At 62.0% G+C, this 57,671-nt stretch carries 47 protein-coding genes and 1 pseudogene (2 of these 48 cut by a window edge); 37 read left to right on the top strand and 11 right to left on the bottom strand.

Annotation, left to right across the window (positions count from 1 at the left end):
- The 9 genes in view from AC07SZ_RS25520 to AC07SZ_RS25480 are tightly spaced (at most 57 nt apart) and all read left to right on the top strand, a layout consistent with a single transcriptional unit that may run on beyond the window.
- Positions 1-644, top strand: partial view of an ABC transporter permease gene (locus AC07SZ_RS25520; protein ID WP_081294650.1) — the 3' portion only. Its footprint begins 307 nt before the window's first position; the window shows 644 of its 951 coding nt (coding positions 308-951); the start codon falls outside the window, past its left edge; it ends in the stop codon at positions 642-644.
- Between the two features lie 2 nt (positions 645-646).
- The gene (locus tag AC07SZ_RS25515) at positions 647-1,615 is read left to right on the top strand and encodes an ABC transporter permease (protein WP_056565801.1); all 969 of its coding nucleotides are present in this window, start codon (positions 647-649) and stop codon (positions 1,613-1,615) included.
- Between the two features lie 36 nt (positions 1,616-1,651).
- The gene (locus AC07SZ_RS25510; protein WP_494916377.1) at positions 1,652-3,325 is read left to right on the top strand and encodes a GMC family oxidoreductase; all 1,674 of its coding nucleotides are present in this window, start codon (positions 1,652-1,654) and stop codon (positions 3,323-3,325) included.
- Position 3,326: 1 nt separating this feature from the next.
- A complete protein-coding gene (locus tag AC07SZ_RS25505; RefSeq protein WP_494916376.1) occupies positions 3,327-3,734 on the top strand; it encodes a hypothetical protein in 408 nt (135 codons plus the stop codon).
- A gap of 28 nt (positions 3,735-3,762) precedes the next feature.
- Positions 3,763-4,140, top strand: coding sequence for a carboxymuconolactone decarboxylase family protein (locus AC07SZ_RS25500; protein WP_056565175.1), 378 nt, complete (start codon positions 3,763-3,765; stop codon positions 4,138-4,140).
- Positions 4,137-5,636: an aldehyde dehydrogenase gene (locus AC07SZ_RS25495; RefSeq protein WP_494916375.1), complete on the top strand. Its 1,500-nt coding sequence runs from the start codon at positions 4,137-4,139 to the stop codon at positions 5,634-5,636. Before AC07SZ_RS25500 ends, AC07SZ_RS25495 begins: the two co-directional genes overlap by 4 nt.
- Positions 5,637-5,662: 26 nt before the next feature.
- Positions 5,663-7,165, top strand: a complete 1,503-nt coding sequence (locus AC07SZ_RS25490; RefSeq protein ID WP_494916374.1) for an aldehyde dehydrogenase family protein — start codon at positions 5,663-5,665, stop codon at positions 7,163-7,165.
- Positions 7,166-7,180: 15 nt separating this feature from the next.
- Positions 7,181-8,095, top strand: coding sequence for an SMP-30/gluconolactonase/LRE family protein (locus AC07SZ_RS25485; protein WP_056565172.1), 915 nt, complete (start codon positions 7,181-7,183; stop codon positions 8,093-8,095).
- A gap of 57 nt (positions 8,096-8,152) precedes the next feature.
- A complete protein-coding gene (locus AC07SZ_RS25480) occupies positions 8,153-9,082 on the top strand; it encodes a LysR family transcriptional regulator (RefSeq protein WP_056565168.1) in 930 nt (309 codons plus the stop codon).
- A 369-nt stretch (positions 9,083-9,451) separates the two neighbouring features.
- On the opposite strand, the gene AC07SZ_RS25475 is transcribed toward AC07SZ_RS25480, so the two are convergent.
- Positions 9,452-10,882 carry an NAD-dependent succinate-semialdehyde dehydrogenase gene (locus AC07SZ_RS25475; protein WP_056565165.1) on the bottom strand — a complete coding sequence of 477 codons (1,431 nt, stop codon included), beginning with the start codon at positions 10,880-10,882 and terminating at the stop codon, positions 9,452-9,454.
- A 111-nt stretch (positions 10,883-10,993) separates the two neighbouring features.
- Between AC07SZ_RS25475 and AC07SZ_RS25470 the strand changes: the two genes are divergently transcribed.
- The 21 genes from AC07SZ_RS25470 to AC07SZ_RS25370 all read left to right on the top strand — a co-directional run bounded on the left by AC07SZ_RS25470 (position 10,994) and on the right by AC07SZ_RS25370 (position 37,130).
- A complete protein-coding gene (locus tag AC07SZ_RS25470; protein ID WP_056565162.1) occupies positions 10,994-11,674 on the top strand; it encodes a GntR family transcriptional regulator in 681 nt (226 codons plus the stop codon).
- A 3-nt stretch (positions 11,675-11,677) separates the two neighbouring features.
- A complete protein-coding gene (locus AC07SZ_RS25465; RefSeq protein ID WP_172374354.1) occupies positions 11,678-12,670 on the top strand; it encodes a proline racemase family protein in 993 nt (330 codons plus the stop codon).
- 28 nt (positions 12,671-12,698) lie between these two features.
- A complete protein-coding gene (locus AC07SZ_RS25460) occupies positions 12,699-13,541 on the top strand; it encodes a transporter substrate-binding domain-containing protein (protein WP_056565156.1) in 843 nt (280 codons plus the stop codon).
- Between the two features lie 74 nt (positions 13,542-13,615).
- Positions 13,616-14,269, top strand: coding sequence for an amino acid ABC transporter permease (locus AC07SZ_RS25455; protein WP_056565153.1), 654 nt, complete (start codon positions 13,616-13,618; stop codon positions 14,267-14,269).
- Positions 14,266-15,123 carry an amino acid ABC transporter ATP-binding protein gene (locus AC07SZ_RS25450; RefSeq protein ID WP_056565150.1) on the top strand — a complete coding sequence of 286 codons (858 nt, stop codon included), beginning with the start codon at positions 14,266-14,268 and terminating at the stop codon, positions 15,121-15,123. The genes AC07SZ_RS25455 and AC07SZ_RS25450 overlap by 4 nt, the downstream gene beginning before the upstream one ends.
- Positions 15,124-15,208: 85 nt before the next feature.
- Positions 15,209-16,687, top strand: a complete 1,479-nt coding sequence (locus tag AC07SZ_RS25445; protein WP_056565147.1) for an aldehyde dehydrogenase family protein — start codon at positions 15,209-15,211, stop codon at positions 16,685-16,687.
- 14 nt (positions 16,688-16,701) lie between these two features.
- On the top strand, positions 16,702-18,396 hold the full coding sequence (locus AC07SZ_RS25440) for a GMC family oxidoreductase (RefSeq protein WP_494916372.1): 1,695 nt from the start codon (positions 16,702-16,704) through the stop codon (positions 18,394-18,396).
- A gap of 17 nt (positions 18,397-18,413) precedes the next feature.
- The gene (locus tag AC07SZ_RS25435; protein ID WP_494916371.1) at positions 18,414-19,196 is read left to right on the top strand and encodes an HpcH/HpaI aldolase family protein; all 783 of its coding nucleotides are present in this window, start codon (positions 18,414-18,416) and stop codon (positions 19,194-19,196) included.
- A gap of 23 nt (positions 19,197-19,219) precedes the next feature.
- A complete protein-coding gene (locus tag AC07SZ_RS25430) occupies positions 19,220-20,485 on the top strand; it encodes an NAD(P)/FAD-dependent oxidoreductase (protein ID WP_494916370.1) in 1,266 nt (421 codons plus the stop codon).
- A gap of 731 nt (positions 20,486-21,216) precedes the next feature.
- Positions 21,217-22,377 (top strand): ABC transporter substrate-binding protein, encoded by a 1,161-nt coding sequence (locus AC07SZ_RS25425; protein ID WP_056565137.1) that lies wholly within the window; start codon positions 21,217-21,219, stop codon positions 22,375-22,377.
- Positions 22,378-22,474: 97 nt separating this feature from the next.
- The gene (locus AC07SZ_RS25420; RefSeq protein ID WP_494916369.1) at positions 22,475-24,649 is read left to right on the top strand and encodes a YbhB/YbcL family Raf kinase inhibitor-like protein; all 2,175 of its coding nucleotides are present in this window, start codon (positions 22,475-22,477) and stop codon (positions 24,647-24,649) included.
- Between the two features lie 35 nt (positions 24,650-24,684).
- Complete coding sequence (locus AC07SZ_RS25415) at positions 24,685-25,089, top strand: hypothetical protein (RefSeq protein WP_006326052.1); 405 nt, start codon at positions 24,685-24,687, stop codon at positions 25,087-25,089.
- Positions 25,090-25,110: 21 nt separating this feature from the next.
- On the top strand, positions 25,111-26,067 hold the full coding sequence (locus tag AC07SZ_RS25410; RefSeq protein WP_056565134.1) for an alpha/beta fold hydrolase: 957 nt from the start codon (positions 25,111-25,113) through the stop codon (positions 26,065-26,067).
- 23 nt (positions 26,068-26,090) lie between these two features.
- On the top strand, positions 26,091-27,470 hold the full coding sequence (locus AC07SZ_RS25405) for an ABC transporter permease (RefSeq protein WP_494916367.1): 1,380 nt from the start codon (positions 26,091-26,093) through the stop codon (positions 27,468-27,470).
- Positions 27,467-28,867 (top strand): ABC transporter permease, encoded by a 1,401-nt coding sequence (locus AC07SZ_RS25400; RefSeq protein WP_494916366.1) that lies wholly within the window; start codon positions 27,467-27,469, stop codon positions 28,865-28,867. The genes AC07SZ_RS25405 and AC07SZ_RS25400 overlap by 4 nt, the downstream gene beginning before the upstream one ends.
- 9 nt (positions 28,868-28,876) lie before the next feature.
- Entirely contained in the window at positions 28,877-29,566 is a 690-nt protein-coding gene (locus AC07SZ_RS25395; protein ID WP_056565130.1) for a bacteriorhodopsin, read from the top strand.
- 59 nt (positions 29,567-29,625) lie between these two features.
- Positions 29,626-31,821, top strand: coding sequence for a flotillin family protein (locus AC07SZ_RS25390; protein ID WP_056565127.1), 2,196 nt, complete (start codon positions 29,626-29,628; stop codon positions 31,819-31,821).
- Between the two features lie 28 nt (positions 31,822-31,849).
- Positions 31,850-32,314 carry a hypothetical protein gene (locus AC07SZ_RS25385; protein ID WP_494916365.1) on the top strand — a complete coding sequence of 155 codons (465 nt, stop codon included), beginning with the start codon at positions 31,850-31,852 and terminating at the stop codon, positions 32,312-32,314.
- Complete coding sequence (locus AC07SZ_RS25380; protein WP_056565121.1) at positions 32,311-34,188, top strand: hypothetical protein; 1,878 nt, start codon at positions 32,311-32,313, stop codon at positions 34,186-34,188. The genes AC07SZ_RS25385 and AC07SZ_RS25380 overlap by 4 nt, the downstream gene beginning before the upstream one ends.
- 7 nt (positions 34,189-34,195) lie before the next feature.
- On the top strand, positions 34,196-35,146 hold the full coding sequence (locus AC07SZ_RS25375; protein WP_155772364.1) for a LysR family transcriptional regulator: 951 nt from the start codon (positions 34,196-34,198) through the stop codon (positions 35,144-35,146).
- A gap of 499 nt (positions 35,147-35,645) precedes the next feature.
- The gene (locus tag AC07SZ_RS25370) at positions 35,646-37,130 is read left to right on the top strand and encodes an NAD-dependent succinate-semialdehyde dehydrogenase (protein ID WP_494916364.1); all 1,485 of its coding nucleotides are present in this window, start codon (positions 35,646-35,648) and stop codon (positions 37,128-37,130) included.
- Positions 37,131-37,316: 186 nt separating this feature from the next.
- Here the strand turns inward: AC07SZ_RS25370 and AC07SZ_RS25365 are convergent, their stop codons facing one another.
- Genes AC07SZ_RS25365 through AC07SZ_RS25355 form a run of 3 tightly spaced genes read right to left on the bottom strand, consistent with a single transcriptional unit; the run spans position 37,317 to position 40,874 of the window.
- Positions 37,317-38,141 (bottom strand): alpha/beta hydrolase, encoded by an 825-nt coding sequence (locus AC07SZ_RS25365; protein WP_494916362.1) that lies wholly within the window; start codon positions 38,139-38,141, stop codon positions 37,317-37,319.
- A gap of 10 nt (positions 38,142-38,151) precedes the next feature.
- Entirely contained in the window at positions 38,152-39,630 is a 1,479-nt protein-coding gene (locus AC07SZ_RS25360) for an NAD-dependent succinate-semialdehyde dehydrogenase (protein WP_494916361.1), read from the bottom strand.
- Between the two features lie 17 nt (positions 39,631-39,647).
- On the bottom strand, positions 39,648-40,874 hold the full coding sequence (locus AC07SZ_RS25355; RefSeq protein WP_056565108.1) for an iron-containing alcohol dehydrogenase: 1,227 nt from the start codon (positions 40,872-40,874) through the stop codon (positions 39,648-39,650).
- A gap of 210 nt (positions 40,875-41,084) precedes the next feature.
- Here AC07SZ_RS25355 and AC07SZ_RS25350 point away from each other — a divergent pair, with 210 nt between their 5' ends.
- The 5 genes from AC07SZ_RS25350 to AC07SZ_RS25330 all read left to right on the top strand — a co-directional run bounded on the left by AC07SZ_RS25350 (position 41,085) and on the right by AC07SZ_RS25330 (position 46,047).
- Positions 41,085-41,786 (top strand): GntR family transcriptional regulator, encoded by a 702-nt coding sequence (locus AC07SZ_RS25350; protein ID WP_056565107.1) that lies wholly within the window; start codon positions 41,085-41,087, stop codon positions 41,784-41,786.
- An 11-nt stretch (positions 41,787-41,797) separates the two neighbouring features.
- Complete coding sequence (locus AC07SZ_RS25345; protein ID WP_494916360.1) at positions 41,798-43,393, top strand: sugar ABC transporter ATP-binding protein; 1,596 nt, start codon at positions 41,798-41,800, stop codon at positions 43,391-43,393.
- Complete coding sequence (locus tag AC07SZ_RS25340) at positions 43,381-44,379, top strand: ABC transporter permease (protein ID WP_056565103.1); 999 nt, start codon at positions 43,381-43,383, stop codon at positions 44,377-44,379. The genes AC07SZ_RS25345 and AC07SZ_RS25340 overlap by 13 nt, the downstream gene beginning before the upstream one ends.
- 54 nt (positions 44,380-44,433) lie before the next feature.
- A complete protein-coding gene (locus AC07SZ_RS25335) occupies positions 44,434-45,384 on the top strand; it encodes a substrate-binding domain-containing protein (RefSeq protein ID WP_494916359.1) in 951 nt (316 codons plus the stop codon).
- Positions 45,385-45,453: 69 nt separating this feature from the next.
- Positions 45,454-46,047, top strand: coding sequence for a DJ-1/PfpI family protein (locus AC07SZ_RS25330; protein WP_056565099.1), 594 nt, complete (start codon positions 45,454-45,456; stop codon positions 46,045-46,047).
- Positions 46,048-46,173: 126 nt separating this feature from the next.
- On the opposite strand, the pseudogene AC07SZ_RS25325 reads toward AC07SZ_RS25330, so the two are convergent.
- From AC07SZ_RS25325 to AC07SZ_RS25295, 7 genes and pseudogenes are all read right to left on the bottom strand, one after another.
- A pseudogene (locus AC07SZ_RS25325) lies at positions 46,174-46,404 on the bottom strand (ribonuclease activity regulator RraA); the annotation flags it as partial.
- A 128-nt stretch (positions 46,405-46,532) separates the two neighbouring features.
- Complete coding sequence (locus AC07SZ_RS25320) at positions 46,533-47,357, bottom strand: efflux RND transporter periplasmic adaptor subunit (RefSeq protein ID WP_494916357.1); 825 nt, start codon at positions 47,355-47,357, stop codon at positions 46,533-46,535.
- Positions 47,358-47,361: 4 nt separating this feature from the next.
- Positions 47,362-49,350: a preprotein translocase subunit SecA gene (locus AC07SZ_RS25315; RefSeq protein ID WP_494916356.1), complete on the bottom strand. Its 1,989-nt coding sequence runs from the start codon at positions 49,348-49,350 to the stop codon at positions 47,362-47,364.
- Entirely contained in the window at positions 49,343-51,496 is a 2,154-nt protein-coding gene (locus AC07SZ_RS25310) for a PqqD family peptide modification chaperone (protein ID WP_494916355.1), read from the bottom strand. Before AC07SZ_RS25310 ends, AC07SZ_RS25315 begins: the two co-directional genes overlap by 8 nt.
- A 1-nt stretch (position 51,497) precedes the next feature.
- Complete coding sequence (locus AC07SZ_RS25305) at positions 51,498-53,381, bottom strand: efflux RND transporter periplasmic adaptor subunit (RefSeq protein WP_494916354.1); 1,884 nt, start codon at positions 53,379-53,381, stop codon at positions 51,498-51,500.
- A 13-nt stretch (positions 53,382-53,394) separates the two neighbouring features.
- A complete protein-coding gene (locus AC07SZ_RS25300) occupies positions 53,395-53,721 on the bottom strand; it encodes a DUF3467 domain-containing protein (RefSeq protein WP_056565077.1) in 327 nt (108 codons plus the stop codon).
- Between the two features lie 262 nt (positions 53,722-53,983).
- Complete coding sequence (locus AC07SZ_RS25295) at positions 53,984-55,291, bottom strand: outer membrane protein (protein WP_494916353.1); 1,308 nt, start codon at positions 55,289-55,291, stop codon at positions 53,984-53,986.
- A gap of 215 nt (positions 55,292-55,506) precedes the next feature.
- On the opposite strand from AC07SZ_RS25295, the gene AC07SZ_RS25290 reads away from it, so the two are divergent.
- Entirely contained in the window at positions 55,507-56,535 is a 1,029-nt protein-coding gene (locus tag AC07SZ_RS25290; protein WP_494916352.1) for a methyltransferase, read from the top strand.
- On the top strand, positions 56,526-57,671 hold the 5' portion of the coding sequence (locus AC07SZ_RS25285; RefSeq protein ID WP_494916350.1) for a nucleoside/nucleotide kinase family protein. 297 nt of this gene lie beyond the right edge of the window; 1,146 of the gene's 1,443 nt are visible here — the first part of the coding sequence; its start codon is at positions 56,526-56,528; its stop codon lies beyond the right edge, outside the window. The genes AC07SZ_RS25290 and AC07SZ_RS25285 overlap by 10 nt, the downstream gene beginning before the upstream one ends.

The raw sequence follows: 57,671 nt of genomic DNA, 5'->3' as shown, positions 1-57,671 counted from the left end.
CATTGGTCGCCGCGACCGCTGTGGGCGCGCTCAACGGGTTGTTGACGGTTGTGCTGCGTGTCCATCCGTTGATCGTCACGCTCGGCATGTCCTCGATCATCTTCGGCGGAACGTTGATGTACCGCAAGGAGCCCGGCGGCTCCGTACCGCGTGCCTTCGCGGATATTGCCTATGCAAAGGTCGGCGGCGTTCCGCTCAGCGCCGTCGTGCTCGTCGCGATCTTCGCGCTCGCCGGGCTTTGGCTGCAGCGCACGCGCACGGGCCGCAGCATCTACTTCGTCGGCGGCGACCGGGAAGCGGCGCGGCTGAACGGGTTGCCGGTCGATCGCATCGTGGTGCTTGCCTACGCGCTGTCGGGCCTGTGCGCGGGCATAGCGGCGATTTTCCTGACTGCGCGAACTGGCGTTGGCGACCCGCGCATCGGTGCCGCGCTGACGCTGCAGTCGGTAACGCCGGTGGTGGTCGGAGGCACCATCCTGGCCGGCGGGAGAGGCGGCGTGCTTGGCACTTTCCTTGGCGTGCTGCTCGTCACCATGCTCAACAGCCTGCTGAATTTCGTCAATGTCTCATCCTACTACCAGTGGGTCATCCAGGGTCTTATCATCATCATCGCGGTCGGCATCCACACACCAAGGCGGAGATAATGATGGCGCCTCTCGATACACCGATGCCGCGATCGCAAGGCATTTCCCTGGCGTCTGTCTTCGAGCGCTACGGGCTGGTGGTCTTCCTGGTCGCGCTGATGATCGTCGCGGCTCTCGCCTCACCGACCTTTCTGCGGCCGGCCAACCTGGTCAATGTGCTGACCATCGCGGCACCGCTTGGCATGGTTGTGATCGGTCAGACCTTCGTCATCCTGGTGCGCGGATTGGACCTGTCAGTGGCCTCGCTGATGGCGACGGTGGCGGTGCTGGCGACCGCTTTCAAAGCCACCACCAATGAAGCGATTCCGATGATCTTCATCGCCGCGATCGCCCTGTCGGCCGTGGTGGGCCTGGTGAACGGCTGGCTCGTCGCCAAGCGCAATGTCAGCCCCTTTCTCGCGACACTGGCGATGATGATCATCCTGCAGGGCATTCGTTTCGCCTATACCGGCGGGGCGCCGATCAGCACCTTGCCGCCGGGCATGGGCTTTCTGGCCTCGGGGCGGATTTTTGGCGTGCCGGTCAATCTGATCACCCTGGCATTCCTGGCGATCGCGTTCGGCATCGTGTTGCACCGGTCACGCCTCGGCCGTGAGATATTCATGGTGGGAAGCAATCCGAAGGCCGCGTTCCTCAACGGTGTCGCGCCCGATCGCGTGGTCATCCTTTGCTACGTCATCTGCTCGGTCTGCGCGGGAATAGGCGGCCTGTTCCTGCTCGGCTATGTCGGTACCGTCTCGAACTGGGTCGGCCAAGGCTACGAACTGGACTCCATCGTTGCCGCCGTGATGGGCGGCGTGGCGCTTACCGGTGGGCGCGGCAACATTTTCGCGGCGCTGCTTGGCGTGGCTGTTCTGGTGGTGATCAACAATCTCGTGCTGCTGCTCGGATTTCCGATCGAGATGCAGCTCATCATCAAGGGCGTCATCATCATCGGCGCGGCGGCGTTTTACCGGACGCGGCTCGCCTGACCCGATGCTGCCGTTGGACCCCAAGGGAGGAAGAAAATGACCGTTGAAGTTCTGGCGGATCGCGGTGCACGGGCAAGGCGCGACGAGGAAGTGGATGTCGTGATCGTCGGGGCCGGCCCATCCGGCTCGGTCGCCGCGCTTCATCTGGCGCGTGCCGGCATTTCCGTTGTCGTGCTCGAACAGGGCGAATGGCCTGATTATGCCGACTATACCGGCGCGCGTCCGGAGCACGAGCTTGTCAGCACCAAGCTCTGGCATCCCAATCCCAACGTCCGTGACAATCCCAACGACTATCCCGTCGACACGTCGACGACGGACATCAACCCGCTGATGTTCGCCGGCGTCGGCGGCAGCGCGACGCTTTATGGCGCGCAGTGGATGCATTTCCTGCCGTCGGACTTCCGCGTGCGGTCGATGGACGGCGTGGCCGAGGACTGGCCGTTCAGCTATGAGGACCTGCTGCCTTACCAGCTTGAGATCGAGCGCGAGGTGGGCGTTTCCGGTCTCGCCGGCGATCCGGCCTATCCGCCTCGCGGCGCCTATCCCTTCCCGGCGCTGCCCATCGGCTCCGTCGGTCTGCGCGGTGCGCTGGGCATGGAAAAGATGGGCTGGCACTGGTGGCCCGGCAGCAATGCCATACCGTCGGAGACGTTCGGCGAACTCAATCCGTGCGTGCGCCGCGGGACCTGTCTTACCGGGTGTCCGGAGGGCGCGAAATCCACGACCGACCGGTCGCATTGGCCGTTGGCATTGAAAGCCGGCGCGCGGCTGGTCACCCGTGCTCGGGTCAAGGAAGTCGAGACCAACGAGCAAGGGCTGGCGACCGGCGTCGTCTATATAGACGCGAACGGCCGGGAGCGGCGCCAGCGCGCCAAGGTGGTCATCTTGTGCGCCAATGGCGTCGGCACGCCCCGGCTGCTGCTGATGTCGGGAGGGTCCAGGAATCCGGACGGCCTTGCCAACTCATCGGGCATGGTCGGCAAAAGGCTGATGATGCATCCCTTCGCCAGCGTGCTTGCCTCCTACATGGATCCGCTCGATTCCTGGCGCGGCCCCTTTGGCCAGCAGGTCTATTCGCTCGAGTTCTACGAGACCGACGAAAGCCGCGGCTTCGTGCGCGGTTCGAAATGGAACTGCATGCCCTCGGGCGGACCGGTCGGCGTATCCGGGGCAACCGGATCCAAGGTCTATGTCGCCGAGAGCGGCCGGTTCCAGGATTTCTGGGGCGCCAACCTGCACGAGAATGTGGCGCGCCGCTTCGGTCACTCGCTGATCTGGGGCATTGTCGGCGAGGATCTTCCCGAAGAGAACAACCAGGTGATCCTGTCCAAGGATCTGACGGACTCCGACGGGCTGCCCGCGCCGCAGATCGTCTACAAGGTCAACGAGAACTCCAACCGGCTGTTGAAGTTCAATATCGATCGCTGCCTGGAATCGGTGCGCGCCGCCGGCGCCATCGAGACTCTGGTTTCGACACCGGTGCGTGAATCGGGCTGGCATCTGATCGGAACCACCGTGATGGGTGACGATCCGAAGCGCTCGGTCGTCGACCAATGGGGCGCCTGCCACGACGTGCCCAACCTCTACGTTATGGACGCGTCGACCTTCCCGACCTCGGGCGCCACCAACCCGACGGCGACCATCATGGCGGTCGCGCTGCGCAACACGCGCCGCATGATCGCCGAACGCCGCAACCAGAAGGTGGCCTGACATGTCGAACGAGAACATCTTCTTCGCGCTCGCCGATTTCCTGATCCCCGCGCATGGCAAGATGCCGAAGTTCAGCGACGTCTGCGGCTACGCCGACGTCGAGAAGTCACTGGATTTTCGCACGGACCTGAAGCCGGGCTTTGCGCGCGGCATCACGGTCGATCCGGCCAGCGGCGCCGAGGCTTGCCTGGAAAGCCTTAACAAGGAGGATGGCGAAGCCTTCTCGGCGATCACAACGATTGCAATCGCCACCTACTACATGACCCCGCGCGTGCGCGAACTGATCGGCTATCCCGGCCAGGAGAACGTCCCCTACGATTCAAAGGCGACGCAGATTTACCTGACCAACGGCTCGCTCGGCCACGTCATTGCGCGCGGCCGCAAATATCGGCCGACTCCCGGCCTTTGATCTCCCAATCAACGGAAAGGACAATCCAATGGGCAAAGATGTATTCGACAAGGGTTTTGAAATCCGCAAATCGGTTCTGGGCGCCGAATTCGTCGAGAAGTCCTTCGCCAGCGCCGACGATTTCAATCGTCCGCTGCAGGAACTCGTGACGGAATATTGCTGGGGCGCCGTCTGGGGCCGCGACACGCTCGACAAGAAGACCCGCAGCATGCTGAACCTCGCCATGCTTGCCGCGCTCAATCGTCCGCACGAGCTGAAGATGCATGTCAAGGGTGCGCTGACCAACGGTGTGACCAAGGACGAAATCCGCGAAGTCCTTCTACAGGTCGTGATCTATGCCGGCGTGCCCGCAGGCGTGGATTCTTTCCGGGTGGCGCGCGAAGCTTTGCAGGAAGTCGGAGCATGACAACCCGTCCGCCGCTCGCCACGGAAAAGCTCTCCATGCTGATCAGCGGCCGCCCGGCCGCCGCGCGGTCGGGGGATTATTTCGAATCCTTCGATCCCTTCACCGGCAAGGCCTGGGCGCTCGTCCCGCGCGCCGGGATAGCCGATGTCGATGCGGCCGTTCAGGCAGCCGCGGCCGCGTTCCGTGGCGAGTGGCGGACAATGACCCCAACGGTGCGTGGACAGATCATGACGCGCTTTGCCGACCTCGTGGCGGAGGAGGCCGAGAACCTGGCCGTTCTCGAAACCCGCGACAACGGCAAGCTGATCAATGAAATGCGGATGCAGTGCAGATACATCCCGCAATGGTTCCGCTTCTTTGGCGGCCTCGCCGACAAGATCGAGGGGCGCGTCATCCCGATCGACAAGCCGGGCGTGTTCAACTACACGCGCCGCGAGCCGCTCGGGGTGGTGGCAGCGATCACCCCATGGAACTCGCCGCTGATGCTGGCGACATGGAAGCTTGCTCCCGCGCTCGCCGCAGGCAACACGATCGTCTGGAAGCCGTCGGAATTCTCCTCGGTGTCGGCATTGTTCTTCGGCCAGCTTTTCGAGAAGGCGGGCTTTCCCAAGGGCGTCGTCAACATCGTCACCGGCTTCGGGCACGAGATCGGCGACCGCCTCGTCACGCATCCCGATGTCGCCAAAGTGGCCTTCACCGGCGGCGACGCCACCGGCCGCCGCGTCTATCAGGCCGCCGCCGGCGGGCTCAAGAAGGTTACGCTCGAACTCGGCGGCAAATCCGCCAACATCGTCTTTGCCGACGCAAAGATGGACGCGGCCATTCCCGGCCTCGTTTCGGGCATCTTCGCCGCGACCGGGCAGACCTGCATCGCCGGATCGCGCGCACTCGTGCAGCGCTCGGTCTATGACCAGGTGACGGAGAAGCTGGTCGCCTTCGCAAAGACCGCGAGGATCGGCGATCCGCTCGATCCCGAGACCCAGGTGGGTCCGATCACCACCTTGCCGCAGCGCGCGAAAGTGCTCGATTACATCGGCATCGCCAATGGCGAGGGCGCCGCGCAATTGCTCGGCGGCAAGATACCCGAGGACACATCTATTGCCGACGGCTGGTTCGTCGAGCCGACGATCTTCGGCAACGTGAAGCAGTCCATGCGCATCGCCCAGGAAGAGGTCTTCGGACCGGTGCTGTCAGTCATTCCCTTCGAGGACGAGGACGAGGCGGTGGCTATCGCCAACGACACCATCTACGGGCTTGCGGCCGGGATGTGGACGCAGGACCTCGGTCGGGCGATCCGCCTGCCCGAGCGGCTCGAGGCCGGCAGCGTCTGGGTCAACATGTACCGCGCCACCAGCTATCTCTCCCCTTTCGGCGGCTACAAGCAGTCGGGTATCGGCCGCGAGAACGGCCAGACCGCCATCTACGAATATCTTCAGGAAAAAAGCATCTGGATCGATGCAGGGAATTCCATTCCCGCGCCGTTCGTCCAGCGCTGATCGACCAGATGCTTCGGGAGGAAGCCATGACCATACGTTTCGATGCCGTGCCGCCACTCGATCCCAAGGTGGCGGCGTTCGTCGGCGGCAGCCATGCGATGCTTGTCGGCAACGCGTGGCTCCCGGCGGCCTCGGGAAAGACGTTGGATGTGGTCGATCCTTCGAACGGCCGGATCATTGCGGCCGTGCCGGCCGGCGACAGCGCCGATGTCGATCTGGCGGTCCAGGCCGCGCGCAAGGCGATCGACGGCCCCTGGTCCAAAATGGTGCCGGCCGAGCGCGCCAGGCTGATCTGGAAACTCGCCGATCTGATCGATGCCAATGTCGATATGCTGGCGACGCTCAATTCCTATGAGAGCGGCAAGCCGATCGGTGATTCCCGCAATGGCGAGGTGCCGTTCACGGCCGAGACGTTCCGCTACTATGCGGGGTGGGCCACGAAGATCAATGGCGAGACGATGACGATCAATGCGCCCGGCGACTGGCACGCCTATACCCGCCGCGAGCCGGTCGGCGTCGTCGGTCAGATCATCCCGTGGAACTTCCCGCTCAGCATGCTGGCCTGGAAGGTGGCGCCGGCCTTGGCGGCCGGCTGTACGATCGTGCTCAAGCCGGCCGAGCAGACGCCGCTCGGCGCGCTCTATTTCGGCAAGCTGGTCCAGGACGCCGGCTTTCCGGAAGGCGTGGTCAACATCCTGACCGGTTTTGGCGAAACCGTCGGTGCGGCGATGTCTGCCCATCCCAACATCGACAAGGTGGCATTCACCGGTTCGACCGAGGTCGGCAGGCTGATTGCCCGCGCCGCGACCGGCAATCTCAAGAAGGTCAGCCTGGAACTTGGCGGCAAGGCACCGACCATCGTGCTTGGCGATGCCGATATCGACATGGCGGTGGCCGGCGCCTCGAGCGCGGCATTCTTCAATGCCGGGCAGAGCTGCGGCGCGGGAACGCGCTTCTTCGTTCACAAGAAGATCTACGACAAGGTCATGTCCGGGATCGCCGAGCGGGCCGAAAAGCTGAAGCTCGGCGCCGGGCTTGATCCTGCGACGGAGCTTGGCCCCGTCGTCTCTCAGCAGCAGATGGAACGCATCACCCGGCTGATCTCGGAAGGCAGGAGCGATGGCGCCGAGATCGTCACTGGCGGCGCGCGTGCGGGCGACGTCGGCTATTTCGTCAAGCCGACGGTCATTTCCCGCACGCGGCCTGACATGTCGGTGATCCGCGAAGAGATATTCGGGCCGGTGGCCTGCGCGATGCCCTTCGACGACGACGACCTGGACAAACTCGCCAAGGATGCCAACGACACCGAGTATGGCCTTGCCGCATCGATCTGGACCAACAATCTAGGCGCCGCGCATCGGCTGGCCGCGAAGATCAAATCCGGCACGGTCTGGGTGAACTGCCATAACTTCAACGACGTCACCATGCCGTTCGGCGGGTTCAAGCAATCGGGCTGGGGGCGAGAACTTGGCGAACAGGCGCTCCAGCTCTACACCGAGACCAAGACCGTCGCGATCCGGCTGCCATAGGCGAGGGGGCGGCCGATGTCCTGCTACGAGACGATCGATGCGCGATTCGGGGATCTGATCGATCCGGTCGCATTCCTCGAAACCATCCACACGGGAAATCGCTGGGCGGAGGGACCTGTCTATTTCGCCGACCTCCGCTCGTTGATCTGGAGCGATATTCCCAACGACCGCATGCTGCGATGGGACGAGGAGACGGGGGCGGTTTCGCTGTTCCGAAGCCATGTCTCCAACCCGAACGGCAACACGCGCGATCGCAACGGAAGGCTGGTCACCTGCATGCAGGGGGAACGCCGTGTCGTGCGTACCGAATGGGACGGCTCGATCACGGTGCTGGCCTCCGCTTACGATGGCAAGCCGCTGAACTCGCCGAACGATGTGGTCGTGAAGTCCGACGGCAGCATCTGGTTCACCGATCCGAACTACGGGATCATCTCCGATTATGTAGGGCGCAAGGGCCTGCAGGAGCAGCCGGGCTGCCGCGTCTACAGGATCGATCCGCTATCGGGAAAGATCACCGTCGTTGCCGATGATTTCTCCATGCCGAACGGGCTCGCCTTCTCGCCCGACGAGAAGCACCTTTACATTTCGGACTCCGGTTTTCTAACCGACCGCGGCGCTCCGCATCACGTCAGGCAGTTTGACGTCGACGGCGACAGATTGGCGAATTCCCGCATCTTCGCCGACATATCGCCTGGCATTCCGGATGGTTTTCGCGTTGATGTTATGGGCAATCTCTGGATCAGCGCATGGGATGGCGTACAATGCCACACGCCCGAAGGTGAACTCATCGGGAAAATCCAGGTGCCGGAAATGGTTGCGAACCTGGCCTTTGGCGGGCCGCGCAACAATCGGCTGTTCATCACGGCGACAACATCGGTCTATGCCGTGTTTCTGAATGTCCGAGGCCAGAAGTACGCGTTCGGTACGTGACACGGACACCACTGGGGGGCTTGGAAGCGCTGCGGCGGCGGATGGTTGGGGTGAGAGTTGGACACGAAGCAGCTACAGGTATTCATCGCCGTCGGTGCGGCTGGCAGCTTCTCGAAGGCCGCACTCGACCTCAGCGTCACCCAGCCGATGGTCACGCGCCATATTCGCGGGCTTGAGGAGGAGCTCGGCGTCGAGCTGTTCTATCGCAACGGACGCGGTGTCGTCCTGACCGAGGCGGGCGTGCTCCTGAAGGCTCATGCCGACGAGATCGTCGAGCGGATGCGGCTGGCGCAGAATGCAGTCTCGAACCTCAAATCCTCGCCGAAGGGAAGGTTGGTGCTGGCCGTGCCGCCTTCGGTCGGCACCGTGTTGACGGTGCCGCTGGTCAAGAAGATCAAGAACGAGTTTCCCAATGTCGCGCTGCAGGTGATCGAGGGCTTCAGCGGCCATATCCTGGAATGGCTGATTGCCGGCCGCATCGACGCCGCCGTGCTCTACAATTCGCCGAACCATCCGTCCGTGCTGACTGAACCGCTGGCCGATGACGAGCTTTTTCTGATCGGACCGGTCTTGTCAGAGCGCGTGCTGCCGCGCGCGCCGGTCGGCCTCGACATCTTCGCCGAGTTGCCGATGATCCTGCCCAGCCGCCCGCACGGGCTGCGGCGGCTTATCGACAACACCTTGGCGGAGCATGGCATCTATCCGCGTGTCGAGATGGAGCTGGAGGCAATGCCGTCAACCTTGCTTCTGGTCGAGGAGGGCACAGGCTATACGGTTCTGCCCTATGCTTCCGTCCATCTCCTTGTCGAGGCTGGCCGCATCGAGGTCTGGCCATTCGACCCACCGATCACCCGACAGCTGATCCTCGCGACCTCGTCGCAGCGACCGATGTCCTCGAATTTTCGGCCGCTCTTCCGCGCGGTGCGCACGGAACTGCGGGACATCATGTCCACCCACATCTGGAAACCGACAACTTATCCTGAATGAGTGTTGGTGCCGTCATCTGCTGGCCGTGGCAGACGCGGCGGCCGGCTCGATCGATCGGGTCGCGGACATCGTCAAGGTCCTCGGACTTATCAACGCGTCCCCCAGATTTCACCGACCATCCCGCTGTCATGAACGGTTGTTCGGACCTGCTCGTTTCCGTGTTTGGAGAACAAGGCATGCATGCCCGGTCGACCATTGGAGCAGGTTCACTGCCCAACCAGATCACGGTGGAACTCGAGATGATCATTGCGCTCGCGGTCGATTGAAAATCGTGTGGTGGCTCGGCATCGCGCTCGCAAAACGGAAGCCATGCCTCGCCTTGATCCCCACGCTCCCCAATCATCTCCGCAGCGCATCGATGTGCGCGCTCTACATCTCCGTCACGAACTTCGTCCGCAGATAGGCGTCGAGGCCTTCGATGCCGCTCTCCGAGCCGTACCCGGATTCGTTGACGCCGCCGAACGGCGTTTCCGGCGTCGACACCATCATGTGGTTGACGCCGACCATGCCGGCCTCCAGTGCCATCTCGGTCTTCTGCGCGAGGCTGAGATTGCGGGTGAAGACAAAGGAGGCCAGGCCATAAGGCAGCGAATTTGCCCGTTCGATCATGCCGTCGAAGGTTGAGAAGGTGGTGGTCGGCGCGATCGGCCCGAACGGCTCTTCGGACATGATGCGCGCGGCATCCGGAACATTCTTCAGCAAGGTCGGAGCGTAGAAATAACCCTTTTTGCCGATCCGCTTGCCGCCGGTGACGACGCTCGCTCCCTTCGCTGTCGCATCGCTGACGAAGCCGTCCATGGCGTCGAGCCGTCGCGGCGCGATCATCGGGCCCATCTGCACGTTTGCGTCGAGGCCGTCGCCGATCTTGAGCTTTTCGGCGCGTGAGGCGAAGCCTTCGATGAAGCGGTCATAGATAGCGTCATGCACGTAAAAGCGGGTTGGCGAGGTGCAAACCTGGCCGGCATTGCGGAACTTGAAGGCGACGAGCGTATCGAGCGTCTTGTCGAGATCGGCGTCCTCATAAACGATGACGGGGGCGTGGCCCCCCAGCTCCATGGTGCAGCGCTTCAGCGTATCTGCCGCCTGTTTCTGCAACAGCTTCCCAACGGCCGTCGATCCGGTCAGCGAGACCTTCTTCGGGATCGGCGAGGCGATCAGATAGGACGAGACCTTGGCTGGTTCGCCGAACACGATGTTGAGCACGCCCGCCGGCAGTCCGGCGTCCTGGAAGCAGCGGGCGATGGCGACCGCGGTCCCCGGCGTTTCCTCCGCCGGCTTCAGGATGATCGAGCAGCCGGCGCCGAGCGCACCTGAAATCTTGCGGATGACATTGCTGGCCGGAAAGTTCCAAGCGGCGAAGGCGACGACAGGCCCGACCGGCTCCTTGAACACCATCTGCCGCACGCCGGGCAGCCGGGCAGGGACGATGCGGCCATAGGCGCGCTTGCCTTCTTCCGCATACCAGCGGGTCGCGTCCGCCGCGAACTGCACCTCGCCGGTGGCCTCCGCCAGCGCCTTGCCGTTCTCCATCGTCAGGACACGCGCGATGGTCTCCTTGCGCTGCTCGATCAGGTCGGCGGCCTTGTCCATGATCGCCCAGCGCTGCATCGCGGTCATCGTCTTCCACAGCTTGAAGCCTTTGAGCGATGCGGCGAGAGCACGGTCGAGGTCGGCCTCCGTGACATGCGGCACGGTGGCCAGCACCTCCTCGGTGGCGGGATTGATCAATGGTTCGGACTTGCCGTCCGACCCTTGGCACCACACGCCGTCAATCAGCAGCTCGATCGTCTCTGGATACATGTTCCTGGCCCTTTCAGCCCGGCAGGCGCGGAAAGCCGCCGGCGGATTGCACGTCACAAGAAAATTTCCGCGATGACTTGACCTGTACATTGTATACAGTATGGTGTCGACATGATTTTAGCGCGCATCCAGAAATTGTCGGTCGCCATCCCGGAGAATCTCGCTGAGATGCTCGAGGAAGAGATCATCTTCGGCCGCCTCAAGTCGCGGGAGCGGTTGACCGAGGAAATGGTCGCCGCGCGTTACGGCGTCAGCCGGTCGCCGGTGCGCGAGGCGCTCAGGCTGCTCGAGCGCGACGGCCTGGTAATGCGCGAGGCCAGGCGCGGCATCTGGGTTTCACCGATGTCGCAGCGCGATTTCGACGAGGTCTATACCTGTCGCATCGAACTCGAAGGGCTGGTCGCCAAGCAGGCGGCCGAATCCGCCGACATCGAAAAGAAGGCCGAATTCAAGAACCTCTTGTCGGAGCTGAAGCAGGCACAGGCCAGGAACGATGCACGGCAGTTCTTCATCGTCGACGTCCGCGGCTCTCTCCTGACCTACACGCTGGCCGGCAACAAGACGCTGACACGCCTGCTAGGGGGTCTGGAAAAGCAGGCCTTGCGCTACCGCTATCACGCCTACGAGCAGGATCCGAAGATCATCCAGCTGTCGCTGGACGACACGGCCCGCATCTATGATGCGATCACCGCAGGTGATGGCGAAAGCGCCAAGGCCATGACCGAAAACCTCATCCGGGAAATCTGGCAAAGCATGCGGGCCGGCATTCGCGACGCGTTCGGAGAGGGCTAGTCCGTGTCCAGCTTCTCGTCAGCGTTCAGCGTCATCGATTCCCATACCGCCGGCCACCCCACGCGCGTCATCCTCAGCGGCGTTCCGAAACTCTCCGGTTCGAGCGTGCGGGAGAAGCGGGACCATTTCCGCCGGCGCTTCGACCATCTTCGCCCGGCGCTGCTGCATGAACCGCGCGGCCATGCCGCCATGGTCGGTCTGGTGCCGGTCGCCTCCGATGTCGCCGATTATGGCGCGTTCTTCATCTCGTCCTATGTCTATCTCGATATGTGCGGTCACGGCACGATCGGCCTTGCCAGGACGCTGGCCTTCACAGGCCAGATCTCTGTCGAAACGGGCGACAGCTTCACGCTGGAAACGCCTGCGGGCATCGTGACCGTTCATCTGATCTGGAACAAAGACGGTTCGCTGGACCGGGTGCGCATAGCCAACGTCCCGAGCTATGTCGGGCTGGAGCGCTTGAGTGTTTCCGTCGAAGGCATTGGCAAGGTTGATGCCGCGATTGTCTATGCCGGCATGTGGTATGCGCTGGTGGACGCCGCGTCGCTCGGCTTCAAGCTGACCCCGGACAATGCATCGGTCTTGATGCAGGCCGGCGCCAGGATCAAGGACGCGATCAAGGCGGCGATGAAGGACCTGCCTCTGCTGGCGGGTGCTGCCGCGCCGAGCGTGCTTTTCCACGATGCCGACAGCGCGCATTCGGCGACGCATTTTCTTGTCCTGGAATCCAACAAGTTCGACCGCTCGCCTTGCGGCACCGGCACCTCGGCGCGCCTGACCTATCTGCTCGGGAAGGGGCTGATCAGCCCCGACCAGACTTATCGCGCCAGGAATATCTTCGGCATTCCGTTCGAAGCGCGCCTGCAAAGGCGCGTCGAGGAGCAAGGCCGCGAAGCGATGATCATCGAGATCGAGGGCTCGGCCTTCATTACCTCGACCCAGACAATCTACTTCGAGAAGGGCGACCCCCTCTCGAAGGGATTTCTAGCCCGCTAACCACAAATAACTCAGAAAGGGGAATGACATGAAATTCACGGTAATGCGTACGTTCATGGCCGCTTTGACCATCGGTCTTGGCCTGCTCACCGCGCCGATCGCTGCTTCCGCCGACGACAATCCGTCCGCCGTCATCGACCAGATCCGTGCCAGCGGCGTGCTCAAGGTTCCTGTGATGACCGGCGAAGAGCCGGGCTACATCAAGGATCCGGCCACCGGCCAATGGAGCGGCTTCTACTACGAATTCCTGGGCGAGATCGCGACCCAGCTCGGCGTCAAGCTCGAGCCTGTCGAGACCACCTGGGGCAATCTGGCCGCCGACTTCCAGTCCAACAAGATCGACATCGCCATCGGCGTCAATCCGAACCCGAAGCGCGGTCTTGTCGTCGACTATCTGTGGGAGCCGCTGTTCACCGACGCCTGGGCCGTGCTGACGCCTCCCGGCAAGCCGGTCAAGACCTGGGCCGAGCTCAATTCGCCCGACAAGACCGTCGTCGTCCAGAAGGGCAGCACCATGCAGGTCGTCGCCGAAGCGCTGCTGCCGAAGGCCAAGATCACACCAGTGGAAGATCGTGGCCTGGCGTTGATGGAACTGCAGGCCGGCCGCGCCGATGGCGTCGTGCTTTCCATCTTCGATGCGCTGCAGATCACCAACCAGAAGATCGGCAATGTCTCGCTGCCCGAGCCGATCCTGCGCAATCCGGCAACGCTGGCCGTCGCCCGCAAGCCGGGCAATGCCGGCTACATCAACTTCCTGACCAACTGGATCCTGCAGGAGCGTTCGCTCGGCCTTGCCCAGGGCAAGCTTGCCCGCTCGTGGGAAGCCCGCGGCATCGACCTGTCGATCCTTCCGGCAGGGTTCTCCTTCTGATCGCAACAGCCTGACCGCCGCCTGGTGCGGCGGTCAGGCCACCACTGGACGTGCATCGAACCAGTGAGGACACCATGTTCGACTATACAGTGATAACCAACAATATCGGGCTGCTCTGGCAGGGCCTGCTGATGACGCTCTACTTCACCGTCATCACCATCGGTGCCGGCATGCTGATCGGCCTGTTCATCGGGCTTATCCAGCTCAGCACGTTCAAGCCGCTGGTCATCCTCGGCCAGATCTATGTCGAGTTCTTCCGCAACATTCCGCTGCTCGTCACGCTGCTCTGGGTCTATTACGCCTTCCCGATCTTCGCCGGCATCAATGTCACGAAATTCTGGGCCGGCTTCATCGGGCTGAGCTGCTACGTCGGCTCCTTCTACGCCGAAATCCTGCGCGCCGGCGTCCAGTCGGTCGATCCCGGCCAGACGGATGCGGCGACCGCGATCGGCATGTCCTATGGCCAGCGCATGCGCCGGATCATCCTGCCGCAGGCATTCCGCAAGATGATCCCGCCCCTGGCGGGCCAGTCGATCATCCAGATGAAGAACACCACGCTGCTGTCGATGATCACGGTTCCGGACCTTCTCTATCAGGCGAGCTACATCTCGAGCTTCACCTATCGGCCGATGGAGGTTTACACCGCCGTCGGCGTCATCTTCCTGATCATCCTGATCCCGCTGACCCTCTTGTCCAGGAAACTCGAAAGAAGAGGGAGCCTGAAATGAGCGCCATTGAACCAAGCGCCGTGACGGACAAGAGCGACAAGCCTGTCCTGCGGCTGGACGGGATCTGCCTCAAATTCGGCGACAAGCGTGTGCTGAACGGCATCGATCTCTCGGTCGTCGAAGGCGAGGTGGTGGTGCTGATCGGCGCCAGCGGGTCGGGCAAGACGTCGTTGCTGCGTTGCATCAATCTGCTCAACATGCCGACCAGCGGCAGCATCGTCATCGATGACGAAACGCTGTTCGACAGGCGGGCCGACGGCAAGGGCGCCCAGATACCGGCCCAGGAGGTCAACCGCATCCGCTCCAAGACCGGCATGGTCTTCCAGCAGTTCAATCTCTTCCCGCACATGACGGCGCTCGAGAACGTCATGGAAGGCCCGGTCATCGTCAAGAGGGAGCCGAAGGAGCAGGCACGCCAGAAGGCGCTGCGACTGCTCGATCTCATGGGGCTGGGGCAGCACGTCGAGAAATATCCGCGCCAGCTTTCCGGCGGCCAGCAGCAGCGCGTCGCGATCGCGAGAGCCATGGCCATGCAGCCGAAGGTGATGCTGTTCGACGAGCCGACCTCGGCGCTCGATCCCGAACTGGTCGGCGAAGTCATGAAGGCGATGGTCGAGCTGGCCAGGAGCGGCATGACCATGGTGATCGTCACCCACGAGCTAGGCTTCGCCTTCGAGGTCGCCGACCGGGTCGTATTCCTCGATCAGGGGTTGGTGGCGGAGCAGGGACCACCAGCCAAGGTGCTGCTGCATCCCGAACATCCGCGTCTGAAGACATTTGTCGGACGCTTCCATGAATCGGCGGATCTGCTTCGCCCGTTCCTCGAGGCGCGTGAAGCCGAGAAGGCGTGCTGAAGGCACGCCGCTTCACGCGAAAACAGCCAAGCGGACATCGTCGAATGCGCCCCCCTTTCGAGCTGGCCGCAAAAGGAAGACATCAATGACACTGAGTTTCGATCCGGCCACAATCGCCATTCCCAGGGGACATCATATCGGCGGGCAGTCCATTGAACTGCCTGGCGCGGAGATCGAGGTTCTGCGCCCTTCCGATCTCCAGCCCATGGGGTTGATCACCGATGGCGGGGAGGCCGCGGTGCAGCAAGCCGTCGATGCCGCGAAGAAGGGGCTGGCGCAAAGCCGTTGGGCGAAGATCGCGCCACGCGATCGCGCCGCCGTGCTCATGCGCTTCGCGGCGCTGATCGAAGAGAACGCGACCTATCTCGGACAGCTGGAAGCGATGGGGTCGAGCCGGCTGATCTCGATGACGATCGTCCGCGACGCGGTACGTACCGCCGGCGTCGTGCGCTACTACGCCGAGTTCTGCGACAAGATCGAAGGCACGGTCACCGCGACCGAGGCGAATGCGCTGAGCATCGTCAAGCATGAACCCTACGGCATTGTCGGCGCGATCGTTCCATGGAATTTTCCGATGATCACCGCCGCCTGGAAATTCGCCCCGGCGCTGGCCGCCGGCAATGCGGTGGTGATGAAGACGTCGGAGCTGACGCCGCACAGCCTTCTGGCATTGGCGGAGCTTGCCGCCAGGGCCGGCATTCCCGCCGGTCTGTTCAATGTCGTCAACGGCTATGGTCATACGACCGGTGCGGCGATCGTGCGCCATCCCGACATCCTGAAAATCTCCTTCACCGGCTCGACGCAGACCGGTGCGGCGATCATGACGCTCGCTGCCCAGTCCGGCATCAAGCCCGTCACGCTCGAACTCGGCGGCAAAAGCCCGCAACTGGTGCTGGCCGATGCCGGCGACATCGATGTGGTGGCCGGCCGCGTCGCTGCGGCGTTCATGGACAATGCCGGCCAGGTCTGCACGGCCGGTTCGCGGCTGATCGTCGAGGACAAGATCGCGGATCAACTTCTAGAACGCGTCATTGCCCGGACCAAGGCGATCAAGGCGGGACCGACCTGGGACGAGACGACCACCTTCGCGCCGATCATCAGCCGCAAGCAGCTTGAGCGCATCGATACGATGGTGCGCGCCAGCATCAGCGAAGGCGCCTCGGTCATCACTGGCGGCACGGTGCTGGAAGGACGCAACGAAGGCAGTTTTTTCTCGCCGACGATCCTCGAAAATGTCGCCGACGACAATATCGGTTTCAAGGAGGAGTTCTTTGGTCCGGTGCTGACGGTGCGCACCTTTGCCGATCTCGACGAAGGCCTCGCCCTGGCGGCGCATCCGGTCTACGGGCTCGCCGCCAGCGTCCACACCACGGACATGAAGAAAGCGCTCAAGGCGGCCGATTCGATCGAGGCCGGCATGGTCTGGATCAACCAGCACGGGCGCGGCCCGGAGTTCACCTACCCGGCCGGCGGCTACAAGGGGTCCGGCTTCGGCAAGGACATGGGTCGTGCCGGCGTCGAGGCGTTCCTGCGCCAGAAGGCCATCTGGGCCAACTACGCCTGAGCGAGCGCAAGCACATGCAATTCGATTACATCATTGTCGGCGGCGGCTCGGCGGGTGCCGTGCTCGCCAGCCGTCTCTCGGAGAACGGCACGAAGCAGGTCGCGCTTTTCGAAGCCGGGCCCGACACGCCGCCGGACGACGTTCCGGAGGTGATCGCCGACAGCTATCCCGGCCTGTCCTATTTCGACCCGAAATACCATTGGACGGAGCTACGCGTCTTCAACCGCTCGCCCAAGCAGAATGCGCAGGTGGTCAAGACGGCCAAGCTCGAACAGGCCAAGGTGATGGGCGGCGGCTCCAGCATCAACGGCCAGTTCGCGGTGCGCGGCATGCCGCACGACTATGACGAATGGGAAGGTCTCGGCTTGCCCGGCTGGGGATGGGACGGCATGCTGCCCTATCTCAAGAAGCTGGAACGCGATCTCGATTTCGATGGCGAGCTTCACAACAAGACCGGGCGGATTCCGATCCGCCGCGTCTTTCCGCAGGACTGGGCCGGCTTTACCCGATCCGTCCTCAAGGTGACGGAAAGCGACTATCCCTACCGGCCGGACTACAATGGCAGTTTCGAGGACGGCTCGTTCCCGCTGCCTTTGTCGAACGAGAACGACCGCCGCGTCTCGACCGCGATCGGCTATCTGGACGCCGAGGCGCGTGCCCGCAAGAACCTGCACATCTTCGCCAATGCCTTCGTCGAGAGACTGGTGACCGAGGGGACGCGCATCACCGGCGTCGAGGTCACGATCGCTGGCCGCACGAAGATTCATCGCGCCAACGAGACGATCGTTTCAGCTGGCGCCCTGCATTCGCCGGCCATCCTGATGCGCGCTGGCATCGGTCCGGCGGCGCAGCTGAAGCGGCTGGGCATCGACGTGGTCGCCGACCGCCCCGGTGTCGGCGAGAACCTGACCGATCATCCGCATCTGGCCGTCGGCGCGCATTTCAAGAAATCCGCGCGGCTCAAGCCCGGTCAGCGGCGCCACATATTTCTGGGCGTCAGATACTCTTCGAACCATGCCAACTGCCATCCCGGCGACATGCTGCTGATGCCCGTCAACCGTGCCGGCTGGCATCCGCTCGGCAAGGCGATGGGCGCGCTCAATGTCTGCGTCAACAAATCCTATTCGCGCGGCACCGTGACGTTGAAGTCCGCGGTGCAGACCGATGAGCCGATCGTCGATCTGAACATGGCCTCCGACGGCCGCGACCTGATGCGCCTTGTCGATGGCTTCAAGCGCATCTGCAAGATCATGCAGTCGCCAGACGTCCAGCAGCACGTCAACACCTGGTTCCTGGCCGGCTACAGCGACGAGGCGCGTGCACTCAGCGTCCGCAAGCCGTCGAACTGGATCAAGACCGCAACCGCGGCCTACCTCTTCGACTACGCGCCGTTCTTCCGCGAAACCTTGCTCAAGCGCAAGTTCGGCACCACCGACCGCATCCAGGCGATGCTCGGCAATGAAGAGCTGATCGCCGATTGGGTCAAGCAATCCGTCTGGTCGGGCTGGCATGTCTCCGGCACCTGCAAGATGGGCGCCGACGGCGATCCGTTGGCGGTGCTGGATGCCGAATGCCGCGTGCGCGGCGTGCAGGGCCTGCGCGTCGTCGATGCCTCGATCATGCCGACGATCATCGCCGCCAACACCAACATCACCACCATCGCCATCGCTGAAAAAGCGGCGGACCTGATTTTGAATTCCCGACAATAGCAAAGGACCTCAAGGCTATGCGCAAGAACAAGGTGAAGGACATCTGGGCCGCCGGCGGCGAAGTCGTGACGGGCTGGCTCGGCATTCCGTCGTCGATCTCGGCCGAACTGATGGCCCAGCAAGGCTGGGATGCGCTGACCGTCGACCTCCAGCATGGCGCGACCGACTATGTCGACGCCGTGCCGATGCTGCAGGCGATCTCGACGACCGATACGACGCCGATGGTGCGCGTGCCGTGGAACGATCCTGCGATCATCGGCAAGGTGCTCGATGCCGGCGCCTATGGCGTGATCTGCCCGATGGTCAACACCGCCGAGGAAGCTGATGCCTTCGTGAAGGCCTGCCGCTATTTTCCCAAGGGCGGCCGCAGCGTCGGCCCGCTGCGCGCCTCGCTCTATGCCGGGGCGGACTATTTTCAGCACGCCAACGACACCATCATCACCATGGCGATGATCGAGAGCGACCAGGCCGTGAAGAACCTGGAAGACATTTTGAAGACGCCGAACCTCGACGCCATCTTCGTCGGTCCCTCGGACCTTGCCGTCACCATGGGCGAGGCGCCCGGCTTCGATCCGCGCTATCCCTCGGTTTACGAGGCGATCGAATACATCGCCGCCAAGTGCAAGGAAGCCGGCGTCATTCCGGGCATCCATTGCGGCTCGGTGGCCTATGGTGTCGACATGCGCAAGATGGGCTACCGCTTCATGGCCTACCTCTCCGACTTCCGCATGCTGCAGCAGATGGTGGTGCGGTCGCTGCCGGCCTTCCGCGCCGGCACGCCGAGCGCGATCGCGCCCTGATCGGCACATCCGGATCGATCGCCATGACATCGACAAGCATGCCGCGCGGCAAGGTGACGGTCATCGGCGCCGGCATCATCGGCGTCTGCACCGCGAACTATTTGCTCGAGCAGGGTTTTGCCGTCGAGGTGGTCGATCCGGCCTTGCCCGGATCGGAGGAGCAATGTTCCTTCGGCAATGCCGGCGGCATCTGCCCGGGATCCTGCATCCCGAACGCGATGCCGGGTGTGCTTCGCAACGTGCCGAAATGGCTGATGGATCCGGAAGGTCCGCTGATCGTGCGGCTCGCCTATCTGCCGCACGCGCTGCCCTGGCTGTTGCGCTTCCTAGCCGCCAGCCGCAGACCGCGCGTCGAGGAGATATCAGCGGCGATGCGCTCGCTGCACCGCTACACATTCGAGTGCTACGAGCCGCTGATCAAGGCAGCCGGCTGCGAGGATCTTCTGCAGAAGCGCGGTCAGCTTTTCGTCCACGAAACGGCCGATGGCCCGTCGAAGGGTGCCTATGGCCTCGGGCTGCGGCGCGAGCACGGCGTCAAGGTGGACATCCTCGATGCCGATGAAATCCGTCAGCTCGAACCGGCCCTGGCGCCGATCTTCAAGAGCGCGGTCTATTTGCCCGAGCAGGGCCAGTGCCCCAATCCTGGCCGGCTTGTCGCCAGGCTCGCCGAACACGCGGCACGACAGGGTGCACGGTTCTTCAGGGCGAAAGTCATCGGCTTCGACATGGGGGCCAGCGGTCCTTCGGCGGTGCGACTTGAAGGTGGCGATCGCATGCCGGTTGAGACCGTGGTGATTTGCGCCGGCGCCCGGTCGGGCGAACTTGCCCGCCAGCTTGGCGACCGGATCCCGCTTGAAAGCGAGCGCGGCTACCACATCATGGTCAAGGGCGCCGATACCGGCTTGCGCATCCAGACCATCTCGGCCGACCGCAAGTTCGTCGCCTCGCCGATGGAAGATGGCCTGCGGATCGCCGGCAATGTCGAGTTCGCCGGTTTGAGGGCGCCCGCGAACATGCACCGGGCGGATGTTCTCCTGAAGCAGGCGAGACCCATGTTCCGGAAATTGGAGGTCGGCGAGGTCACGCGCTGGATGGGTCATCGGCCGGGAACCCCCGACAGCATTCCGGTCATCGACCGGGCGTCGCGGGCGAGGAACGTCATCTACGCCTTCGGCCATGGCCATCAGGGCCTGATCGGAGGCGCTGTCACCGGCAAGATCGTGTCGCAGCTTGCCGCCGGTTTGCCGACGGCGATCGATCTGGCACCTTTCCGGAAGGATAGGTTCTGATCCAGGACGCGTGACGCGGCTTCAGCGGGAAGTCGCGCGCCATTGTAACTCGACGACCAGCCCTGCCGGTCGGGTCGATTCCGGAAACTAAGGATCGCTCCCAGTCGCGCCGCCGCCATTGTTGCGATCGTAAGACAAAGCCCGGTGCCGGAAGCGCTTTGTTGCGCCCTCGATGGAACCGCTCGATGATGCGCGGCAGCTCATCGTCATCCACGCCTGGCCCCCATCGGAGATCGCCACGCCATTTCGGTCTAGGCTGCGGAGGGCGGCGGCGCCGCTTCGAGCGCCGCGAGCGCCAGCACTTGACGGACGATTCGGCTGGTGCGGTCGACAGACGTGACGATATGACGAAGCGCCTCTTCACGACCGGGACCATCAAGGGTTGCAAGCGCCACCTGTGGCTTGGGTCTTCAAGTCCGCCAGAGGGGTGCGTAGCTCATGCGCTGGTATCTGGCATATGGCTTGAGCCTGCGGGATCTGTTCTATCGCTCAAGAGCTGACTGGCCGCTTCGGCCCCAAAGCACGCCAATCTTTGGGAAACTCCATAGCTTCTATCTTGGACCCTTCAGCCGAGAGATCTCCATAGCGAAAGCGTATAGAGCGCATTTGAAAAATGTATTACCTCCAAGGTCCTGATTGCCCGATAGTCCCTCGCGGGTTCCACTGAACTCAGCGTGCACACGGCTCAACGCCCGGCACTAAGGGAGGAAAAATTGACGACATTCGCAACCATGTTGCGATCGCTTGCCGTTGTCGCAACGATCGCCAGCTTCAGTCCGGCATTTGCCGGTGGCGTGGATGAGCTGCCCAAGAACATCCAGGACGAACTTTACAACAAGGACATGATGGATCCGATGCAGCCGCTCGCGGAGAGTGCGTATCGCGATTGGAAGCCAAAGAAGGGTCCGCCGTGGACGATCGGCTATGCAAGCTCATATGCGGGCAATACGTGGCGCGCTGACGTGATGAAACGTCTGCAGGAGGAACTCATTCCGAAATGGAAGAAGCTCGGCCTCGTCAAGGACGTGATCATTACCCAGTCGAACCTGAACGACTCCACGCAGATCCAGCAGATGCGGCAGCTTGTCGACCAGGGCGTCGACGCAATCATCGTCTGTTGCTCCAATCCGACTTCGCTGAACCAGACCGTTGAATACGCTCACCAGCGTGACATACCGGTGTTCTCGGCCACCGGGTATCTGACATCTCCATATGCTGTGAACTCCTCCGCGAATTTCGTGGTCGGTGGCAGCATGCTCGGCGAATGGATGGCCAAGCAGATCAATGGCAAGGGTAACGTCCTTGTTGTCGAAGGCATTCCCGGCGCTTCGGCATCGGATTCCCAGAACGTTGGCGTGCTGAAGGCACTGGCGAAATACCCCGACATCAAAGTGGTGGGTCAAGTTGCCGGCATGTGGACCGACCAGGTTGCCCAGTCCGAGATCCAGAAATGGCTGGCCACCAATCCGGGCGACCTGAACGGCATCATCATCCAGTCGGCGTCTGAGTTGGGTGCCTTGCGCGCTCTGCAACAGAGTGGACGCGACATGGTGCCGTTCTCGATCGGCGGCGAAATCGGTGCGCTTTGCTATTGGCGCAACAACAAGGATTTCGTCAGCCAGGCGGTCCAGGCATGGCCCCCAGGTGATGATTTTGAGTTCGCGTGGAACATCATGATGCGCACTCTTCAGGGACAGGGGCCGAAGGTCCAGTCCATCCTAACGAAGCCGCAGACGCTCACTTACGAGCAGCTCGAAAAGGCCGTCCCGGCCGACTGCAGCGAAGACTCTGACGGCTGGTACAACGTCGGCGCACAGAACTGGGCAAGCAAGGATTACCTGGACCAGTTTTTCCTGCGCCCGGCCGATCCCGAGACCTTCAAGGCGCAGTGACTGCCACCGGTCTGGCCACCCCTTCGACGCCGACGGGGTGGCATTTCCTTCATTCCATGCAAGTCTAGCCGACCAACGTCGGCCAACTGGACCTATGATGTCGTACCCCACGGTTGAACTCTCATCGGTCAGGAAGACCTTCGGGCCGACGGTAGCGCTCGGCGGGTGCAACCTGACGGCCTATGCGGGCGAGGTTCACGCGATCATTGGTGGTAATGGCTCGGGCAAAAGCACGCTCGCGAAGGTTATTTCGGGCGTTCTGATTCCGGATAGCGGCCAGGTCTCAATCCTTGGAAAGTCGGCAACGTCTCCACACGAAGCGCGCCAGCTGGGCATCTCCAATGTTTTTCAGGAGGTGCTTGTTGCAGATGAGTGCTCGGTGCTGGACAACCTTTACCTGGGCGCGGACAGCCTGCTGGGTTCATCCATGAACCGGGAGGAAAAGGAGGCCAAGGCAGCCGCGCTGATGCGCGAACTCCTCGGCTTCGAAATCGACCTCTCCGGCCTGGTAGGCGAACTGCCCCTGAGCGTCAAACAGTGGGTCACGATCGCCAGGGCTCTCCTTACCGATCCCAAGGTCCTGATCCTCGATGAGTCGTCTGCGGCGCTCGACTTCGATTCCACGGAGAGGCTGTTCCGCAAGATGCGGCAGTTGAAGCAAGGGGGGGCGAGCATTCTGATCGTCACCCACCGTATCGCCGAGCTGGTGCGTATTGCAGACCGTGCGACGGTCCTGCGCGACGGCGTGGATGTCGGCAAGCTGGCTAAAGAGGAGATCACCGAGTCCAGGATTCTCGAACTCATTGCCGGCGCCGAGCGCAGTGGGACCAGCCGTGATCAGCCTTTGCCGACGCGTCTTGGCGACCGACCGGTTCTGCGCGCGACTGACCTTCGGGTCTGGTCAGACGCTGCAGCTGTCAATTTCACGGTGTACCCCGGCGAGGTCATCGGGATCACCGGCCTGGACGGGCAAGGGCAGGCGGACTTCGTAAGGTGCATCGCCGGCATCCAGTCTCCGATTGCAGGCCGGCTGGTGGTGGTTAACGACGGCAAGGCCAGCGAGGTTACTGATCTTGCATCGGCGCGACGAAACAACATCAGCTACGTGAGCGGCGATCGCAAGAAAGAAGGCATCTTTGCCAATCTGAGCATATACGAAAATCTGCTGCTCCCAGTGTATCGCGAATTCCGGTCCGGCGGTGTGCTGAACTTCATCAACCGGACCAAGCTGACGCCGGTTTTCGAGTGGGAGTCCAGCAAACTGGCCGTCAAAATGGGAAGCCCCCAGAACCTGATCACATCGCTGTCAGGCGGCAACCAGCAGAAGGTGCTGATTGCCAGGGCCTTTGCCGAAAAGCCGGTGGTTTTGGTGCTCAACGATCCGGCCCGCGGCATCGACGTGGGGGCCAAGCTGGATCTTTACCGCAACCTCAAGGAATTCGCGGCCCGGGGCAACGCGGTGGTGTTCCTATCCAGCGAGCTCGAAGAATTCCTGAATCTGTGCACGCGGGTTCACGTGTTTCGCAATGGCGCGATTTCGGCTGATTTTGAGCCGCCGTTCGACGGACATGTCATCCTCAATGCCATGTTCGGTCGCCGCGCAACGGCGCGATTGCCCGGGGAGGCCGCCAACGAGAATGATCCGGACAACCCGATGCCGGTCGCAGATAGCCATAGTCCGAGACTTGAACAGGGCCGGCCGGTGCCAAGGTCTGTGACCCTGCTGAACCAGGAGGTGAACCATATGGCGGCAACACCATCTTTCGTGCTGAGTTGTCCGGATATTGCGCCGGGGCGCGTTATCCCCGACCGGTTCGCCGAAGACAACCGCCTCTCGCCCAGGTTGGTTTGGTCAGGTCCTCCGGAAGGCACGCGCAGCTTCGCGTTGGCCATCACCGATCCTGATCTGCCAGAGGCGTTTAATTTTCCCCGCTCGTTTGCACACTGGCTGGTGGCAAACATTCCGGCGGAACTTAGGGAACTGCCGGAAGGAGCGAGCGGGAGCCTGGGAATGCCGCACGGCGCTGTCGAGTTCAACAGCGACTTCGTGACATTCAAGATCCCGGGATTTGGCAAGGGATACGGCGGACCTTGGCCGCCGGATCGAGCGCACCGGTACTTCTTCACGCTCTATGCGCTGAAGGTGGACAAAGTCGAGTTGCCGGCCGAAGCCGATTTCGCGGTATTTGCGGCTGCAGTGATGCCGGTTGCGATCGATGCCGCGTCGTTCGTGGCAGTTTACGGGCCCGCAAAGAAGTCATTACCCGGTTAGGAACGGGGCAGGAATTCCCCAATCAGGAGGATAATATGAGTAGATATGGAAGCAGGAGCAGCTTTGATCTGGAATGGATCGAGCGATGGGCCAGAAAGGTCAACGATGACCGTATCTTACCGGTTGTCGGCCGTTTTTTTACGAGCAAATTCGTCCTGGGTTTCGACGACACCGAGTATCTGGTGGATGTTCGGGGGGGCAAGATTCAGAAGATTGCACAGGGTCTCACCCCCAATGACATGGGCGTGGAGTTTTGGCTCAAGGCTCCGAGCAGCGCCTGGTCGAAGTTTGCCCAGGAAATCCCACCGCCGATGTTCAACGACATCTGGGCGATGGCGCATCCGCTGCACAAGCAGCTGATTATTGAGGGCAATTCGCTCCCCTTCTGGCAGAATCTGCGGGCGCTGACGCGTATGCTCTCGCTGATGCGACAAGTTTAACGGCAGCGCAGGAGAGTTGTCATGAATACACACGATCCGATTGTCGGGCGTTACGTTTATGTCCAGTGCGAAGGCAAAACGTATCGCACGTACTACGAGGAACACGGCGAAGGCATTCCGATGGTCTGCCTGCATACCGCCGGCACTGACGGGCGCCAGTACCGGCATCAGCTGTGCGATCCCGATATCAGCCAGAATTTCCGTGTCATTGCCTTCGACATGCCTTGGCATGGCAAATCGATCCCGCCGGCAGACTTCCATCTGATGGAAGACGAATACAAACTCACGACCAAATTCTATTGTGAGTTCATCGTGGCGTTCTGCCGGGCGCTGGATCTGCGCAAACCGGTCCTGATGGGCCAGTCAATGGGAGGCAACATCTGCCTGGCATTGGCACTGCGCTATGAAAGCGAGTTTTCTGCCTTCATCGCTCTTGAAGCCTGCGACTATTCGCCGGGATGGTGGATCGATCCGCTGCATCACCCCCACATCCATGGTGGCGAAGTGGTCGCGACCTCGGTGTTCGGTCTGATGGCGCCGCTCTCTCCCGACGATTACCGGTGGGAGACCTGGTGGTACTACGCGCAAGGCGGCCCGGGCATTTTCAAGGGCGACCTCTATTTCTACAGCGTCGATTCGGATTTCCGCGACCAGTGCCAGAAAATCTCGGGGAAGGTGCCGATCTACTTCCTGACTGGCGAGTACGATTTCGCCTGTACGCCGGAAATGACCCAGCGTACCGCCGAAAAGGTCAAGAATTCCGAGTGCATCATCTTTGGCGGCGGTCACTTCCCGACGTCGGAAGACCCGGCGAAATTCAAGGAGGTCATCTCTCCCGTGCTGAAGAAAATCCTCAATGCGGATCCGGAAAGACGCGGTCAAGGCAGCAATGCCCTGTCGGGACGGAGCATTTCCGAAAGCCGGTCATCGTCCCGCAACGAGCGGCCCAACGAGGGCCGGAAGGTCATTGAGTTCTAGGTTGCGTTAGCAACGAAAGACAAATGGTAATGTCTCAGTCCAGGGCCTCCCAAAACACCTACCTGCTGGTCCCGATCCTGCTGATCGCGCTGCTCCTGAGCACTGCGGTCATCAGGGGGCCGAACCTCGTATCGTTATCGGGATTCGGCAGCGCGATCATCGTGTCGGCGCCCTTGATACTGGCGACATTCTCCCTTGTGGCCCTGGCTGTGGCGGGACGCGGCACTGTCGACTTGGCAGTCGGACCGCTGCTCGCTTTCATCAATGTTACGATCGTCAAGCTCAACGGGCTTGGCATCGTGACGGGTCCCTTTGGTGTCATCCTGGTCGCCCTTGGGATCGGCGTGCTCTACCAGCTCTTTTTCGCGCTCATCATCATATTCGTGCGTGTCCAGCCGATCATTGTAGCGCTGAGTGGCTTTCTGGCCCTGACCGGCATCAACCTCGTCATCCTCCCGAGGCCTGGCGGCACTGCGCCCGACTGGATGTCGTCCTGGGGCCTCGGCAACACCATCTTTTCACCGGTCCTTCTGATCGTGTTGCTGGCTATCGCGGCATGGTTGCTGTTCACCATGACCTCGTTCTACACAAACCTGCGTCTGATGGGTTACGATGAGCGCGCGGCCTACACCAGCGGCGTGCGCATCAACGTGGTTCGGATCGGTGCTCATGTCATCGCCGGTCTCTTCGTTGGCCTCGGCGCGATCTGCTATACCGCGCTGATTTCGTCCGGAGATCCGACACAGGGCACCACCATGACGCTGACGGCGGTGACCGCCCTCGTGCTCGGGGGCGTCAGCCTGTCCGGCGGGCGCGGTGGCGTGGCGGGCGGGCTGCTCGGCGCGCTCAACCTCTTCCTGATCGGCTATGTGCTCGCCACGTTCAATTTCGGCTCGACGCAAGCGTTTGTGACACAGCTTTTCTATGGACTGATCCTCGTTCTCTCGCTGCTGCTGACCCTGCTCGTCCCAGTCATCGGGCGATACCTTTATTTCATTTCGCCCTTTGCGGCATTTGTCGTCCTGGGCTGCGTGGTTCTCGGCATCATGCTGTATGTCAGCACCCGCGACACCTATGGCGTGGCGGCGGTGGCCAGTGATGCCTTGAAGGCCAATCCGGACGTGTTGACCCGCTATTTGCTGCTGCCCCCGCAGTCGGGAAGCGGAGTCGCGTTACCCGACCTTTCCCCGCTTCAAAAGGCCGTCTTTGGCTTCGCCGCGATACTGGCCGTGCTGACCCTTACGGTCCGTGTGGTCGTGTCTGAAGCCGTATCAGTGCGCCTCGGCGCGTTCATCTATGTGTTCGTCTCGGCACTCATCCTGCTCCTGTTTCTGGTCGTCGGCGAGCAAAGCCATGCGGCCGGCATTGCGGCGGCCGGACAATTGGTGGGGATCACGGTATGACCCAGACGTTTGGCGACGGCAGCCGCGGTGGCGGCTTATTTGTTCCGCGATCGCGCACTCTGGTGTGGCTTAACCTGGCGGTCACGTTCGTAGTTGCCGCGATCAGCTTTGGCTTGGGATTCTGGCAGGGGATCAGCGCCCAGGTTGTCATTCTCTACACGGTCGTGCTGGCCGCTGTTCTTTTCTGGCTGATCAACTACATAGCGGTCATATTTGAGCCACGGCCTTCGTCACTGGACACCGGAAGCGCGCCCGCCGCTGCCGGCGGCGTCTGGGCCGGTAACCGGGTTCTGATCATCACCATGTCGGTGATGCTGATTGTGTACCTGCTGATTACCGCTACTGTCCCGTCCTTCAGGAGCCTTGGCAACCTGATCGCCTTCCTGCTGCTGGAAGCGATCCTGGTCTTCGCGTTCAAGGTCAGCAACCGTTTCGCTCACGGCCGGAGCGCGTTTATCGGGCTGATTGTCCTGCTGGCGCTGATTGTGATCAGCTCCTTCACGATCAACGGGTTTCTCTCAGCTCCCAATATCAAGGCAATTCTGCTGTTTGCCGCTTTCCTGGGAATCGCCTGCGTTGGCCAAACGCTGGTTGCGCTGCTGGGCGGCTTGGACCTGTCGATCCCATTTGTGATCGGGTCCTCGAATATCGGGCTGCTCTTCCTGATCGGGCTCGGCGTGCCATCGTGGCTGGCAGTCGTCTTTGTGCTGCTCATCGGCGCCACTCTGGGTTTTCTCAACGGCGTCCTGTCATACAGGCTGCAGGGCCAGGCTTTGATCCTGACGCTCGGCATGGGCTTTGCGATTGCAGGTCTGGTCCAGATCCTGACCAGTATAGGGTCGTCATTTGGCGGCAATGTTTTTGGGACGGTGCCCAAATGGCTCCAGAACCTCGCTGCTATGAACGGTCGTACCTTCGGTTTGGCCGTTCCGCCGACAATCCTCCTGTGGATCGTCATCGCGATCATCGTCATTGTCGGACTGCGGTATTCCGCCTTTGGCAGGTATATTTATGCTCTTGGCGGCAATCGCCGTTCCGCCAAGCTCATCGGTGTCTCTGAGTTCAAATACTGGACCGTGGCCTACACCATAAGCGGCTTCTCGGCCGCCCTGACAGGATGCCTGCTGCTGGGATGGAGCGGCGGCGGATTCATAGGGGTCGGCGACCAGTATCTTTTCACAACCCTGGCTGCGGTGGTGATCGGCGGAACCTCGCTTATGGGCGGGTACGGCGGCTATGGCTACACAGTGATCGGGGTTCTCGTCCTGCAAGTCCTGAGTGCCTTCCTGATCGGCATCGGGCTCAAATACGAATGGCAACAGTTCATTTTCGGTCTTCTGATCCTGCCGATGGTCGCGCTCTACGGCCGCGCCCCAGACATCAGAGCTCAAGTTTAGGGAAAGCCCATGTTTGGAACACTCTTTCAGTCCAGCGCCGTTGTGAGCACCGCGCTCAGCGTTGCTACCCTTGCCACGTTTGCAACCGCTGCCTTGGCGATGCTGGGCCTGACGTGGACGTCCGAGCGGTGGCGGGTTCCGCTGGCGCTGTCAGGCGTCGCCCTTCTCGCATCGGGCATTGAATACTACGCTGCTTCGAACATTTGGCTGACGGGCCAGCAGCTCAGTGCGGCTTCGCGCTATGTCGCGTGGTTTGTGGTTCAGCCGATGCAGGTGGCATCGGTGTTCTTCTTTGCGAGCATTGCGGGAAAAGTGCCTGTAGGTGTCTTCTGGCGGACACTGGCAGCTGCAATCCTGATGGTTCTCGCACGATACTTTGGTGACGCACGGATTTTCAATCCGACCCTCGGCGTGCTGCTGTCGATCGCCTTCTGGCTCTACATTCTCGGCGAGATGTATTTCGGTGCGATGGCGGATGCCGTCAGCAAGTCGACGCGGCCAATCCGGCTCGGTTATTTCTGGATCAGGCTGATCCTGACCATCGGTTGGGCGATCTACCCGATACTGCACTTCGTGGATGTCGTCATCGGCACGGGACATGTGGCGCCGATCATCGTGCTCTACACCGTTGCTGACCTTGTCAATCTCATCGCCGTCTCAATGATCGTACTCGCCGTCGCCGGCGAGGAGCGTTTCTGAGGGCTGTCAATCTTCGCGCCAAAGTGCTCGGCGCCCGCGGTTAAGTGGAGGATCTTCCCATGAATGGCTCAGATGTGATCGCAGTCGTTATTCTCATAACGATCATCATCGCGATTGGTGTCTATCTGCTGCACTGGCTTTACAGACATTCGTCAAAAGACCAGTCCTTCGTCCGGACCGGCCTTGGGGGCGAGCGAGTGGTCATGGGCGGTGGTGCGCTGATCATCCCGATCGTCCACGACATCACCCGCGTCAACATGAACGCGATTCCGGTGGAAATCAGGAGGCTCGGCGAGCAATCCCTGATCACCAGGAACAAGATGCGCATCGATATCATCGCCGAGTTCTTCGTGCGGGTCGTGCCGACGCAAGTCGGTGTCTCGACCGCCGCCAGGACGCTCGGCGAGCGCACCCAGAATCCGGCCGCGCTAAAGGAGATCGTTCAGGGCCGGTTCGTCGACGCGATGTCGGCCATCGCTTCCACAATGACGATGGATGAGATCCACACCAACCGCGGTCGTTACATGAGCGAGGTCGCCGCTCTGGCGGCGACAACTCTCGGCTCCAACGGTCTCGAGCTTGAAAACGCCTCGCTGACCAACCTCAACCAGACCGCCATTTCCGTATTTGACCCGTCCAACGCGTTCGATGCTGAAGGACTGACGCAGCTGACCGAGCAGATTGAAGAGCGCCGTCAGCTCCGCAACCGCATCGAAAACGAATCGCGGATCGGTATCAAGCTCAAGGATTTCGAGACGGAGCAGCGGGCTCTGGAGATCGAGCGTGACCTTGAGTACGCCCGCATCGAACAGACACAGGCAATCGAAATCCGCAAAGCCTCGCAGCTGGCGGAAATCGAGGCAGAGCGGTCCAGCTCCACGATCAGTATTCAGAACGCCAGGATTCGCAGCGAGCAAGAAGGCGAGCGGATCCGGATCGCCAAGGACCGACTGATTGATTCCGAACGGATCACTACCCAGTCGGAGGTGCGGTCGCTGGAGATCAAGAAACAGCAAGAGACTGAATTGACGGAGATCATGTCGCGCCGCGAGCTCGAGATGCAACGGATCCAGAACCGCCGGGAAGTCGAGGCCGAGAGGATCGAAAACGAGCAGCATGTGAAGGAATCGGAAATTCGGTCGCGACAGGAGTTGTCGATTATCGAGACGACGTCATCGGCCGAGATCGACCAGGCCAGACTGCAGAGCCAACGGGTCACCGAGACACACCGTATCGAAACCGACAAAACCATTGAATTGCTGGCTGTGGCGAAGTCAAAAGAGGTTCGCATCAGCAATGAGCTTGCCGAAGCAGACCAGGAAAAGGCGCGCCTGCAGAAGCGTTACGATGTCGACGTCGAACGCTTGAGGGTTGACGAGGAAATCGTGCAACTCGAGATCGAGAAAAACCAGAAAATCAAGCTTGCCGAGACCAAGGCATTCCAAGAAATCCAGGACGCGTCGATCGAGGCCAACCGGCAGATTGATGAACTGCGCATCGCGGCGCGGAAGTTTGTCGATAAGTATGAGATCGAACAGCAGAAGGAGGTTGAAATCGTCGACAAGGAACGGCTCATCGCGGTGATCAACAAGTCGATCGAGGAAGCCTACGCGAAGACGGAAGCTGCGGAAGCCCTGAAAAAGCAGGTTGAACAGGAAGAACAGGTCAACAGCGCACGCGAAGAAGAGGTGGCCGAACGCATCAAGCGGATCGAGCTTATCCAGTCTTCGTCCAGGATCGAGCGCGACGCCCAGCGCGTGGTCTCTTCGGCAAGAGCCGAGAAGGAAGCTACGGAACTAAGGGCACAGGCGGAAATCGCAGAGTCCAACGCAGCCGAAATCCGCTACGCCAAGGACGCCGCCGGGCAGCGCATGCTCAACGAGTCGGAGAACACCCGTTCGGACGCCAGCAGGCGGAGTGCCATCTACGAGAACCTCGTCAGCAATCTGCCGAGTATTATTCGCGAGACGGTCAAGCCGATGGAAAATATCGAATCCATCAAGATCCTGCAGGTCGATGGACTGCCAGGCCTCAACAGTCCCTCGGAAACAGCTGGCGCGGGCAATGGCGGTTCGGGTGGCGGCAACATGACCGACCGCGTCGTGAACTCCGCCATGAAGTACCGTACCCAGGTGGCGTTCGTAGACGGGCTCATGAAGGACCTCGGGCTGCCGATCGAGAATCTCGGGAGCGCGGGCGGGATGTCGTTCCGCAACTTCCAGGGGCCGGACGCTCCTAAGGACAAGGACGACTGAACGCGGCCCACTTTAGCGAGAACTTTTCATGACCCCGCTCGGCCCAAATGAAACGCTGGACCGCCACGCCCTGGTTATGGCGTGCTGGTTGGCAGCGGCCCTGCCGGCCGCATTCTTGTTCGACTACGGATTCGGCCAAGGCGGGGCGCCCTATCTCCTCTCCGGGTTCGCGATTATTCTGGCGGGATTTGTGGCGCATGTGATCGTCAATGCTGTTTACGGCACAGGGTTCTCGCCCCGCGAATTGGGACTTGGCCTCATCATCTATGGAATCGGCCTGCTCCTCTTCGTAGCTCTGTCGCTCGTTGGCGCGCCATTGGCCGTGAATAACTTCATGCCGCTCAGCGTCGGCTTTATCACCACAGGGGCCGTGGTGGTTTTCTACCTGATCACCCGGTACGGCGCGCGACAGGCATTTGAAGGGTTCGACGCCATCCGCGACTTCCGTTCGGGTGACCGAGATTCAACCCGTTCGACGGGAGGCTCCGAATGACCTCCCTGCTTGTTTCCATGCTCGCTATCGTTGCGGTCTTCGGTCTCTATCTTGCAACCATCAGCGGCCGTCACACCCAGCAGGCGTCTGACTTCGTGGATGGCGGTCAATCATTGCCGCCTTGGGTGATCATCTTCGCTGGTGCCGGCATTACCTTGGCAAGTCTTAGCCTTTCGGATCACCTGGTTTTGCTCTCCATCTTCGGCCTGCAATACAATCAGATTGCTGTCGGGATCATCTGCGTCGCCCTCGTCGCAGCCCTTACGCAGAAGCGCCTTTGGCTCGCCTCGAGACTGACCTCGTTGCGAACCCTGGGTGACCTGCTCGGCGATTATTTTGGCAGCACCACCCTGCGCATTTTCATGCTTGTCTTGTTGTTTCTCTTCACCATCCCGTTCGCGGCGACGGCTTTGTCTCAGGCGGGCGAACTGGTGGAGGCTTCAACCGCGGGCGACATCCCGTCCGGGCTTGCAATCTGGGCGTTTGCGTTTGCGCTGTTCGTTTGCAGCGTGATCGGCGGCTGGCGCGGCACCGCCTATTTTGTTGCCGCCCAGTCCTTGCTGATCTTAGCCCTCCTCCTGTTCTTCGGCGGTTTCACGGGCTTCACAGTTGGCAAGCTCGCGTTTACCGCTGGCGGCATTGCGACCACCGGGGGCGTGCTGCCCGACATGATCCCCGGAGTGATCCAGTTCACAGCCGGTATCGGCAAGGAACTCCCGATCGGCGGCATCTGGACGACGTTTGCGGGATTGACGTTCGCACTCTCTTTGGGCGGCATCGCCATCAGTCCCGGGTTCAGCTTCCTCGGCATGACAAGTAAGCCGCATCGCGGCTTTGCATTTGGCCAGGTCTGGATGATCGCGGGGGTGGCGGCCGGTGCACTGATATTGGTCGGGCCGATCCTAGCCGGCGAGATCGCGGCAGGAAGGACCCTGACCGCCTTCACCACGCGCCTGGCGTCGCTCGACCAGATGGTGGCGGTGGGCTTCATTGTTCTTTTGGTGGCGGCATCCCAAATTGCCGTGGCGTTTTTCGCTGGATCGGGTGCTTCCATCTGCACGCTCGAACTCACGTCCCGCTACATTGTTCCGGGCATGGACCAACGCACGATGCGGTTTGCGGCACGTGTCACCTTAGCCCTCGTCTATGGCGCCGTCGCCATCGCCGCGAGTTATGCACCGCTTGGCGCGACGATCTTTTCGTCTCTCACGCTCAGTCTGTCCGTGCAGTTCCTGCCGGCAGTGTTAGGCCTTTGCTGGGTGCGTTGGATTAGCCGCAGCGGTGTGCTGACGGGGCTAATTGTCGGAGGTCTCTTCGTGGTGTTTACAGAGAGCTTCGGCTTGGTCCTGTTCGAGCGACTGTTCATCGACCTGCCGTGGGGTCGTTGGCCTCTATCGGTGCATTCGGCCGGATGGGGGCTGATCCCGAATTTTGCGGCGTGCCTGCTGGTCTCTCTGTTCACGCGAAGCGGTGCTGAAAGAGATCGCAGGGACCGCCTCCACGATGCATTTGAGAAAAGCCAACCGGCGCGCAATGGCAACCCTGCGGCCACGACCGCGAAATGGTCGCTGACCCTGCTCTGGGCGTTCTTCGCGCTCGGACCTGGAGCGATCCTAGGCAACAAGTTCTTCAGCGAGCCGATTTTTGCAGGAACTGTCGTGGCGCCGGGCGTGCCATCGCTGCTAATCTGGCAGGTGCTGTTCTGGTTCGTCGGCGTCTTTATCGTGTGGTGGCTAGCCTATCAGGGCCGGCTATCCGTGATAGATCAACCACCGCGCCACCAGATAAACCTCGTGCCTGACATCAACCCCCTGTTTGAGCCAACCACGACGCCGTGGATTGCCCGGCTCCTTGACCGTGTCACCGGCAGGTAGCGGGGAGATGGAGGGCATCGATCTCAGGCGCCTGCGCTATTTCATTGCGGTGTGCGAGCACGGGGGCTTTTCTCGGGCGTCCCAATCCATCGGCGTAGCGCAGCCTTCGCTGACGCGGCAGATCAAACTGCTTGAGAAGGAGGTCGGCGTTTCTCTGATAAACCGCAGCGGACGGGGAGCCGAGCCCACGGCAGAAGGCCGGTTCCTGCTGGGTCGATCCCGCCTTCACATAGATGGCCTGGATGACGCCGTTCGCGAGATGCGTCGGCGTTCCAATGAACTGAAAGGCGAGATATCGCTGGGTATCTGCCCAACTATCGCTTCGCTGTTCCTTGAGGACATCCGTAGTTTCGTCGGAGTTCAATGTCAGGGCGTGACACTGAACGTGGTCGAGGCCTACAGCGGCGACCTCGCCAGCCTCATGCGCGGCGGACGTCTCGACGCCGCGCTTACCTATCGGCCTACTTCGCCGGAAAGGCTCGACATCATCGATCTGTTCTCAGAGCGCCTTGTACTTGTAACGTCCTATGCCGGTGTGAAGCTCCAACCGCCGCGCCAGCTCAGCGACATCGGCCGTCTGAAGCTGATCCTCCCCAGCGAAATCCATGAGTTGCGGCGAATTATCGATCGGGTCTACCAGGCAAGGGGCATTGCCCTCAAGCCAGAGCTGGAACTCGATTCCCTTGGCGCGGTCAAAACCGTGATCGCGGATAAGGCCACGCAATATGCAACCATTCTGCCTCACTCAAGCGTGGCCCGTGAACTCTCTCAACACGCATTGAGTGCCTCCGCCATCGCCGACAGGGACATGACGCGAACCATCGCCCTGGTGCGGCCGCAGGAAAGCGCGGCCCAGCATGTCGTCCTCCCCATCCTGATTGACGAAATCCGCCGGTTGGCGCAGCGACTGAAGAAATCCCAGGGTAGCGCAGACACGGTGTCGTTGGGACAGGGCTAGAATAAGAGGCATTGCCTCGTGGCCTTACCATCACACCGTAGGGAGTCGAGTGTGCCGTTTCGCTATATCTCCCATTACAAAACGCTATTTGACGGAGGGACCCCTTCCGGTGCGATGGTATTGGAAAAGGACGTAAGGGAGCGAGCCATGCCAGGCGCGCTGGAGGGAACGGCCGTCACCTGAATCAAGGAGAGCCAAGATCGTGATGGAAACCGCCCCTGCAAGACGTGTCTCCGTTGCACGCCACGACACCAAGGGCGGTACCGACAACCCGGTGACGGCGACCGAACTCGCACAAAAAGCCCCCACGCAACTTGTCGCCGGCGGCAGTTCGGAAGGTCGCGCTGACGAATTAATGCCGTGCTTGGCCTGCCTACGACCGCTCGATACGTTCGCTGGGGGCACTTCGACGCCGGGGATGCTCGTCCCCAAGTCCGTACCGCGCGGAGCGCCTGATGTTTAAGCGCGGTCGCCAGCAATCCAGTAGAGGTGAATAGTCATGGCCGTATCAGCGACACTCCTAAGCAGGATCAAGGATAAGGACCTGGTCCGCGAAGCGGGATTGATCGGCAACGAATGGCTCGGTCGATCGCAGTCCGGCCAAACCTTCGACGTTACCAACCCGTCGACGAACGAGGTGCTGGCAACATTGCCGGATTTCACGCGAGTGGAAATCGCGAAAGCCATCGACGCAGCTCATGTGGCGCAGAAGGCCTGGGCTGCCCGTACGGGCAAGGAGCGCGCTGCCGTTCTGCGTCGCTGGTACGATCTCACAATCGCGAATCTGGATGATCTGGCCACCATCTTGACCGCCGAGATGGGCAAGCCGTTCGCAGAGTCGAAAGGCGAAATCCTTTACGGCGCGTCCTACATCGAATGGTTCGGCGAGGAGGCCAAGCGCGTCTATGGTGACACCATCCCTGGGCATGCTCGTGACAAGCGGATCGTCGTAATCAAGCAGCCCGTAGGCGTCGTCGGGGCCGTGACGCCTTGGAATTTTCCTTCGGCGATGGTGGCGCGCAAGATCGCTCCCGCCTTGGCGGTCGGTTGTTCGATGGTCTTCAAACCGGCAGCCCTGACCCCTTTGTCTGCCTTGGCACTGGCCGTGCTCGCGGAAAGGGCAGGGGTTCCCGCCGGTTTGCTGAGCGTAGTCCCGATCACCAAGAGTTCGGACTTCGGTGATGAGGTCTGCGAAAACGAAAAGGTACGCAAACTCACCTTTACCGGATCCACTGAAGTCGGCCGCACACTTATGGCGCAAGCATCCGCCCAGGTGATGAAGCTCAGCATGGAGCTGGGGGGCAACGCACCGTTTATCGTGTTCGACGATGCCGACATCGACGCTGCTGTCGAGGGAGCCGTGGTCTCAAAGTATCGAAATGCCGGACAGACCTGCGTTTGCGCCAACCGCCTATACGTGCAGACCGGCATTTATGAGGAGTTTGCGGAAAAACTTGCCCGTCGTGTGAAAGCCTTCAAGGTGGGCGACGGCTTCGCGGAAGGCACCGAGATCGGTCCCTTGGTCGACGATCGCGCCGTCGCCAAGGTCAGGCGCCACATCGAGAACGCCGTCGCTCATGGCGCCAGCATCGTGGCTGGCGGCCCGAACCACCCCTTGGGCGGCAATTTCATCTGGCCGACCGTCCTGACCGACGTGACAGGCAAAATGGCGGTAGCCCGTGAAGAAACGTTTGGTCCCCTGGCACCCCTGTTCCGTTTCGATACGGTGGAGGATGTCATTGCCATGGCGAATGACACCGAGTTTGGGCTGGCGGCCTATTTCTACGCCAAGGATATGTCGCGCGTCTGGGCTGTGGCCGAAGCCCTTGAGTACGGCATGGTCGGCATCAACACTGGCCTGATTTCGACGGAAGTGGCGCCGTTCGGCGGCATCAAGCAATCAGGCTTTGGGCGGGAAGGCTCGAAATACGGCCTCGATGACTTCACGGAACTCAAATATCTCTGCTTCGGCGGTATCGCCTAACGCGCGCAGGGTTGGCGAGCTGCATTTGGAATCCGAGGGGCGGTTGCATGGAACCAGGAATTGACGCGGCAGGTCTGATCCTGGCGATGCTCGAAGACCTTGGGTCGGAAGCAAGATGGATCGGAAGGACGGTGCGGAACATACCGCCCGCCGCCGTCTATGGCATTGCGCGGAAACCCGGCCGCACTAGTCGCGCGTCGCTTCGATAATTTCTAACAGGCAATCGCCAGCTTGCGTGCGGCTGATGCCCAGATCCCGTACGCTGTTCATATGGTTCCGATCTTCCAGGGACAGGTTGCGGACACCGAGCCCGAGCGCGCGCAATCGCGTTGCGAAATCAGCCGCCTGCTTGTGGAATGGCGGCGTTTCTTGCGCACCTACCACGATCGTCACGGCGGTATCAGGATCGTGTTGCCGCGTCATCGGCGCGAAGGCCGCGGCCTCCTCGTCGGTGATGCCGATCATTGGCTCGAGGAAAGACGTCTGCAGGGGCTTCAGGTCGTAGAGGCCACCCAGCAGCAGCGCCGCATGGATGTGTGCCGGCGCAGGCGTCTTTTCAAACAGGAATGTCGCCAGATGCGCCCCGGCGGAATGGCCGCTGAGGCTTATCCGGCCGGGGTCGCCGCCATGGCTGGCGATGTTGTCCAGCACCCATTGCTTGGCGCGCCGGACCTGATCCACGATCGCCGCCATCCTCACCTCGGGCATCAGCGCATAGTCGACGATCACCGCGATCGCGCCAGCCCTGGTCACGGTATCCGCGACATAGGAATAGTCGGCCTTGGAGAACATGCGCCAGTAGCCGCCATGGATGAAGATATGAACCGGAAGATTGCCGCCCCGGCCCGGCGGAAAGAACAGGTCGAGCTTCTCGGCGGGGTGTTCGCCATAGGCGAGATCGCCCGCCATGGCCAGCGTCGCCCGGGTCGCGGCGCTGCGCGCCACGATATCGGCCACGATGTCATCAAAATCGGCAACGTGGTCGCGGGTGCGGAAGGGGTCTTTCTGCATGGGAGCCCGATCAGAAGGTGACGGCGATGTATTTCGCCTCCATGAACTCAGCGATGCCGTGATGCTGACCGCCTTCGCGGCCAAGGCCGCTTTGCTTGACGCCGCCGAAGGGCGCCGCTGGATCGGACATCAGCCCGCGGTTGAGCCCTATCATCCCCGCCTCGATACCCGACGCCACACGCATTCCACGTCCCACATCGCGCGTATAGATATAGGCGGCAAGGCCATATTCCGTGTCATTGGCATATGCGATGGCCTGCGCCTCGGTTTCGAACATGGTGATGGGCGCGACCGGCCCGAAGATCTCCTCATGCGCCATGTCGGCTTCGGGCGATACCTGCGACAGCACGGTAGGCGGATAGAAAAAGCCTTCGCGGTCCAAAATAGAACCGCCGCAAAGCACCTTGGCTCCCCGATCCACCGCGTCCTTGACGAGACGGTCGATCTTGTCCACGGCCTTTTTTGTGATCATCGGGCCGCACTCGATATCGGCATTGGTGCCCGCTCCCACTTTGAGCGCCGCCATGCGTTTGGAAAGCCCGTCAGCGAACCGTTCGTGGATGCCTGACTGGACATAGATGCGGTTGGCGGCGGTGCATGCCTCGCCGGCATTGCGCATCTTGGCGATCATTGCACCGTCGAGCGCCGCGTCAAGATCGGCGTCGTCGAACACGACGAAAGGCGCATTGCCGCCGAGCTCCATCGAACAGGAGATGACATGCTTGGCCGCCTCGCCGAGCAAGGTCCGGCCGACCCCGGTTGAGCCGGTGAAGGAGAGCTTCCTGACACGCGGATCGGCCAGCATGGCCGATGTCAGCGGACCAGGACTGGTCGTGGTGAGGACGTTGACGACGCCGGCCGGCACGCCGGCCTCACTGTAGAGCGCGGCCAAAGCGTAGGCCGTCAGTGGCGTTTCGCTGGCGGGTTTCAGGATGACCGTACAACCTGCCGCCAGTGCCGGCGCAATCTTGCGGGTGGCCATCGCCGCGGGAAAGTTCCAGGGCGTGATCAGCACGCAGATCCCGATCGGCTCATAGTCGACTACGATCCGGTTGGTGCCGGATGGTGCGGTACCGAATTCACCGGTGATCCGGACGGCCTCTTCGGCGTTCCACCGAAAAAACTCGGCCGCATATGCCACCTCGCCACGCGCGTCCCGCAACGCCTTGCCGTTCTCCAGCGAGATCAGCATGGCGAGCGTTTCAGAACGCTCGACCATGAGTTCGAAACAGCGCCGAAGGATTTCCGAGCGCTTGCGCGGCGCTGTCTCTCGCCATCCCTTGGCGGCCTTGGCCGCGGCCTCGACGGCGGTTGCGGCATCGTCGAGCGTCGCATCGGGAACCGCCGCGATCACGGCTCCCGAGGACGGATCGACCACATCGATGAGCTGGCCATCGGAAGAGGGGCGCCACGTGCCGTCGATGTAGAGCCCGTGCGAAAACCGGCGCACGTCATAGCCATCCTGGTCGATTTGCTGGGCAAGGTTCATCGTCTTTTTCCGTTCGTTCAATTGGCGCAGGCCGCGAGGTCGCCGTCGTGGGCTGCCTGAACCAGGCGTCGCATGGCGGCGAAATCGAATGGGCGCGGATTGTTCTTGATGAGGCGGTCGATGCCGAGCGCCTGCTCGGCGGTCCAGTCCAGTTTATCGGCGGGTAGGCCAAGATCCGCCAGCGTCGAGGTGATGCCGATCGCCGCGAACAGCCGCCTGATCTCCTCTATGGCAGCGCCGGCCTGCTCGTCTTCACTGCGCCCATTTGCGGAGAGCCCGAGCGCGCGGCCGATCTCGGCCATTTCAGCGGCGGCCACACGCCTGTTATAGGTCATGACGTAGGGCATCATGGTTGCCACGCCCAAGCCGTGCGCGGTGTGCGTCAGCGCCCCGGCGGGATATTGCACGGCATGAGCCGCCGCCGTTCCGGCGGTGCCGAATGCACACCCTGCCGCCAACGCGCCCATCATCACATCGGCACGCGCATCGGCATCGGTGCCATCCGTGCAGGCTTTCTGCAGGCCGCGACCCAGCAGCTTTATGGCCAGCAGCGCGAAATGATCGGTCAGCGCCGTCTTGCCGATGAACACGTGCTTTTGCGGCAGGTCCGGGTCCTCGCCGCGCCGCATGGCGGTGAAAGCCTCGATTGCGTGAGTCAATGCGTCGGCGCCGGCGATCGCGGTCAGCCCGGGCGGACAGGTCATCGTGAGGTCGGGATCGCACAAGGCAACCGCGGCGATCAGATACGGGCTCGATATGCCGACCTTGAGTGTCCGGTCGGGATCGGAGATCACCGCGACCGGCGTCACTTCGGAGCCAGTGCCCGCCGTGGTGGGCACGGCGATCACTGGCAGCGTGGGACCGGGCACCTTGAACTCCCCATAGTAGTCCTGGAGTTTGCCGCCATGGCTGAGCAGCAAGGTGGTGCATTTGGCAAAGTCGAGGCAGCTGCCGCCGCCAATGCCGATCACCATCTCGGGCCGGAACCCCGTCGCCTCGTCGACGCAGATGCTGACTGTTTCACGCGGTACGTCGGGAAGGACGCGGTCATGCACCAGCACCTCTATTGAGGCGTCCTGGAGCGATTTGACGACCTCCGCGAACACCGCGGTGCCGGCGAAGCGCTCGTCGGTACAGACCAGCGCGCGGCGCCCGAACCTGCTGGCGACTGTCGGCAGCGCATGACGCTGGCCTTTGCCGAAAAGGATTTCACGCGGAAGCCGGAGGGCGGCGAAGAGGCTCATGATGATCTTTTTTCCTTTGACGGCGGCTCAACTGGGAACTGGGAAAGGCTATCGCGACATGTCCGCTGGCTGTCGGCGGAGGGCGTTGGACGCGCCGCGGCGACACCTAGGCGGCGGCTCAAAAACATATCCGCTTTAAAATCGTATAGGATATAGGATTGCATCGGCCGGAGCATCGTGTTAGCAGTCCTCACTGTCAAGAGGCAAAAGATGCAAACCGCGAACTCACCCGATACGACCGAAACGATTGGCGCAGCGGGGCGTATCCAGCGCTCCAACAGCCTGGTCGAAGATGTCTACGAAGCCATCTTCGCTCAGCTCATGGCGCTGAAGATCGCGCCGGGTTCACGCATCACCGTCGATAGCCTGGTCAAGGAATTCAACGTCTCGCACACACCGATCCGGGAGGCGCTCGGCCGCCTCGAAGGTGAAGGCCTGGTGCTCAAGACGCATCTCATTGGGTACCGCGCGGCACCCCAGATTACCCGTCGCCGTTTTGACGAATTGTACGAGATGCGCCTTCTGCTTGAGCCGCATGCCGCGGCGAAAGCCGCCGCTGCTATGGACGAAGCGAAGCTCAGCACTTTGCTGGAAGCGGCCGGCGTGATGTCGCGGCGCGAAGGCAAGGATGATCGCCTGCGCTATTCGAATTTCGCCCGGCAGGACGCGATCTTCCACGACAAGATCATGGAGTTTTCCGAAAACGAACTCATTCGGGAGACGCTGAGCCACCAGCACACCCACTTCCACATCTTCCGCCTGATGTACCATTCCCGCGTGACCGAGGAAGCGCTCGACGAACATGAGGCGATTCTCGCCGCATTCGGTCGGGCCGACCCGGACGCCGCCCAAGAGGCCATGCGCGTCCATATCGAGCATTCCCGCGATCGCTTGCTTCCGGCATTCGATTGAGGCTGGAACCGATGTCCATTGCCGCCAATATCGCAGGGGAGGGAGGAAGCACGCTGTCCTCTGGTGACATGCCGGGCGCCGTCGAACCGGTGCTGCACGCCGGGCACCTCTCGAAACAATACGGCCCGGTGACGGTGCTCGCGGACGTCACGCTCGACATCCTGCCCGGTGAGATCCACGCCATCATCGGCGAAAACGGGGCCGGCAAGTCGACATTGATGAGGCTGCTGTCCGGCTATGTCGAGCCAAGCAGCGGCACCTTGTCGATGAACGGCCACCCGGTGAAATTCACCAAGCCCAGCCAGGCACAGGATGCCGGCATCGCGCTGGTGCATCAGGAGATCCTGCTCGCCGAGGCGTTGACGGTGGCGGACAATCTGTTTCTCGGGCGTGAGCTTTCGCGCGGCCCGGTCGTGGACGACCGTACCATGCGGCGGCTGGCGGCCGAGAAGCTGGCGCAGATCGGCTGTTTCGTATCGCCGACAGCGTTGGTGCGCGACATCTCGCTGGCCGACCGGCAGATGGTGCAGATCGCTCGCGCGTTGCTTGACGACTACAAGGTTGTGATCTTCGACGAACCGACCGCCGTGCTGACCGGCGGAGAGGTCGAACGGCTGCTGGATATCGTTCTGCAGTTGAAGGCCCACGGCACCGCCGTGCTCTATATCAGCCACCGGTTGGACGAGGTGCAAAGGGTCGCCGACAAGGTGACCGTGCTGCGCGACGGCAAGATGGTGGGCACCTATCCCGGCAGGACGCTGAACCAGATGGACATGGCGCGCCTCATGGTCGGCCGTGAGCTGGCCGCGCTCTACCCCGAAAAGACCGGTGCATCATCCGATATCCCGATGCTGAGTGTCAGGAACGCCACCGTTCCCGGCTATGTCGAGGATGTATCGTTCACGGTCCACAGGGGCGAGATTCTCGGCTTTGCCGGGATGGTCGGCGCCGGCCGCACCGAGCTGTTCGAGGGTATCGTCGGCCTGCGCCCAGCAACCGCCACGGTCGAGCTCGAGGGCAAGCCGGTCCACTTCCAGTCGCAGCGCGCCGCGATCGACGCCGGCATCGGCTACCTGACCGAGGACCGCAAGGGCAAGGGATTGCTGCTGCAGGAGCGCTTGGCACCCAATCTGACACTCTCCGCGCTTAGCGTCTTCCATCCCGGTCTTTCGATAGGTCGCCGGCGCGAAACGGAGGCCTTGGAAAAGGCCGTCGAGACTTATGACATCAGGGTGAAAAGCCCGGCCGCAAAGGCGGCCCAACTCTCGGGCGGCAACCAGCAGAAACTGCTTCTGGCCAAGATCCTTTTGACCAACCCGTCGGTGGTCATCATCGATGAGCCGACGCGCGGCATCGATATCGCCAACAAGGCGCAGATCTACGCCTTCATCCACGGTCTGGTCGCCAAGGGGAAGGCCTGCATCGTCATCTCCTCGGAGATGCAGGAGCTGATCGGTATCTGCGATCGCATCCTGGTGATGCGTGAAGGACATGTCACCGGAGAACTCAGCGGCGCCGAAATGACTGAAAGCAATGTGGCGCTGCTGGCAACCAGTGGCCCGAAGCCGGGGCCAAAGGCCAAGGGAGGAACAGAATGGCTGTCATGACCGGATCCCCGACGACCCGCCGGATCAGCGATTTGAATCTCACCTGGACCGACGTCGGACCCTTCCTGGCATTGGCTGCCTTGCTCGTGGCGGGCTTTCTTATCAATCCGGACTTCCTCTCGGCCACCAACCTTGCCAACGTGATCACCCGCAGCGCCTTCATCGCGATCATCGCGGTCGGTGCGACGTTCGTCATCTCGTCGGGAGGGCTTGATCTTTCCGTCGGTTCGATGGCCGCTTTCGTCACCGGCATCACCATCATGTTCATGAACGCGATGGCACCGCATGCCGGCCTGTGGGCCATTCCCGCCGGAATGGTCGTTGCGATCCTGGTCGGGTTGCTGTGTGGGCTCGCCAACGGGCTGATCGTCACGGTGGGCCGGATCGAGCCGTTCATCGCGACGCTTGGCACGATGGGAATTTTCCGGGCGCTGATCACCTATCTGACCGACGGCGGCACGATCCCGATCGACCGGTCGCTGCGCGACGCCTACCGACCTGTCTATTTCGGTACGGTCGCCGGCATTCCGATCCCGATCCTGATATCCATCGCGGTTGCCGCCGTCGCATCCTTCATCCTCTACAAGATGAAATACGGACGCAAATGCGCGGCTGTGGGCGCCAATGAGGATGTCGCGCGCTATTCCGGCATCTCGGTCATCAAGACCCGCACCATCGCCTACATAGTCCAGGGCGCGTGCGTGGCGATCGCCGCGATCTGCTACGTGCCGCGCCTTGGCGCCGCCACGCCGACCACCGGACAGCTCTGGGAATTGCAGGTCATCACCGCCGTGGTGATCGGCGGCACCGCATTGCGCGGCGGCAAGGGCCATGTGTGGGGAACAGTCGCCGGCGCGGTCATCCTGGAACTGATCGCAAACCTGATGGTGTTGTCGGACTTCGTCTCCGAGTACCTCGTGGCCGCCGTTCAGGGCGTCATCATCATCATCGCCATGCTCATCCAGCGGTTTTCCAATTCGAAATAGCCCGTGTCCGGACCACGCGGGAGCCAGGTTTTTGTAGGTCCATGGGAGAAGAGAATGTTGAGTAGAAAATGGATCGCGGCGGCCGCCCTTGGCTCGCTGCTGCTGGCTGGACAGGCCATGGCGCAGGACAAGAAGGTCGTGGCGGTGTCGATACCGGCGGCTGACCATGGCTGGACCGCGGGTGTCGTCTATCATGCCCAGCAGGCCGCCAAGGAGATCAACGCGGCTTTCCCGGGCGTGGAAGTGGTCGTCAAGACGTCGCCATCGGCCGCCGAGCAGGTCAGCGCGCTCGAGGATCTGTCCGCCAGCCGCAAACTGGATGCATTGGTCATCCTGCCGTACAGTTCGGAAGAACTGACCCAGCCGGTCAAGGCCATCAAGGGCGCGGGAACCTTCATCACCGTCGTCGACCGAGGCCTGACCGATTCCTCGATTCAGGACCTCTATCTCGCCGGCGACAACATCGCGGTGGGCTCCAATACCGCGAAGTTCATGATCGACAAGCTGGGTGGCAAGGGCGATCTCGTGGTGCTGCGCGGCATTCCGACGGTCATCGACGATGAGCGCATCAGGGGCTTTGAGGACACGATCAAGGGCACCGGACTGAAGGTGCTGGACATCCAGTACGCGCATTGGAACAGCGACGAGGCCTTCAAGCTGATGCAGGACTACCTGGCCAAGTATCCGCATATCGATGCGGTCTGGGCCAATGACGACGACATGCTGCTTGGCGTGCTCGAGGCCGTGAAGCAATCGGGCCGGACCGATATCAAGCTGGCCCTCGGTGGCAATGGCATGAAGGACATCGTCAAGAAGGTGATCGATGGCGACGCGATGACGCCGGTCGAGACCCCATATCCGCCGTCGATGATCAAGACAGCGATCTACATGACCGTTGCCAATCTAATCGGCCAGGCACCTGTCCGCGGCACTGTCAAGCTCGATGCGCCGCTGATCACCCAGGCCAATGCCAAGGAATACTATTTCCCTGACTCGCCTTTCTGATCCGATCCGATCCCCAGAAAGGCAAGGCGCGATCCGCGCCTTGCCGAGCCAAAACCGAGAGGAAGAGTCATGCCAGGCAAAAAGATACTGATGCTGACCGGTGAGTTCACCGAAGAATACGAAATCTTCGTCTATCAGCAGGCGATGGAAGCCGTGGGTCACACGGTCCACGTCGTGTGCCCGGACAAGAACGCCGGAGACGTGATCAAGACCTCGCTGCACGATTTCGAGGGCGACCAGACCTATACCGAAAAGCTCGGCCACTACGCGCTGATCAACAAGACGTTTTCCGACGCTGAGAAGCAGCTCGACCAATACCACGCGGTCTATTGCGCCGGCGGTCGTGGCCCTGAGTATATCCGCACCGACAAGCGCGTTCAGGCGATCGTGCGTCATTTCCATGAAGCCCAAAAGCCTATCTTTACGATCTGCCATGGCGTTCAGATTCTCATCGCGGTCGATGGCGTCGTGCGCGGCAAGAAGGTTGGCGCATTGGGGGCTTGCGAGCCGGAAGTCACACTCGCCGGCGGCACCTACATCGACCTGTCTCCGACGGAGGCTTATGTCGACGGGACGATGGTTTCGGCCAAAGGCTGGACGGCCTTGGCAGCCTTCATCCGGGAATGCCTGAAAGTGCTCGGCACGGAAATCCGGCATAACTAAAGATAGTCCAGGCAGAAAGTACTTGGAGCGGTTCACCACCCTGGTTTGAAGTTGCACCGCTCCAAGTGCACAAAGCCCTGGTCGAGACGCGCTGGTGATCCATACGTCAGCTGGTTGTGCTAGCGCCCTGCGCCACGCTTCGTACTCTGCGCGGGCGTCTTCATGCAGCGGATAATAGCGTTGCAGCGGCGCGCCCTGCATGAGCTTCTCTCGCGAAAACTCGTTCCAATCGTGATGCTTCTTCGAGTCTTCGATGACCTGCGCCGCCATCGCGACGGGAACCACCACCCCCCCGTCGTCGGCAACGATAAAGTCGCCGGGGATCAACGTGACACCGCCGCAGGCAATCGGCGTCGATCACGCGGTCGTGGATCGATTACTGCTCCTTCTTGAACAAATCGCGCGACTGACGCCCGGAAGGTAGCCGACGCCCTGTCTCGAACGTACTGCCGTATCAATTACGCAGCCCGATATCCAAGTGGCGATCAGGGCGAGACGGTTGCCTGCGACCGCACGTCGAAATCGACCTGGCATCTCTGGCCTGCCGGAATTTGGTCATCGGGATTGGGAAGTTCCAATCGAACCCCGAACGTACCGCTGGCGGCGTCGAAGACCTTATCCACCACGGTGACCGCTGCTCCACGCCTCTGCTGGTCAGGCTGGTTGAGGATGATCGAGCCGTGAGTCCCGACGATGATCTTGCCCCACAGGTCGACGGGAACATAGGCTTCGACAAAGAGGGGATCGATCTGCACGATGGTCATGATAGGGCTGTCCTGGCGGACGAATTCACCGGCGCGCAGGCTCTGTTCGGCGACAAATCCCTTGATTGGGCTGCGGATGCTTTGCCGATCAAGCAGTGCCTGCTGACGCTGAAGCTCGATCTGCGCGAGCAGCATCTTGCGCCTCTCGGTGTCGAGGTCGCGCTTGGCGATCTCGACATTGGCTTCCAGCTCCTCGACCTTCGAGGTGGCGACGGATCCAGAGTTCACCAGCTTTTTCGAGCGCGACAGATCTGCTTCGGCCAGCGTCAGCCGTGTCTGCTGCGCCTGCACGGCCTCGTCGGCCTCCGCCTGCGCCTTGGCAAGCGCGACATTGGCCTCCTCCACCGTCGATTCCAGCTTCGCCACCACGTCGCCAGGCAGCACGAGGGCGCCGCGACCGACAGCGACGGACGCCAATAGACCGGTGACCGGCGTGCCGATCTGGACGCGCTGCGCCGGCTCGGCGACGCAGTCGAACGTCATGGCTCTGACGGCGGTGGCGGCAACGGAAAGAAGGGCGGCTGCAACGGCGACGATTGGCTTCATTGGTTCACTCTGGACGGCCGGAGAAGGCGAGGGTGCGGCTTTGTTTTTCATCGGAAGCCAACAGGTCCTTGCGCATGCCCGCGTGCACACGTTCGGCACGGCGCTGGGCATGGCGCAGCAACCAGCGCGACGGCCGTTCGCCGAGGATCGGAGCAGCTGCCCGGGCGAGGTTCTTGAATGCCCGGCTGGCAGCAAACTCGACAAGGGGATCGTCAAGCGACAGGATCGCCTGGAAGCACCCCGGCTGGCCTTGCCGGCCGCTGCGACCGGCGAGCTGGTCATCGATGCGGCGCGCCTCGTGGCGCTCCATCATGATGACGTGCAGTCCGCCGAGTTCCTCGACGCCTTCGGCCAGATGGATATCGGTGCCGCGCCCCGCCATGCTGGTGGCGACCGTGATGCGGCCGAGTTCACCGGCCTGCGCGACGATGGCGGCTTCCGCGCTGTCCTGCGCGGCGTTAAGAACAAGGTGCGGAAGCCCGGCATTGGCAAGATGCTCGCTGGCGATCATCGAGCAGGCCACGGAGCCTGTGCCGATCAGAACCGGAACGCCACGTGCGTGCAGCTCGGCGATGCGGTTGACCGCGAGCTCCCATTTGGCCTCTTCGTCGGGCAGTACCCGATCGACCAGGTTCTTGCGCCGCCTTGGCCGGTGCGTCGGGATCGCCACCACCGGTAGCCGATAGACATTCCAGAATTCACGGGCGACCTGGCGTGCCGTTCCTGTCATGCCGGAAAGATGTGCGTAGCGGCGGAAGAAGCGCTGATACGTCATGCGGGCTATGGTGGTGCGCCGCGCCGAGGGCTTGCAGCCCTCCTTGACCTCGATCATTTGGTGCAGCCCGTCGGTCCAGGCGCGGTCGGGCATCAGGCGACCGGTGTGCTGGTCGATGATCTGCACCTTGCCGTCACGGACGAGATACTCCTCGGCGCGATGAAAAAGATGCAACGCCGACAGTGCCTGGCGAGCGAATTCCTCACGGACGATGACACCGCGCCATTCCTTGCCATGCGCCTCGGCGAACTCGGCGACACGTTCGCGGCCGGCATCGGTCAACACCACTCGCTTCTGTTCTGTCAAAAGCAGATAGTCGGTACCCGCTTCCAGCGTGGCGGCGAGTTCCAACGCCTCCAGCGCCGCCTCTGCCGAAATTTCGCCCTTCGCTTCGCCCGAAATGACCAGCGGCGTTCGAGCTTCATCGACCAGCACGCTGTCGGCCTCGTCGACAATTGCAAAATGCAGGCCGCGCAGGCGCAACTTCTTCGATCGCGGTGTCTCGTCCTGCAGGCCCTCGAGCTTCAACCGCAGGTTCCCGTCGCGTTGGCCGAGCACGATGCGGTCGCGCAGGTAATCGAATGCCAGTTCCTTGTTGGTGCAATAGGTGATGTCGGCACCATAAGCCGCCTGCCGTTCCTGCATCGATTGACCGCTGACGACGACGCCGACGGACAGGCCGAGCGCATCGTAGATCGGCTGGGTAAGCTCGGCGTCACGCTTGGCGAGGTAGTCGTTCACGGTCACGACATGAACCGGCATGCCGGCGAGCGCCGCCGTGCCGGCAGCCAACGCCGCCGTCAGCGTCTTGCCTTCGCCGGTGGCCATCTCGGCGAGGTAGCCGCGGATCATCGCATATGCGCCGATCATCTGGACGGGGTAGTGGCGCCTGCCGCTCAAGCGCGCCGACAGTTCGCGGATGATTGCAAAACATTCGGCGACGGTTTCTTCCGGAAAGCCGCGCCTGCGCCTGAGCGACACCGAAACATGCCGCGCTCGCAGGCGAAGCGCTTCGTCCGACAACGCCCGCATCTCGCCGTCGAACGCATCTGCTTTGGGCACGATATTGGCGAGCCGGCGTGCACGGCGTCCCGAGCCCGCGACGACGGCATAGGCGAGGACACGCGAGGCGAATTCATCGAGTGGCGCCCGCTTGGCATCTTCGCGTTCGGCATAGAGGATCGGCAGCGGCGGCCTGATCAGAGCGGCGTCAGACATTGAAGCGGCTCAGGAAGGTTTGGCGCACGGTGCGCACCCAGCGCCAGATCAGCGGCTCCCTGCCGTGGTCGAAGCGAACGAAGACGCGGCTGCCCAGAAGCAGATGCTCGCCTGCCCGCTGGGGGGCAACGTCGAAAACGAACAGCCCTTCCAGCGCACGAGGCTTGCCGCTGGCGTCGTTTCCGGACCGCATGGCGACGGTTCCACCACCTTCCACGGAAAGCGCCAGGCTTGGCAGATCGAACTGGGCTGCCGGAACTTCCCGGCTGATACGGGCCGGCACCGGCTTTCCGAACTCGCCCGCGTACCGGACTTCGACGCCGTCAGTGCGCGCGCGCACCAGATCGACCTCGCTTTGCGGCACGATCACGCGCAACTGCGGCGTGGCGGTCGAGACGACATAGCCGACCAGATCGCCCTGGTTGAGGAACCGGCCGGGCAGGTTGGCCGCCTTTGGCAGGATGAATCGTCCCGCGTCATGGGCGCTTACCACCAGTCCGTCACGCCGCTGCTTCACCGAGGCGAGCACGCCCTCCATGTTTTTTATCTGCTCGAGCAGGACGTCCGCCTCGACGCGATCGGAGAACCGCACCGCCTCGTAACGCAATTGCAACTCGTGCCGCTGCGCCTCGATCAGTGCGACGCGGCCGCTAATACCTGGATCTTCCAGCCGCAGCAGCGGCGTTCCGGCCGAAACCATCGTGTCCGGTGCGGTGAGAATTTCGGTGACGATACCGGCGGTGTCGGCCCGCACTTCGGCGCGGTCCGGTATCCAGACCACACCCTGTGCCACCGTGCCGTACGGCATGGGCACGAACAGTACGAGCGTTGCCAGCCCGGCAACAGCGGCTCCGGTCAATGCGATGGCGCGTCCGCGCTGGCCTTGCAGGCGAGGCGTCGTCAGCAGGAATTTCAGGCCCTTGAAGATCGGCATCACGACGGTGCCGAAAACCGTGAACAGGGCAAGCAGGACGCCGATGAAGAACAACTTGGTGGCGACCAGCAATGCGATGGTGAGGCTGAGCATTATGCGGTAGCAGAAGGACAGCACGGCGTAGCCGAACAGCCATTTGCGTTCGCCCGGCGCCGAGGCCGGATTGTCGATATTCGTGATCCCCAGAAGGTAACGCTGGACGAGGTACCAGAAGTAACGGTTGGCGCGGGTGCCGAGATTGGGAACCTCGATCAGATCGGCGAAAATGTAGTAACCATCGAAGCGCAGCAGCGGGTTGCCGTTGAAGAACAGCGTCGAGATGCCGCCGATGACCATGACGTTGAAGGCGGCGGCGCGGGCAAGGCCAGGCTCCGCGTTGACCCAGAAGATCATGGCGGCGGCGGCCAATGCGAATTCGACCATGATGCCTGCGCTGCTGACGACCACGCGGCGCCACTTCTCGCGAAAAGCGGTCGATGCGGTTGCATCGACATAGGGCGCGGGAACGAAGATGAGCAGCATCAGCCCGACTTCGTGCACCGCGCCGCCCCACGCTTTGGTGGCGTAGGCGTGGCCCGCTTCGTGGAACGTCTTGACCAGCGGGTAGATGGCGATGATCAAGGCGACATTGCCGGCGCTGAGCAGGCGATCCGATGCGTCGGAGCTCAGTTCGGACCAATGAAGCACCGCCAGCGCGATGCCCGTTCCGACCAGTGCCAGCCATGCGATCAGGCCATAGATCGTGAACAGTGGCCGAACCAGCGGCATGGTGAGATCGAGCCACCGGTCCGGATCGAACAGCGGCATGCGCAGCGCCATCGGATTGCGCAGCTTGTTGATCACCTCGTTGCGCGCCTGCTTGGCGGAGCGGTCGGTCAGTTCCTGGAAATCGGGCGGCAGTTCGCCCTGCAGAAGGTCCGAGGCGTGCAGTTCGGCAAGCAGGTGGATTGCTTCATCCTGCGTCGGCGGGTCGTCGCCGGCGCGTCGCCCGACGAGATCCCATATCTCATGCAAGGTGCGCCTGCCGTCCATGAGCGAGATCATCAGATTGGCGGACGCCGACAGCCGGTGGAAGCGTCCGGTCTGGTGATCCTGCAAAACGTACCAGATCTCGCCGCGGAATTTCTGCCGGTGAATCTGGGCATGCCTGCGTAGCCTGACTTTCAGCTCGGCGACGCGATACCAGGACGGGCTGAACAGCGACTTGGCCACGTCACGGCATCCAGCGCCAGCTTGCCAGGCGCCACCATTCCAGTACCGGCCGCGCCCATATCGAGACGAGCCGACGCTGGTCGATCGCGATCTTGGCGACGCCGATCATGCCGGGCCGCAGCCGCGGCGATGTATGCGTCAGGCTGCCCTCTACCTGGAAAAGGTTCTTGCCGTCCTTGGCCTGCGCCACCGGCGTGATCTTGCCCACGGTCAGCTCGAAATGCTCTTCCGGCAGGGAAGCGAAGATAACTTCGCCCTTCTGGCCCTCGCTGACGTCGGCGATCTGGCGTTCGTCGACCTGCATGACGACGCGGTAATCGGTCAGCGGCGCGATCTCGTAAAGCAGTTCACCGCGGCTGACCGAGCCGCCGATCCGCTGGCTGAGATCGCCGGACACGACGAGGCCATCGAACGGCGCCACGATCCTGGTGCGCGCTATCTGTTCGTCGATCAGCTTGAGCTGCGCGTCGGCCTGGTCGATCTGGCTTTTGACGACATTGATCGTGGCCGGCTGGCGGGTCGCCAGGGCCTTGTCGTATTCGAAACTGTATTGCTGCCGCTGGGTCGCCCAGCGCAGCCGCTCGAGTGCCAGTTCGCGGTCTTCGAGCGTCGCCAGTTCATCGCCGGATGTCACCACATCGCCGGCCCGCGCCTTGGCTTCCTGGATGAAGCCGTCATAGGAGGAAATGATCGCGCGGCGAACCGATCCTTCGATTTGCGCGTCGGCGTTGACGCGATAGGTGTCGGTGGCGAAGTAACCAAAGGCCGCCGCCGCGGCGAGGCCGATCGCGGCAAGCTTGCGGCCGGTGTAGCCAGGCCCGAGCAGCCGCTTGATCTGCTGCCATAGCGATTCGCCGACCTTGAAGATCAGCCACCGGTCGTTCAGTCGTTTCTCGTCGAGAATGGGACCGATGGCAGTGGCGATCATGTCGAGGATCTGCACGATCTCAGGCTCGAAGGCATGACCGCGCCGGCGTTCGAACGTGATGGCGCCGACAAAGGCGTCGACGACGAACATCGGCACCGTGAGCACCTGGCCGTCATGCTGCAGCCGGGCGACTTCGCCGTGGGCGTGGGTGGCGATCGGCTCATCGATGCCGATCGGATAGAGGATGGAACAGCGCTGGTCGATGGCCTCGTCCATGGCCGCACCGATAGCGCGCACAAGGCCCATCTGGCGGCCGAACTGCGCCGTGTGCGAAATGGCGGCGATACGGGCCGATCCGCGGCGTGTGAAGCCGACGCTGACCCGGGCGCAGTCGAAGCGGATCGCGAGTTCCGTCGCGGCGGCCATGGTCGCGGGAGCAAATCGCTGGTGTTCGAGAACCGAAGCGATCAGATCGAGCGTGGCGCGTGAACGGTCGAGCTGGCGCACATTGGTGCTGGCCCGCTGGCCGCGCAGATGATCGCGCAGCCAGGCCGAGCCCCACTGGATCTGGCGGATAGCGGCCCGCATCGCCTCCTTGGCCTGCGACGGCTTGGCGGCGGCGATACCGACCGCAACCACCGCGATGACGGCATCGTCGAGAAGGATCGGAAAGGCCACGGAGGGACTGGCGACGGAATCGGCGGTCGTGCCGCGCGCCACGGCACGGCGTTCGGACAGGGCCAGTTCCGCCGTGGTCTTGAGGTCCGCTGGCTCGTCGTTCGCTTCGGGCCATGCCGACAGCAGGCGCATTCCTCCACGCGCCTCAACGAGCACAATGCCCTTCGACGCACCGGGGATCATGCTGCATTGCAAGGCGAGCCATGCGGTGGCCAGATCCTCGGATGTGCTTGCTTCGGAGAGGCGCTTCCAGAGCGCTGGCGCAAGAAGCGTCAAGGAACTGGCCGATGCGGCCTCTTCGGCCGCATCCGCATCGTCGCTTTGCGTGACCTTGGCCATTTTTCCCGGTCGCTTACTCGACGTTGAGTGACCCGTAGCGGGCCTCATGCTCGCGCAGCACGCCACCGAGCACGGTCCACAACCGTTTCGCCGCCAGGGGCGTCAGGATGATGCGATTGGACAGCTCGACCGAAACGGAGCCGCCATCCTCGACATTCCAGGTCCGGTTGGTGCCGAAGAACAGGTCGACCTGTTCCCTTGTGCCTTGAACGTTGACCACATTGGCGAAGTGGGTGGTCATCTGGTCCTCAAGCCACTGGACGCCCTTGCGCGCCGTGCCGTCTTCCTTTTTGGGTGCTGCGGGTCTTGCGGGCTTAGCGGATGCTGGTGTCTTGGCCATTTGGTCTCCCATGCCTGTCGTCGCTGCCTCGATCGCGGTCGAGAACCACGGTCGTCGAATGCGCTGCCGGTTTTTACGATTCTCGCCCCGAGAAAGGCACCGACCATCTCGGTCGACACGCCCGAGGCGGACAATAATTCAAATGGGTCGGGACCGAAAGACGTCTTCGCAGCGTAAAGGGAGAAGCGGGAGGTAACGTTACCGCGGCCCGCGCACGGCTCGGACCGCGAAGAATCGCGTGCGAGCCGAGAGCCGGCCTGGGCTAGAAATGATAGGCGAGGCCGATCCTGCCGGTCAGCAGCGACGGCTTCAGCTCATTCTGATCGAGCTGGGTGTTGGCGACGGTCAGGCCATCCACCGCCTTGGTGTACAGGCCTTCGACACGCAGGCTGAGCTTGTCTGTCAGGGCCGATTCAATACCGCCGCCGATCTGGTAGGCCGACAGCATCTTGCTGCCGCCACCATCGAGCCCGAAGAACTCATCATTGGCGTCGGTCCACAGGCCAGCAAAGCCACCCTTGGCATAGACAAGGGTTGAAGGCGTGGCGAAGTAGCCGGCGCGAGCAGTGAGGGAGAGCTCAGCCTTGACGGTGCCAAACAGCGTCGGAGCGCTCGGATCGAGTGAATTCTGCGACGGATCCTTGAAACGTGCATCAAGGTAGTCAGCACCAGCTTCGACACCGAGCAGATAGGAAGAGCCCAGAAGGAAATTGTAGCCGGCAAAGATTCCGCCACCAATGCTCTGCGCCCCATAGGGACCGACGGTTGCGCCGGGCACGTCGACATCGAGATGCATGACGCCGAAATTGTACGAACCGTCGACGCCGGCATAGAAGCCGTTCCAGTTCATGTCGGGCGCGGCCTCGGCGGGGTAAGCGGAGCCATGCTGCGCGTTGAAGCGATAGGCCAGGCCCGCGGTCACCAGCAGATAGTGGGGATTGAAGGATTCGAAATCGTCTTCGAGAGTGAATTTGTTGAACGCCTGGTAATAGTTCGCCTCGATACGGGCCGTCAGGTTGCCATAAAGGAAGGTTTCCGCGCCGATGCCGATCTCAGCCGCGCCAACAGTCTTGCTGACAGTGTCGAAAAAGCCTTGCTCGATATCGTCAAGCTTGATGCCGGCATATCCCAGCCGGCCATAGACCAGCGTCTGCGGCGTCACCAGGTAGCCCGCGCGACCGGATACCGAATAGATCGATTTTGCCTTGACCAGCGTTCCGAAGCCACCGGCGACGTTAGGCGAATAGTCGGCGTCGATCTGCGTATAGTCCAGTTCAAAACCCGCCACCCAGCGATTGCTGAACTGGTAATCGAAGCCGCCATGGACGCCGTAGGCGAAGTCCGCGGCGCCAAACTTGTAGCTGACGGTCCTATCTCCCGCAGACACCGGCAACTGGTCGTAGCCCATATTGCCGAAGGCACCACCGCCGTGCACGCCGACAAAGAATCCGGTCCACGACGGGCCGGTGGCTTCCTGGGGCGCGACGATTTGGTCTGCGGCTCGTGAAAGCGAGGTGACGGAAACGAGCGCGGCGATCGTGACCGACGCTGCGAATAGACTGCGGACCATAAAGTCACTCCCTCACCCAATGTTATTGCGACTAACACGCGGTTCTGAAATGTGTCAAAAAATTGTCCGCGGATTGGGCTCGATCCTATACGCTTGCGATGTACTGTGTTGAATCTGCCACAATAGATGACGATGCCGGTGAAAATAGACGGCCTTAACTGTCGAAAGCTCGAACCGATGAGGCTGGGCAAGTGGAACGTGGGCGAGGACTGGGCGTGATCAATATCGATCCGATACGGCAGGTAGACCGTTTCCTCGAAACCGAGATTGAGTCGCGAGCCCTGGCTCTCGCCTTGTCGCGTGGGCTGGTCGACCTGCTGGCTGGCCGAAAATCGGTGGCTCGAAGCGATATCTATCGCTTGGCTCAAATGCCCGAAACCGCTTTCGACTTCTTTCTTCAGTTGCTGGCAAGCAATGGGGTGGTTCGTGGCGAGGATCCGCTCCGCCTGACGCCGGATTTCCGCGAAGCGCTTGCCCACCGTGACCTGCTGGAGGCAAAGCTCTGGTTCGCCAATCTGGCGGCGCCGGACGTTCATGGCCTTTTTGCGGAACTGCTTTCGGATATTCCGCAGTTCATGGCGCGAGCCCAGGTGTTCGAGCTTTTCCGTTACGACCGCTGCATGGAGGTGACGCCGGAAAACCTCTCCGCCACGGCGCGATGGGTAGGCTACACCTCAACGCTCACCCGATACGAAGCGCCGGCCTGTCTCGACCGGCTGAACCTCGCCGGACACAGGAGGATCCTGGATGTCGGCGGAAACAGCGGTGAATTCGCCCGGCAGATATGCGAGCGCAATCCGTCGATGGAAGCGACGGTTTTCGATCTGCCCGTTGTCTGCGCGCTCGGCCGGCGCCATGTCTCAGGCTCGCCACAGGCGGCGCGGATCACCTTCGAGGAGGGCGATTTTCGCCGCGACCGGCTGCCGGCCGGCCACGACATCATCAGCTTCAAGTCGGTGCTGCATGACTGGCCGCGGGACGATGCCGCCACGTTCATGCGAGAAGCAGCGGCCGCGCTCGAACCCGGTGGGCGCATGGTGATCTTCGAGCGCATGCCGATCGAGCCCGCCGGCATCAGGCTCCCCTATTCAATGGTCGCCAACCTTGTCTTCCTGCCGTTCTTTCGCAAGCCGGATTTTTACGCGGTCGAACTCGACAAACTCGGCTTTATCGATATCAGTATCCAGTCCGTTGGGATCGAGATGCCTTTTGCGCTGATCACAGCGAGAAAGAAATGGCAATGAAGCGGGCGCCCATTGTCGCGATATCGGGCCACCCCGGCAGCGGCAAAACCTCGTTGACCAAGGCATTGCAGGATCGGCTCGGCGTGCCGGCCCTGCACTATGACGATTTCGAGACCATCACCGCATCGCCGCCATCAGAGATCAGGGATTGGATCGAACGCGGGTCGAACTACGACGAGATCATGCTGGAGCCGCTGGTCCGGGAGATGATCCGGCTTGCCGAAACGACGCCACCCCCGAAATGCGTCCTGCTCGACACGCTGCTCGGGCGCGCGCACGGCGCTACCGGCGAACTGATCGACACGTTGATCTGGGTCGATACGCCGCCCGACATAGCGCTGGCCCGCAAGATCGGCGAAGCGGCGGGCAGGGCACGCGCGACCCCTGGCGAAGCGCCGGCCTTCATGGGATGGCTGGAGTCTTACCTGGCGCATTACACGGGATTCATCGCCGGCACTTATGCCATGCAACGCGAACGGGTGCGGCCCGCCGCCGACATCATCATGGATGGCCAGGCTCCGGTGGACAGGCTTGCTGAAGAGGCAGTGCTTGCGATCCTGCAGCGGCTGGATCGGTTTGCCGAGGCCGGCGACCCGAAGCGGACGCCGATCGAAGCGCAAGGCAAGCGCATGCTTTCGCTGATCGAGGATTTGAACTGCCCATTCGGGCTCGAGCGATCGGCCAAGCTTGGCGATGGCGAGATCAACGAGGATCGGTTCCTCGCCATCGTGCACAAGGATTCGCTGGGAACCGATCCCAAGGCCGGACTTCGTTCGATTGCCCGCAAGCTGTCGCTGCCGGAAGCCATGCTTGCCATGTTGTGCGAACATCTTGGTGAGGCCGAGATCGTGCATTTCGGTTACGAGGGCGGCAAGGCCGGACTGTACAAGATCTATGTCGAGTTTTCCGGACGGGTCCGGCGCGGTCTGGCGAAGGGGGCGAAACCGGTGACCGAGCTGGTCCATGTCGCCGTCAAATGGCGACCCGACGACCCTCAATCCGCCAGGGTTTCGCGCTATCTCTGGCCGGCCGAAGCACGTGGTGTCGCCGCAATCCGGCAGCGTCTCGCCGGATTGCGTGCCAATGCCGCTGCCTTTCCCTCGGTCGATGCCGCCTTTGAGATGATCGAGGCGGCG

The organism is Mesorhizobium sp. GW821-FHT07A06 (assembly GCF_059419085.1).
This window is presented reverse-complemented; position numbering and strand designations above follow the sequence as displayed.

Bases quoted from the DNA above. Each gene is read 5' to 3' on its own strand.
- AC07SZ_RS25475 (WP_056565165.1), bottom strand. From the start codon at position 10,882: ATGTATCCAGAGACGATCGAGCTGCTGATTGACGGCGTGTGGTGCCAA.
- AC07SZ_RS25375 (WP_155772364.1), top strand. From the start codon at position 34,196: ATGGAGGGCATCGATCTCAGGCGCCTGCGCTATTTCATTGCGGTGTGC.
- AC07SZ_RS25380 (WP_056565121.1), top strand. From the start codon at position 32,311: ATGACCTCCCTGCTTGTTTCCATGCTCGCTATCGTTGCGGTCTTCGGT.
- AC07SZ_RS25385 (WP_494916365.1), top strand. From the start codon at position 31,850: ATGACCCCGCTCGGCCCAAATGAAACGCTGGACCGCCACGCCCTGGTT.
- AC07SZ_RS25495 (WP_494916375.1), top strand. From the start codon at position 4,137: ATGACAACCCGTCCGCCGCTCGCCACGGAAAAGCTCTCCATGCTGATC.
- AC07SZ_RS25350 (WP_056565107.1), top strand. From the start codon at position 41,085: ATGCAAACCGCGAACTCACCCGATACGACCGAAACGATTGGCGCAGCG.
- AC07SZ_RS25450 (WP_056565150.1), top strand. From the start codon at position 14,266: ATGAGCGCCATTGAACCAAGCGCCGTGACGGACAAGAGCGACAAGCCT.
- AC07SZ_RS25360 (WP_494916361.1), bottom strand. From the start codon at position 39,630: ATGAACCTTGCCCAGCAAATCGACCAGGATGGCTATGACGTGCGCCGG.
- AC07SZ_RS25305 (WP_494916354.1), bottom strand. From the start codon at position 53,381: ATGGCCAAGGTCACGCAAAGCGACGATGCGGATGCGGCCGAAGAGGCC.
- AC07SZ_RS25355 (WP_056565108.1), bottom strand. From the start codon at position 40,874: ATGAGCCTCTTCGCCGCCCTCCGGCTTCCGCGTGAAATCCTTTTCGGC.
- AC07SZ_RS25405 (WP_494916367.1), top strand. From the start codon at position 26,091: ATGGTAATGTCTCAGTCCAGGGCCTCCCAAAACACCTACCTGCTGGTC.
- AC07SZ_RS25445 (WP_056565147.1), top strand. From the start codon at position 15,209: ATGACACTGAGTTTCGATCCGGCCACAATCGCCATTCCCAGGGGACAT.
- AC07SZ_RS25415 (WP_006326052.1), top strand. From the start codon at position 24,685: ATGAGTAGATATGGAAGCAGGAGCAGCTTTGATCTGGAATGGATCGAG.
- AC07SZ_RS25500 (WP_056565175.1), top strand. From the start codon at position 3,763: ATGGGCAAAGATGTATTCGACAAGGGTTTTGAAATCCGCAAATCGGTT.
- AC07SZ_RS25370 (WP_494916364.1), top strand. From the start codon at position 35,646: ATGGCCGTATCAGCGACACTCCTAAGCAGGATCAAGGATAAGGACCTG.
- AC07SZ_RS25410 (WP_056565134.1), top strand. From the start codon at position 25,111: ATGAATACACACGATCCGATTGTCGGGCGTTACGTTTATGTCCAGTGC.
- AC07SZ_RS25330 (WP_056565099.1), top strand. From the start codon at position 45,454: ATGCCAGGCAAAAAGATACTGATGCTGACCGGTGAGTTCACCGAAGAA.
- AC07SZ_RS25340 (WP_056565103.1), top strand. From the start codon at position 43,381: ATGGCTGTCATGACCGGATCCCCGACGACCCGCCGGATCAGCGATTTG.
- AC07SZ_RS25505 (WP_494916376.1), top strand. From the start codon at position 3,327: ATGTCGAACGAGAACATCTTCTTCGCGCTCGCCGATTTCCTGATCCCC.
- AC07SZ_RS25315 (WP_494916356.1), bottom strand. From the start codon at position 49,350: ATGTCTGACGCCGCTCTGATCAGGCCGCCGCTGCCGATCCTCTATGCC.
- AC07SZ_RS25345 (WP_494916360.1), top strand. From the start codon at position 41,798: ATGTCCATTGCCGCCAATATCGCAGGGGAGGGAGGAAGCACGCTGTCC.
- AC07SZ_RS25425 (WP_056565137.1), top strand. From the start codon at position 21,217: ATGTTGCGATCGCTTGCCGTTGTCGCAACGATCGCCAGCTTCAGTCCG.
- AC07SZ_RS25390 (WP_056565127.1), top strand. From the start codon at position 29,626: ATGAATGGCTCAGATGTGATCGCAGTCGTTATTCTCATAACGATCATC.
- AC07SZ_RS25485 (WP_056565172.1), top strand. From the start codon at position 7,181: ATGTCCTGCTACGAGACGATCGATGCGCGATTCGGGGATCTGATCGAT.
- AC07SZ_RS25335 (WP_494916359.1), top strand. From the start codon at position 44,434: ATGTTGAGTAGAAAATGGATCGCGGCGGCCGCCCTTGGCTCGCTGCTG.
- AC07SZ_RS25365 (WP_494916362.1), bottom strand. From the start codon at position 38,141: ATGCAGAAAGACCCCTTCCGCACCCGCGACCACGTTGCCGATTTTGAT.
- AC07SZ_RS25430 (WP_494916370.1), top strand. From the start codon at position 19,220: ATGACATCGACAAGCATGCCGCGCGGCAAGGTGACGGTCATCGGCGCC.
- AC07SZ_RS25455 (WP_056565153.1), top strand. From the start codon at position 13,616: ATGTTCGACTATACAGTGATAACCAACAATATCGGGCTGCTCTGGCAG.
- AC07SZ_RS25440 (WP_494916372.1), top strand. From the start codon at position 16,702: ATGCAATTCGATTACATCATTGTCGGCGGCGGCTCGGCGGGTGCCGTG.
- AC07SZ_RS25470 (WP_056565162.1), top strand. From the start codon at position 10,994: ATGATTTTAGCGCGCATCCAGAAATTGTCGGTCGCCATCCCGGAGAAT.
- AC07SZ_RS25510 (WP_494916377.1), top strand. From the start codon at position 1,652: ATGACCGTTGAAGTTCTGGCGGATCGCGGTGCACGGGCAAGGCGCGAC.
- AC07SZ_RS25515 (WP_056565801.1), top strand. From the start codon at position 647: ATGGCGCCTCTCGATACACCGATGCCGCGATCGCAAGGCATTTCCCTG.
- AC07SZ_RS25460 (WP_056565156.1), top strand. From the start codon at position 12,699: ATGAAATTCACGGTAATGCGTACGTTCATGGCCGCTTTGACCATCGGT.
- AC07SZ_RS25490 (WP_494916374.1), top strand. From the start codon at position 5,663: ATGACCATACGTTTCGATGCCGTGCCGCCACTCGATCCCAAGGTGGCG.
- AC07SZ_RS25400 (WP_494916366.1), top strand. From the start codon at position 27,467: ATGACCCAGACGTTTGGCGACGGCAGCCGCGGTGGCGGCTTATTTGTT.
- AC07SZ_RS25395 (WP_056565130.1), top strand. From the start codon at position 28,877: ATGTTTGGAACACTCTTTCAGTCCAGCGCCGTTGTGAGCACCGCGCTC.
- AC07SZ_RS25320 (WP_494916357.1), bottom strand. From the start codon at position 47,357: ATGAAGCCAATCGTCGCCGTTGCAGCCGCCCTTCTTTCCGTTGCCGCC.
- AC07SZ_RS25300 (WP_056565077.1), bottom strand. From the start codon at position 53,721: ATGGCCAAGACACCAGCATCCGCTAAGCCCGCAAGACCCGCAGCACCC.
- AC07SZ_RS25420 (WP_494916369.1), top strand. From the start codon at position 22,475: ATGTCGTACCCCACGGTTGAACTCTCATCGGTCAGGAAGACCTTCGGG.
- AC07SZ_RS25435 (WP_494916371.1), top strand. From the start codon at position 18,414: ATGCGCAAGAACAAGGTGAAGGACATCTGGGCCGCCGGCGGCGAAGTC.
- AC07SZ_RS25295 (WP_494916353.1), bottom strand. From the start codon at position 55,291: ATGGTCCGCAGTCTATTCGCAGCGTCGGTCACGATCGCCGCGCTCGTT.